Here is a 48,507-nt window from a genome sequence, read left to right on the forward strand (position 1 = left end):
CCTTGCCGAAGCCGTACTGCTTCTTCCAGACGTCCATCGAGCCGCTCATGTTCTTTCCGGCGGCGATACAGGCCAGCGCCCGGCCGAACCTAAGACCGACATCGTCCTCGCTGGACTTCCCGCCACCCCACCGTGGCGTCTCTTCGATCCGAGCCGCCGGGTCGACGCCGCCCCGATTTGCCGACAATCCCTCGATCGCGAGCTTCACGGCGGGGCCGACGGCAGCCTGAATCATCTCCTGGAGCTTGGTCTGAGTGATTCCTTGTGGCATGTGCGTCTTCCTCCCTTAGTTGGGCAGCCGTCCAGCGTGCTCATTGATGGCACTGACGACGGCTTTTGCCGTTGTTTCTGTTATGAGCTGCCCGACCTTGGCCTCCTCGGACTGCTCCTCCTTCTCCGGCTCCGGCTCGTCCTCCACGAAGAAGAGGACCGGCTCCGTGCCCTTCCCGTCCTTCGTCTCGTCCGCCTCCGGCTCCTCTTCCTTGGTCTCCGGCTCCTTCTCGGTGTCCGGCGTTCCGGCGACCTTGATCGCGCCGACCAGCTTCTTGACCAGCTCGGCCATGGCTCGCACCGCCTGGCGCATCTCTGCGAGCTGCACCTCGGTGGTGTCGGCCTCCGCCTCCTTCTCGTCCTTGATGGACGGGAAGTCGAAGTCCTCGTCGTCGGTCTCCTTCGCGGAGACGTCGAAGACCTCCTCGGCCTCCTTGCTCTCGACGTCCTCGGTTCCGGGCTTGGTCTCCTTGGTGTTCAGCTTGACCTCGATGGTTCCCAGCACCGGGGGACCCTTGGCCTTCTCCGGCTCCTTGACCTCGGCCGTCTCGACCTTTTCTGTGGTTTCCTCTGCCACGTCTTCCTCCTTTGTGGAATCCGCCCCCGCAAAGGAGGCGATGATCTCGCCGACCTCTCTGTCGATCTCGTCCAGGAGCTGGTCCTCCCTGCGGGCCTCGGTCTCCTGGCTCGTGCCTCGCTCGGCGATCTCCTTGGCGAACATCCGGAGCATCCTCGCGTACTCGGCCTCGTCCATGTCCTTGAGCGCGATCGGCTCCAGGCCGTACTGCTTCCGGTGGGCGTTGAGGTGGGTGTTCGCGGGCTGCTTGTCGTCGGAGGGTATGTTCACCCCTCCCCGGGCCCCGTTCAGCGCGGCCAGCGCCGCGTTCGCCCCGCGTAGCACCACGGCGGCGTCGTTCGCCCGGTGGTGCGGGAGCTTGAGCTGGCCGAACGCGTCCGGCGGCATCTTCTCGGCCCAGGCGTAGTGCCGGGCGATCTGGCTTCTCCGGGTGGCCGACAGGTCGTCGAAGGCCCCCGTCACCCCGAAGGCGCTCAGCGTGGGCGCGCTCCAGGCCGTGTCCTCGTCGGCCTTCTTGAAGCCGCTCGGGTTGCCCGGCGTGGTCCCCTTGTCGTCCTCGTTCAAGACCTCGCCCCGCTCCACGACCTCCGCCTCCTGTCCCTGTATCTTCGGGATCTGGATCGTGGCCCGTGCGTTGTTCGCCAGGCGGTAGCACGCCTCGAGGTGGTCCCTCGACATCTGCGGCTCGTTCTCCCCCGCGTCCAGCACGCCCTCGGCCCACTTCTTGATGGGAACCAGATCGATGCCCGCGCTCTTGGCGCCCCGGAGGGCGTCCGCGTTGGCCGGCACGGGCACGATCGAGTGCTCGAGCTTCTCCGTCTTCTTGAAGTCGGCGGCGGACCAGTACAGCCCCTGCTCGTCCTCGTCCAGCTCCCTCTGCTCCACCTTCTTGGGTAGGAACCCGATCGAGGCGGCGTTCAGAAACGCCGGCGAGCTGGCCAGCATCCGAAAGACCGTGTCCCCCAGCGGGTTCATGTCCGCCTCGGTGAACCGGTCGATCGAGAAGCTCTTGAGGTTGTCCTCGCTCCTGAACAGCTTCATGCTCCGGGCGATGGGTAGCTGACCCTCGGCGGGGCCGAACCGGCTCCCGTGGGCGAACAAGACGACCGGGTTCTTGCGGTACGCCTTGAGATCGATCCCCTTCTGTCGGATGATGTCCCCGTCCCGGTCCACGCTCTCGGCGGAGTAGGCGATCGTCACCTCCCGGCGATCCTGGTTGACTTCCCGCACGCAGAAGTCCACGTCCTTGACCAGGCCCACGTCGTCCGGCAGCTCGTTGCTGTCCATGTACTGCCGCTTCCAGGCATCAACGCTCATGAAAATGACTTCGTTTGGCATCGTCCTCCCCTTCTAGGCCATGCGCTCCAGCTGCTCCTCGATGTCCTCCAGGGCGTCCTGGTCGTAGACGAGCCGCGGTCCCGAAGGCAGGGCAGGCGCATCCCCGGCGGACGCCTGTGGCGCCCCCGGCGTCGCCGCCGGAGCCTGGGCGGGAGGAGCGCCCGCCAGGGACCTCGTCGGGACCAGGTTCTGGGGCACCATGTGCACCTGACCCTCCCCGTCCGGAAGCGGGTCCTCGCCCTGCCTGATCCTCCACTCGTCCACCTTCAGGGCCCAGGGCGCGATCTGGGCGTATTTCTGCTTCCTCTCCTCGTCCTCCGCGATCGGCGACTCGTAGTCTAGGATCAGCCGCTCGTCGAACTCCTTGACCAGGTGCTCCTGCATCACGGCCCGCTGAAGCTCCAGCCGCGGCACGAGCACCCACTTCGAGAAGAGATAGTCGGCCGCGTCTATCGTGGCCCGGTTGCTTTTCTCGATGATCCCCAGGACCTCGGGGGGCACCCCGAACACCTGGATCACCATGTTCCGCTCGAACTCGCGTAGCTGGATGAGCTGTAGGCTCTTGAACGACTGCCCCAGCTGCTTCACGTCGATCTTGCGGTTCATGAAGTACACCTGGAGCGACTTGAAGAGGCCCCGGTTCTTCTGCTTCCAGTCCGTCTCGAGCCGGCGGGTCTCCCCCTCGTCCATGCCCTCCGCCGTGACCAGGGTCTCGGGGATGCCCCTGTTGTAGAACTCCATCTTGCTGTGCTTGGCGGCGTACTCGTCGGTCTCGAGCTCGTCTCCGAGCGCGCACGCGGTCCCCGTGCCCCTCTGATACGGCGTGTGGGGGTCCAGGTCCATGAACCAGACGACCTCGCTCGCGGGGATGGTGTCCTGCCACGTGGAATGGTCGATCTCAAAGACGGGCCGATTCGGCGTCGGCGTGCTCCGCACCCAGAAAGGAGGGATGGGCCAGAGTCCCGTGACCACCCCGACCCCGTCGCGCTCCTTGACCCAGAACCCCTCGCCGACGAGGTCCAGGTGGTGCTGGGTCAGCTTCCGTCCGGCCAGCCCGGCCATCATGGGGTTGAAGTTCTCGAGGAGATCGAGCACCGGGTGGTCGACCACCTCCACCAGCTCGCCCGAGTATTGCTTCGCCCGGATCATCTTCTTCCGGCGGCGCTGGGACGACTTCTGCATGGCGGCGGTCTTCGCCGAGAGCGCAACCCCGGGGGCCGCGGTCTCGTAGTACAGGAGCCAGGGGACCGTGGCCGTCGCGTGGCCGATCTTCCCGACCACCGAGCGCAGCCAGGGCAACCGGCTGTAGGCCCTCAGCAGGTCCTCGACCTGCCTGGACGGCGGGGGGTTTCTCTGCGAGATGACCGAGCTGACCCCGGTCATAAGGGAGTCCCCCTCCCCGGGCAGCTTGCTTATGGCCCGAAGCCGGATCTCCCGCCACGCCAGCCGCAGCCGGTCCATCATGGAGACGTTCATCGGCCCCGGCCCATCGTAGAAACGCTCATCGTCCCTAGAACATGCACACGCCGCCGCGTTCCGTCAAGAACTTTATACGAAGAGGGTGGGATTTGAGTGTCGCGGAAAAAGGAGGAGGGGGACGGAAACGCGCTGACCGCCCCCCTCGAGAGAGTAGAAACGACGTCTGCGAAGAGACGCCCTCATCATAGGGATCGGAAAGCGGTCTGTCAAACTATATTTGCGAGCACCGGGAAGTCCTTGACCTCGCTGGAGTACTTGTACCCCGGCCCCTCCACGTAGGCCTGGATCTCCCAGGTCCCGTGCTGGTCGTAGAAGCCCGCCTCGACCACGTACTGGATCTCCCCGTTCGAGCCGTCGTGGACGAAGTCGGCGTCCTTCACGACCGTGGAGTTGTCCTTCTTGCGAAACCGAAGCTCCATCGTCGTGGCGTCGTTGATGTCGATCGGGGTCCCATTGCTCGTCAGCGTCACCTGTATGATGCCGCCCTCGTCGCCCACGTATGGCGTGCCCATGTCAAAGTACCTCCATGTCCAGATCCGCCAGGGCACCCACCGGGGCCTCCAGCTCGATCAGGGTGCCCGTCAGCTCCGCCGTGACCTCGACCCGCGCCGCGACCGGAGCAGGCACCTCCACAAGCGCTCCCACCTCCATGGTCAGCTCCACGATCTCAGGCACTTTTCCTCCTCAGTGAGTGATCAGCCGGAAGGCGCATTCCTTGGCCACCTCGAGCCGGAACCGGACGTACTCCACGACCTTCGCGATGCCCGTGTACAGTCGTCGCGGGGCGAACATCGGCGTCCCGTACAGCGAGAGCGACGTCTTCGGGTTGCCGGCCAGCATCGTCTCAGTCCAGCATCGCCGAGGCCAGCGCCGCCTCCCCAAGCATATAGAGCGGGTCCTCCAGCATCCTCTCCAGGGACATGAGCCGCAGGCCGCCCGGCGTCAGGCTGATGACCCGCCCGTACCACTCGTTGCTGGGCCCGGACTCGATCGTCGGCGCCCAGGCCGTGGCCACGCAGTGCCAATCGCCCATCCCGAGAACAATCGGCCACAGACAGGGGGCCTCGTCCCCCAGGCACTGGACCGACCCCGGCGGGGCCGCGATCTGCCCGACCATGTTCGTCAGCTCGTCCGGGACGACCCCCGGCGTCTGCCCGCAGTACATCCTGAACTCCGCAGTCTCTCCGGCCCCCGCCGCCTCGGCCAGCAGGGCCGTCATCTGCTCCGCCGTGTACTCCCACGTCAAGGAGCTGACCCGGACCACGATGTCCTGGCCGTACGCGGGTGAGAGCGTGATCAACAGAATCGCCAAAAGAGCCAGCTTTTTCATCTGGTTTCCTCCCTGTTCGGACCGGGGCCGAGGACGGTCACCGTCAGGCAACCGCTATCCCCGGACCACCGGCCACCATATAACCTTTTCACTAGACTATGATGAAGGCCGTTCCGTCAACCGGAATTGCCGGCATGGCCTCCGAAACCGTGAAGCGCCCCCGTCCTCCCACCAGGCTATAGGTCAGGACGACCGCCGGGTTGCGAAGCAGCTCCGTCGTCAGGAAGACGATCGAGCGCCCCTTGTACACGTTCGCCAGGGCGTCGGTCAGGCTCGTCTCGAACTGGGTCAGCGTGGGGGCGAAGGCGGCGTCGTCCACGGTCCCGATGATCATGGTGTCCTTGGCCGTGGCCAGGTTCGTCGCCGCCAGCACGCTCGCCGCCAAGGCCTCCGTGTCCGCGCGCATCCTGCCGGAGGACAGCGAGGCAGGTATCCTCGACTGCACGTCGACGATCTTGGCGGTCCCGGTCCTGTCGTTCACCGTCATGCCGCTTGAGTTGTCGACGACGGTGCAGTCCCCGTAGATCGTCGCGGTCCCGGCCGTGCAGGAGGACTCGAAGGTGATCTGTCCGCCCTTGCTGAAACTCAGCACGATGGCGGTCTCCGCCCTCGTGATGTTTTGTAGAGTCAGGGCGCCGATCACATCTCCGTCGATAAAGAAGTTTGTCGCGCCGTTCACGTCGATCACCAGGGCGTCCAGGCTGCAACCCTTGAAGTTAAAGCCGTAATTGTCCACACCGGCGTCCAGCGTCCAGCTCCAGGAAATTTGACAGCGGGTCAGGTCGCCCGCCTTGCCGACCATCTCGTAGAGCCAGCAGTCCTCGTAGTATCCGCCGCCTTGGTGAAAGCTGTTGTACCAGTACGTCGCGATGCCCTTGAAGCTAGAGAAGTCTATGCTCACGCCATCCGAAACCACGTAGATCGCACGGTGGCTTCCGCCCACGCCCTCGAAGTGGTAGTACTCCATGTCCTGGTCGAGGACGAACTCATAGTAGGACGCCATCACGTAGAACGTGCGGAAGCCCATGGCGTCCGCGATGGCCTTGGCGTCGGTCAGGTTGGTGACGGGATCGTCCTTCGTTCCCTTCGGATACGCGGTGCCCGTGGAGCCGTAATCGACGTTCACCCACACGCCGCCCTCGAACGCCTGGCGCATCTGCGCGGAGCCCGCCGTCCCCAGCGTCGTGTAGCTCGCCAGCTGCCTCGCCCATACTCCTTGCGCCAGCGCGACGATGTCGGCCCCGGTCAGCAGGTCTCCTCCCGTCTGGATGGCCGCCGGGGCCGTGCTCTGCCGGATCACGACGAAGGTGTTGGCCGAATCCGCGACGGGGTCCGTGCTCGCCTCGTGCTCGTCCACCGCGATCAGGTTCCCCCCCGTCACCTGGCACATGGTGAACGAGCCGCGGGCCTCGAACCTCACGCGCCAGTCGATCAGCTTCAGCGAGACGGCGGTCGCCTCCCCGCCCCCCAGGTCGAATTTGCCCGCCGCGTCGCACAGCTTCGGCAGGTCCATGTTCCGGGGCTCGTCCTCCCATCCCCGGATCTGGTTATATAGATCCTGGACCGTGACCGACACGTCCGGCGCCGCCACTTCTATGATTCTATTCACACGGTCGAACGTCAGGGTCGCCATGGCTCACTCCTCTTTTTCGTCCTCGTCCTCCGACTCCGGGTCGTCCTCGATCTTGTCCCAGGGGATGATGACCTCCTCCGCCTCGGAGGTCTCGTCGGCATCCTGGGAGTAGACCCCCGCTGGCGCGACCACCTGCTTCTGCCAGATCCGCTCCCACCAATTCTTGACGACCTCGAACGGGAAGCGCTCCTCCATGAGCGAGCCCCAGGCCGGCACCTGCCAGTCCTCCATCCGGTTGATGCACTTCCGATGGTGCACCACGTAGAACGGGGCGCCCACGGCCAGCACGTCGTCCAGGTCCTTCAGGTGGTTGTTCACCTCGTCCGGGTCCAGCTCGCACATCACCTTCGTGGCCACGGCCAGGTCGAACTGGCCCGTCAGCATCGGAACCCGCTCCTGCGCGAACGTCACCCGCCCCACGTCGATCCCCGTGTTCTCCAGGTAGTAGCGCTGGATCGCCAGCATCGGCGCCAGGTCCACGATGGTCAGCTCCACCCTCGGAAAGTGCGACAAGATCATCCTGGCCATGCCCCCGTACCCGCCGCCGATCTCCACGACCCTCTTCGCCCGCTTGAGATACGGCCACAGACGCCAGGCCGACCACGCGAACTCGATCGAGCTCAGGCTGACCTGGCCGATCCCAGGCACGGGGTGGCACCTCGGCTCCCCGAAGGGGTGCTCCTCGGCCATGCCCCAGAACTCCCGCGGCACCCGGTCCATGAAGGTCTTCAGGTCCACGGGGAACTGCTTGTCGAAGTGCAGCCGGTTTCTCGGCGGCTTCGAGTTCGCCTGATAGTTCCGGTCCATGTGGCCGGTCGTCCCGTCGCAGCGCATCATGCTCGTGAGGGGCGCTCCGTCCTTCTCCCTCGCCTTAGGCTCCCAGAACTTGCCCATGCATCACCCCCAGAGGGAGTCGAACTCCCGTTTCTCGAACGTCTGCTCCGACGACCGGAGCGACGTGTTCCATGCCTTGATTCCCCTCCGCTCCAGCTCCGGCAGGAACTGGGCGAAGAAGTCCTCCTGGACCCGGAAGGCCTGCTTCTTGGGCTTCTTCTCGACGTAGTGCTGGCCGCTTCTGGCGGCGCCCATCTCCTCCTCCGGGTAGAAGTGGAAGCCCCCCCGGACGTTCAGGTCGAGCCCGACGAAGACGACCTCCTCGTACCCGCAGGACACCGCCACCTGAAGCGCGCACGGCCCGCCGCCCGCGATGATCCAGCCGTCCCGAAAGACGTCGTAGTCGTCCGGGAGCCTCGGGAGCCGCTCTTCCCGCCTCCACTCGGTGCGGCAGTACTTGGCGAGCATCGCGGGGCGAAAGCACCCCTCCAGCCTCACCGCACTGAAGCGGGTCTCCGAGAGCGCCGTCTTCTCCACGATCTCCCTCCCCCGCAGCTTCATCAGCTTGCCGTAGGTGAAGACGTGGAACCGGCCCACGAGCGCCAGGTAGGACAAGTTGGTGCCGATCACGTCGCAGTCGATCCGGGTCAGGTCGTGGTCCCCCACGCTGGGCCCGCCGCACAGGATCACGCACCGCCTATTGGGCATAGAAACCCTCCAGCTCCCCGCGCTCGAAGCACGTCAGCGCCGAGTCCGGCGCCAGGTTCAGGACCTTCGGCCCGCCGGCCAGCCGCTCCGCCATCTGTTCCATGATGCTTCGCTGTCGCTGCCTCGTGCTGTCCCACGAGATGTGCTCCCCCTCCTCGGGGAAGGCGTGGCCGCTTCCGTTGCCCATGTCGTACCCGATCACCCCGATCGTGTAGAACCCCATGTAGGCGGCGGCCTCCAGCGCGAACTGCCCGCAGAACTGCGCGGAGCTGCCCACGTGGAGCGGGCTCAGGGGCTGCTTCCGCCCCCTCAGTGGCCGGACCCGCACGACCTTGACGTCCATCTTCCGGATGGGCCGCTTGTCGAGCTGCTGCTCGGTCCTGGTAATGACGATGCCCTCCGGCCTCCACGCCCCGTCCTCGATCTCGCCCCAGTAGCAGGACTTCCTCAGGATCACGTGAAACGGCGGGTTGACCAGCCTCCACGTCCGGTGCATGCCGATGACCACGACGTTCGGCTTCAGCCGGTCGAAGTCCACCAGCTCGAGCGAGGGGCCGTTCCCCAGGAGGAGGCATGTCTCCCCCCTCCTCAGGTCCTTCAGCATCAGTGGGTCTAAGATTTGCACGGAAACACCTCGTCGAATGTCGTTTTGCGTGACACGGGATCGCCCGTCTCCGGGTTTGTGTTGATGAGCCGGAGCCCCAGCTTCTCCATCGTCGGCCAGGCCTCCCGGAGCCAGCGCTGCTGCCAGTCCATGTAGGGCTGGCTCGTCTTCCCTCCCTCGTACCAGTGGAGGCCCCTGTCCAGCCGCAGGTCAAAGCCCGCAAAGACGAGCTCCCGAAAGCCGAGGTAGTGGGCCGCCTGGATCGCGCAGGCGACCACGCAGCACAGCACCCACCCCTTCCGGGCAAGGTCCGGCTCGAAGTGGTAGCCCTCCGCCCGTACGCGCTTCCAGATATGCGTCGTCGGGGTCATGGCTCCCTTGCAGGGGAAGGCCGTCAGCATCAGCCCGGCGGAGACCACCTCGTCCAGCCTCGGCCCGATCTCCCTCGTCAGGCCCGGGTCAACCATGACGTAGAAGTCCAGGGGAGCGCTCGTGATCCTCCGGTAGGTGCGGTTGGTCCCGATGATCGCGCAGTCGGCCCGGAGCAGCACCTCCTCGGGCGGGCAGCTCGGCCCGTCGGCCACGATGAGACAGCGCTCCCCCAGTCGGCAGTCCTTGTAGATCAGCTCGAAGGCGTCCGGGTCGATGTTCGGGGTCTTCTGCATCACGCCGCCAGCTCCTCCACGTGGGGCCTCAGCTTCTCGGCCAGGGCCTCCTCCGAGATCCTTCCCTGCGAGAAGTCCACGACGACGACCGGGCACGGGAAGCTCCACCTCTTCGAGGGCGTCTGGTAGCTTCCGTCGATCACGGTCCGCATGTTGGTCTCCAGCTCCCAGTAGAACCGTCGCCAGTACTCCGGGTCGTGCGGCCTCCGGAACCGCGTCATGCTCCGCACGGTCGGCTCCTCCATCCGGAACGTCCTCACGACCAGGCGCGGCGCCAGCATCTCCCAGTGCTCCCGCTTGGCTCGGGCCAGCCGCCACTGCTTCACCCCCACCAGGCCCGTGCATCCCTCGTGGACCCGACCGAACCTTTCCAGCCACGGCACGGTCCCAGGTCTGGAGGCCGCGAAGCGCTCCGTGACCCGCAGCAGCCCCCGCTCCTCGTATCCGCCCACCCTGTAGGGATAGCCGCCCGCGACCATCTTCGTCGGCGGGTCGAAGTCGTGGGCCATACATACCCCCAGGAGCTCCTGGAGCACGTAGGCCGTGAAGCTCGTCCCGCTCCGTCCCGTCCCCACGACCACCACGTCCGGGTGCCTCAGCCCCGCGGCCTCCTGCGTTTCGCGTGCGGTTTCCGTGACTTTCATGCATCGCCCATGCGTTCGCCCTGCGTTTTTCCTGCGTTCGCCCTGCGTTTCGCGTGCGTTTCGTGCGATGTCCGCACCGCAAGCACCTCCCACCAATCCGCGTCGCGGTCCGGTTCCATCCGAAGCTCCCACCAGTCGTCGTAGGGGAAGCTCGAGGCCGGCACGTTGACCCTCTGGCCGTTCGGGTAGCTGTTCCGGTTCAGGTGGTAGAAGGCTCCCCCCTCCTCCATCACGTCCTCGATGATGTTGAAGTACTCCTCGACGATCTCCGGGGTCATCTCCGAGAGCGACGCCATGTTGAGCACCAGGTCGAACTCCTGGCCGTAGAGCATCAGGGTCTCGTCGTACCGGACGAACTCGAACGCTCCCTCCCCCGGGTAGAGCTCGCTCAGGTAGAGTCGTTGCATGTCCAAGCACGGCTGCCCGTCGACCAGGACGTACCTCTCGACCGGGCCGAGTTGTTCGTTCAGGGTCCGCGCCATCCCGCCGAAGCCCCCGCCTATCTCCAGCACCCTCGGTCGCTCGGGGGGCAGCCATAGCTGCGTGATTCGGTGCAGGTAGTAGGCCATCTTCAGCGACGTCGCGGTCACGAAGACGCCGAACCTCGTCCGCCCCTCCGGGTCTCCCACGAGGGAGTCCCGTCTCCACTCCATCGGCACGCCCTCGGCCTCGCATCGGTTCCAGAAGTAGTTGAGCTTGGGTACCCTGGTCTGTATCCCCCCCATCAGCTCCGCGTCCCGCCTGAAGCAGCGCCAGTCCGTTTTTCGGAAGGCCGCCTCCTTCTTCGCCCAGCAGCGATCCCAGTCGTGCCTCATAGCGGGCTCGCGAAGGGGAAGCAGCGGACCGCCGAGTCCGCGTTCGCGTTGTATATCTCGATCCCCTGGTTGCGGCCCTCCCTCAGCCAGGCCGCCGTCTTTTCCCACCAGCGCCGATGATGGGCGCGGCTCCCCTTCACCTCGTCATGGTGGTGCCCCTCGTTGTCGTGCTCGTCGATCCCGAGCAGGAAGAACGTCTCGATCCCCATGACCAGGCCGCACTGGAGCGCCACCCACGGCACGAACTTGGCCCACGTCCCCTCCCCCAGTTCGTGGTCGAAGCTCTCGTCCCGGGGAACGACCTTGCGCTTCAGGAAGCAGATCGGCACCTGGAGGGCCTTGCCCTGCGGTTGGGTTCTCCCCTTATGAAGGAAGCTCTCCAGCGTGAACATTCTCTCCACCCCCGGCACCTGACCCCTGGCAAAGTGCGTCCAGTGAGTATTGGCGATCGCGAAGTGGTAGGGCGAGACCACCTCCGTCCAGGACTTGTTGGTCCCGAACAGGAGGTGGCGGCGCCCGATCGACTCGAGGCGGCCCGTCCACTTCTTCAGGCTCGGCCCGTTGCCGAGAATGCAGGCCGACTCCCCGTGGTGGAGATCCTGGACCTCCTCGATCTCAAATCGCCTCATCCTCTCCGGGGCGGCGCTGGGATGACGATCACGGAGCGCTCGGCGTCCCTCGCCCGCTTGAGAAGCTCCTTCTTGATCTCCATCAGCTCGTTCTTTCGCTGAATGTGGGCGCTCACCGCCTGCTGGAGGCGCACGATGTTGGCGTCCTCGTTCTGCATCGCCACCTCGATGTCCTCCAGCGAGTAGGTCTTCTGCATCCTGCTCTCTGCCACTTGTCCTCCCTTAGAAAGCGTCCTTGATCGTATCATCGATCCGGGAGGCCGCGACGGTCAATCCGTTCGAGCCGATGCTGATGTTCGTGGACTGGTAGGGCTCGATCGGGCTCGCGCCGCTGGAGTACCGCACCCGCGCCAGCACCTGGATCGTGGTGCTGTAGGTCAGCGTGTTGCTCAGCTCGGTGGCCGTCGCCACTCCGTCCACGTAGGGCACGTAGGCCGTGTCCTCCGCCCCGTTGTAGGCCCGGACCAGGGTGTGGATCGAGTAGGTGTCCCCGCTCTCCCACTGGCCATCGCCGTTCTGCTCCACCAGGTCGACCGTCACGTTCTCGCCGTCGATGATGCCCGTGATGACCCAGATGTCGGTCGAGGTGTCGTTGTAGATCAGGTCCCCGATCTCCACGTCGTCCACGTGGACGAACTCCGCGGCGGAGTCCGTGAGCTGCGTGGTGCTCGTGCCCCCGGTGTGGCTCCCGTGTATCTCCGTCAGGAGGGTGAACGTCGAGCCGGTCCACGAGGCATATCGGTACCGGTCCTCGATCCCCGCGCTCACGTCGACGCATCGGATCACCCCGGCAGCCGGATAGTCTGAATCGATGGCGGCGTCCACCACGATGTCCGGGTCGCCGAGGTTGTTCGCGGCGGCCAGCCCGTGCTGGTCCTTGACCAGGCTCGTCAGCCCCGCTCCCGTGACCTCCGCGATGAAACCACGATCCCCAGCCACCAGGCCGGAGATGACAATGCTGACCACGTTCGGGGGCTGCTGCAGGACGCCCAGCGTGTCGGTGAGCTGGTAGTTCTTGGCGTCCCCGGCGGGCACGTTCAGGAGGCTGACCCCCCTGGCGCAGAAGAACACGCCGCCGGCAAACGTCCCGAACGGCGCGGCGGGCACGGCCACCACCGCCGAGGTGGTCTGGATCTCGGCGTTGCCCGTGCCGGTGTCGTCTATCTCCTCCCCGGCCACGAAGGTCCCCTTCACGTCCCGGAGGACCAGGTATCCCTCTTCTCCCGTGTCGTAGTCCGACGTGATTATCCCCGTGGCGCCGGACACGTGTCCGACCAGCGTCTCCCCCTCCGTGAAGGCCGCGCCTTGGTGGATGTACCGCACCAGCAGCTCGCCGATCGCCGTGTAGAACTCGCCCGCGATGGTCTGGCCCCCATCGTCGATGTCGGCGGTCCCTCCCCGGCGCGTGAGATGCTTCGTCCGCTCGTACACCTCAGAGAGATCCTGGGTGTTGCAGTCGATCTGAACCGAGTAGGGCCGGTTGCCGTTGCCGTTGTTGATGTCCTGGAGGACGTGGCCGAACGTGGCCACGATCGAGGTGTCCAGCGCCGGACCGGCGTTCGCCGGGGCGCCCGCATCGCAGTAAGAACCGGAGGTCTGCCCCACGACCCCCTCCGCCGCATCGAAGTCGGTCAGGTCCTTTCCGATCAGGTAGTAGGTCAGGACGGGAGATCCGACGGTCCCTCCGACCGCGGTCACGACCCCCTCCGCTCCGGAGTGCTCGCCGACTATCCTCTCCTCTGCGGTGAAGGTCACGGTGCCGTTGCTGCCCGTGAAGGTCCGGTTCCCCGTGGTGTTGTTCAGGTCGTCGCCCGAGGAAAGCGGGACGGCACTCCGGCCCCCGGCGCTGACCGTCAGGCTAAAATGCGAGTAGGTCTTGCTGTACTGGCGGCAGAACACCGTCAGCCTGGCGCCGTCGATCAGGCTGTCGACCTCCTTCACCTTCACCAGCACGTCGATGTGCCCGGCGGAGACGTCCAGCACCTTCGTGAAGGTCGAGCTGCGGTTCCACCAGGAGGTCAGCTTCGTCTTGGAGCTGTCCCCGCCCATGAAGTCGGCCTCCTGCATGATGTAGATCTCGGACAGATCCTCGATCGTGCCCAGCGTGTACCCGCAGGACCAGAGGGATTCGCCCGTGGCCCAGCCGTCGGTCGTCTCGGTCGTGAAGGCCGTACTCGTGCTGGTGCAGCTCTCCGCGTCCTCGAACTGCGCGACGGAGGTGCTTCGGACCCACACGACCCGGCGGGTTGCGTCGGCGTACAAGATCACGCCGGTCGCCCCGGAGTGCTCCCCCGTCACCGTCTCGCCCCTGTCGGCGTTGGTCGGCGGGTCGGACGAGCCGGAGGTCCAGCGGAGCTGCGTCACCCCGGCGGCCCCGCTCTTGGTCCACCCCACCGAGGACATGGCGCCTCCGTAGAACGCCTTGTGCGACTCGTCGTCCATGAACCAGCCGTTGATCCAGGTGTAGTCGGTCGGGGTCGCGGCGCTGATCGGAACCGGGTCGTCCATCTGGGCCGGCTCGTCGAAGAGGTCCTGCAGGTAGGAGTACAGCTCGTTCGAGTGGTAGCGGCTGTCCGGGATCCCGTCCGTGAAGCCCCCCGTGTACTCCACGGTCTGCCGGGTGTAGTTGACGGTTATGTCATCAGCAATTGCCATTCTTCTTTCCTCCTATTAAGACGCCTTCAGACCTAGAACGCGTCGGCCAGGGTGTTCTCGATCAGGCGCACGTTCAGCGTGAACCCGCTCGCTGTGATGGTCCCCGTTCCGTTGAAGGGGAAGTACTTTGTCGCCCCCGTCGAGGACTTGCGAACTCGAATATAGATGTCCGTGTCGGCGGTATAGTTGAGGCTGGTCGACGCCTCCCCGTGGGGGTCCGTATCCTGGTTCATGACCTCGGAGTCGTCGCTGACCTCGTACACCGCCACCTGCGCCGTCTCGACCGGATCTCCTTCCTCGTCCGTCACGACGACGTTCACGTCCACCGAATTTTGGATTACAACGGTTGCGCCTGCGCTCTTGTAGCTCACGTTCCCGGTCACGTTGGACAGGTTGATCGTCACCGTTCCGCTTAAACGCTTCACGTGGAGCGTGGAGTCGTTCTCCCCGTTATCGGCGTGGAAGCCCGAGAAGTCGATGTCCCTCAGGGTCATCTCGGTCGGCGTGGCCGTCCCGAACTCGATGGCGTGGTGGGCGTTCGCTCCCTTCGAGAACGTCATCCCGTCCAGGTTGCCGTCCGGGTCCAGGTTGCCGTTCCACACGAGCCCGGACGTGTCGGCCGCCACGGCCGGCGTGAGTACCTGAGTGCCGGTGAAGTCGGCGTCACCGCTGATCGTCATCGCAAGGCACGTGTCGAGGATGTTGTCGGTGAACTCGCCGTCGGAGGCCGTCCCCGCCCCGCAGCCCGTGAACTTACTCTGCCTCACCCATCGGTTTGCCGAGTCCGAAGGCATGGGGATCGCGTCGGCCCCGTTGAACGCGCAGCCGGTGATCTTGAATGTGTTCGGCGTCCCGGTGAAGATGAAGGCGTCTTGCGGGAAGTTCCAGCCGAAGGTCATCGCGGTCCAGGTGATGTTGGTCGTGCCGCCGGAACTGAAGACCAGCCCGGTGATGTGGTCCTCGTTCGCCCCCTTGAACGACAGCGATTTGTTGTTCTCGTTGACGGTCGTCGTCCCCGTCCCGCCGTAGCGAAGTTGCCCCGCTGCCTGGAAAGCCGTGGCACCCACCTGGGACATCAGTCCAAAATCCAGCACCTTATCACGAGCAACAAAGTCCTCCAGCGTGACCGTGTCCGCCGCCGCCTCCATCCAGTTGCCCGACCCGATGATGTCCCAACCGCACACCTTGATGTTATTGCCGCTGCCGTTGTCTGACCGAAGCGAAATGGTGTCGATGTCAGCCGGGGTAGGCGTTCCGCTGTTCGTGATGTGGGCTTCAGGAGACGGCGTAGGCCATACGCGGCACGCGAACCAACCGCCGACATTTAACACAATCAACTCAGGAAGAAAATCGTAGTCGACCCAATCCCCTCCATCCTCGACACGAATGCTCCAATAGTCGATGTAGCCCATCTCTGTAGGACCGGAGAGCCACGTCCAAAACGTCAGCGCCTTGTCCGTCAAGTTGATGTTGATAGCATCTTCCCAATATCCGGCCTTTCCGCTTGGAATCTCAGACTCCATGCAGCCGGTTCCCTCGCGCCACATCTGAGGGATACTGCCCGATTGGTTGTCCTTCGGGTCAGAGAAGTCGCCTTGACCGGACCAATCGCCTTTGGCCTCGCACGTATTGTGAGCGGTATAGTCGTCGTCCCAGGTGATCGCCATCAGAGCACAACCTGTTCGTCGATGAAGGTTGCCATGCGCGTGTCTCTTTCCGTGTCGGGATCGGGATTCACGAGGTCGTCGTCCTTGCTCTGCGCGTGCCACGCGCAGGCGGACGCGATAGCGTCCTTGACCTCTTGATCGGTGAGTTCGTCAAAGCGATTGGCGTCAAGGTGGACCATGAGGGTGTCGTATGACGTCTCAGACTCGACGACGACGTTTACCCAATCGCTCGTGTGGTCGGCTACGCCTAGATGTTGGAACATCTTTTTGATCGTGTAGACCTGTCTCGCCTTGAACGCCACGATGACCGCGCAGCAATCGCGAGCCGTCGTGAGCGACAGCGTGGCGCGGCAATTCCCCGTCGCCGTCAGAGTCTCGTAGGTCTCTTGAAGCGTGACGTTCGAGATGGCCGGAGCGCCCGCCGTCCCGATCCGCTGGCCGATGATATGGCCGAGGTTTGCGGTCGCTGGAGTGTCGGTGGTTGGTCCGTTGGCCGCGAATGCCGCGATGTGAATCGTGTCCGCTACCGTCGTCGTTTGTGCCGCCCCGGTCGCGGGAGTGGTCGTGCCGTCTTGCTCGGCTGAGCTCTCCACGTCCTTGGCGCCGGCTTCCGTGATCTGCGTGGCGAACATGGCCCTCTCGGTGATCTCTGAGGACCACGTTGCCACGATGTCGCGGGAGTTTGAGTGCCTGAGGTAACCCGCCTTCCACAGCGCGACGGTGATCCCGGTTCCGGGGTTGGCCTGCCTTTCTATCTCGGTCAATTCGCGCTTGCCGTACTTGACGGTCGTAGGCGCGCCAGCGGCGTTGTCGTAAGCGATGCCAACCACCAGGGTGGACCCCCAATCGCAGGTCACGCCCGTGATGGTAAGACTCGTCCCGCTAACCTTCGTGGCGTTCGTGCCTTTCGCCGTTCGTGTTTGCGCCACTATTCCCCCCCATTTTGAGCGTGGAGACTGACCCGGCTTCCGCGCAAGGCGGCGGACCCCACCCGCACCCGATTCGCGGTCTGCGCGATCGCCATGGCATAGGCTTGCCACAGAAACGGGCGTTCCGTCAATGACTTTGATAAGAAAGGGGGGTTGGAGGCCGCGGGGGACGTGCCGCTCCCCGCGGCCCGCGACGGGCTAGACGCCCGCTACCGGCTTCGATCTAATATCATCCGAGGCAGGCCAGAGGGCAGATCTAGGACCCCCGGCTGCGTCGCACGTGCCGGTCGGCGACGAGGGGCATCCCCGCCGCCCGCGAAAGACTCATAGCGGTGCCGTTCGTAGCGCAAGATAGGCGACGAGCGCGATCAGCGCCACCGCCGCCAGGACCACGATGGCCTGCGTCTTCTTGCTCATATCCTGTCCCCGCTCCCCCCGCACTCCGGGCAGTCGATCGGCTGCACTTGCCCGAGCTTCACGGCCAGGTCCGATCCAGGGGGAAGGGCGAGCCAGGCGATCCAGGGCTCGCCATCCTCGCTGTTGGCGATCTTGCCGCAGCCCTCGCAGCGGTCGCAGCTCGTGCGAATGCCCTTGAAAATGAACCTGACCGCGTAGGCCCCGCCCTCATCTTGGAAGCCGACCCTCAGGCCCTCCGGCGGGTCGGTCTCGACCCGAACCAGCTCGCACTCGTCCGGGATGTCCTCCACCAGCTTCTTGAGCTCGCCGATCGTCGGCATCTCATATCTCCTCGTAGTGGAGCATGCCGTTTCTCACCGAGGCCCGGGTCTGGCGCCGCGGCCCCTCCGTCCTGACGTAGCCCGGAGTCTCCGGGATGATCCGGGCGTTATGCTCCTCGGCCCTCTGCTCCAGCTCCCGGATCCGGCGCCTCTCTGCTTCCCGCTTCTCGTTCTCGTTCATGTCCCTCCAGCTCCTCTCTGACTATATCGACCCAATCAAGAAACCACCCCGAGTTGGAGCGGTACGGATCAACCACGAGGCCCGCGTCCTTCCTCTCCCGCAGGTTGCCCAGAAGCCGCCTGGTTATGCGACCGGAACGGGCGAGCACGTCATCGGTCCTCATGGCTGGACCTCCTCCTCGTATATCAGATGGAACGGGTCGCCCTCCGGCTTCCCCTCGTCGTCGACATGGAGCGGCTTCCAGTATCGCTGGCCCTGCAGCTCGCAGCGCGTCGCCTCGTAGGGGCCGACGAAGCCCTGGCCCTGGACCTCCGGGTGGTTCATGGCCCCCGACACCGTCCTGTAGACCCCAAGCGCGACCGGATGTTCGCCCATATCGAGCCCGTACAGGACGTAGACGTGCCTCAGCTCCTCCTGGAGGACGACGAACTGCTGCGAGGCCTCCGGCGGTACGGGAAACGGGGGAGGGTCCTCGGTGCTGTGCTCGATCATGCCCTTTCCTTTGCAGGCCGGGCAGGGGCTCGTGCTGTCCGCGAACGCCGTCCCGAGGTTGCTCCAGGGAACGCGCCCGGTCCCGTTGCACGTTGGGCATATCTCCGTCCAGTACCAGCTCATGGGGTCAGCTCCCCCGTCTCCACGAAGCGCCGCAGCAGCACGATCAGCGCCTCCGCCCTCTCTCGGTCGAGGTGCATCCGGCAGCAGGCGGGCCCATCTCCAAGATGCCCCTCGTACTCGTTCCGCCCGAGCCAGATCATGTCTTCGGTCGCGACGCTGCTCTTCTGGATCGAGCAGCTCGCCCCGTGGCAGTCCACGAAGTCGCCACGGTCGAAGCCCCTTTCGGTCTCGGTCATCAAAATGAAGCTCATCACCACCTCCACCAGCTCACGTCGGCGGTCGGATTCAGGTAGCTCGCCGCCCTCGTGCAGATCTCGCAGTCCGCCGCCTTGTGCCGGCTCAGGCCCCAGCCAGGTAGTATCGACCCGAGAGCCCCGTCCTCCTTGTCCACCCTCATCAGGTGCTGGACCAGCTCCCGGAGCGCCTTGTTCTCCTCCTGGAGCAACTCCATCTCGCGCGCTTTTACATGAAGATCGGCGATGTACTCCTCGTAATCTGCCGCAGTCGGTTGGCCCATATTGACCGGCCTTGTAGCCCTCGGCCATGTCTGGTTCATCTCCACCCCCTCGGCAGCCTGGTCTTCTTGTGGCCGTCGCTGTACCAGGAGCAGCCGTCCCAGGAGCAGTGCATCCGGTGGTCGGGCTTGGGGCACCCCTTTTGCTCCTCGTCCACCAGCGCCGCGACCGCCTTCGAGCACATCCTGAACAGCTGCACGGATAAGGAGCTGGTGCCGACCCCGTTCCACGTGCTCTTGATCGTCGTTCCCCCGATCTCTCCGGCCAGCCTCCCCACGATCTTCTCGAAGTCCTCCGCCTCGGCCACGGTGATGCACCCCGTGTGAGTATCCGTCTCCAGGTCGTACTTGCTGTTCAGCTGGAGGCCCACGACCGGCAGGGCGTCCGCTCCGCTCGCCGCGATCCAGAGCCCGCACTCGCCGGCCCTGGCCGTTATCCCGTGGTGCGAGATGAGCGCCCCCCTCCTGTGCCGTCGGTTGCTCCAGAGCCACTGGAGCCCCGGCCTGAGCCGCCTGGCCACCCACCCTCGAGAACCCGCCACCCGGTTAGTGGACTCCATGCTTGCCTCCTCCGTCGTCCCTCTTTCTCGGCCTTATTCCCAGTCCTCTCTCGACCTGAGCCCGACCCTCCCGGATCTTTTCAAGGGCGCGTGCCCGCTCCTTGCGGAAGCCCCTCTCGTGCTCCTTCAGCCAGTCCTCGGCGCCCTCCGAGATTGGACGCCCCCGGTCCTTCCTGGCCCGTAGCCACTCCGCGCTCATGCGCTCCTCCCTCTGCCTCCGGTCGGCGTACCGGGCCAGCAGCCAGGCCGAGAGAACAATCGCCGCCGGGAGAGTCAGTACCCCCATCACGTAGATCAGCATCCCCGTCCAGAACGTCATGGCGCCCCCTTCCTCTCCGCGATTATCGCCGCGACCTCTTCCCCGTGTTCTATCACGCAGTCCACGCAGAAGTGGGTCTCCCAGTGAGTGTCCGGCCTGACCCGCCAGATCTCCCGTATCCCGCAGCGTGAGCAGGTGCAGTAGCACCGCGGCCAGCCCATGGGCTCCTCCGAGAACGACTCCAGGCTCTGGCCTACCGTCATCAGCGTCATGGCTCCTCCTTCCGGCGTGCGCCCATCATCTCCAGCTCGATCCGCGCACTTATCGCCAAAAGGGCCTCCTCCCGCATCTTCGCGAGCGCCCGGTTCACCTTGCACCCCGCGCAGTTCTCCCGGTCGTGGTCGTAGACGATGAGCCCCATGTGCTCCAGCTCCGGTCCCATCTCCTTCGAGACCGGGATCTCCGATTGGAAGGTCTTGGCCTCGATGACCACCTCGTAGGGTATCCCGTCCTTGCTCTTAACCCGGATCATGTCGGGTCCTCCATCGGTAGGCGGTAGACAAGCCGCGGGCTGTGCGGATACAGCTTCTTGTCCCAGCCCTTGTAATGCCGCCACTTCCTGTTTCTTACCTCCTCGACCGCCTCCGAGATCGCCTCCTCGCTGTTCCTGGCCCTCAGCTGAACCCGGTCCTCGAACTGCGCCATGGCGAGATGGTTCTCCGACTCGTCGAAGTCGTCCCACTCCACGAACCAGCCTCGTCTATCGTCCGCCATCGGCGCCCCTCCCCCTTTTTTTAGTTGGGGCTGCACGAACTGAACCGGCCGGCCGCCCCGCGTATCCCCGAAATATGAGTCTTGCCGCGTAGGTTATGAGCAGGCCGAGCGTCCGTCTCCACCTTGGAACGGACTTCATCTTGGCCCAGAGGTCGAGGTCCTCCATCTCCTCGAGCATCACCACGGCCTCCACCAGGTCATTGGGAGGCCAGATCGCGCGCATGGCGCACCACGTGAGCCCCTTGGAGTCCTGCTTGTCCGGCGGGTGCCAGTAGAAGCCGCGGGCGTCCCCCCAAATCGGCACGCGGGCGTCCATCATCCCCGGCTCGTCGAAGTTCTCCATCACCGAGTCGTAGACGGCTGGGGTCAGCCACGAGGTGCGCTTCCCCAGGCAGAGGTCCTGAAGCTTCACTCGGTCATAGCGCCTGAGTATCAGCCACTGCTCGAGCCCCATGTCAGAACCCCACCGAGAACTGGAGCCGGAGCCCCCCGCCGGGCGCCCGCTCCCGCATGCGACTGTAGGCCCGGTAGTTGCTGTAGGCGATCAGGGACCAGCCGGCCGTCGCGGCCACGTAGGTGATGATCCGCGCCCGTCGGCTCTTCATCCTTCGCCCCAGCTCGTAGACCGCCAGGGGCGCGACCGTCCCGTAGGCCCATCGGAAGCCCTGGTTCTGCATGAAGGGGTTGGCCTCGAACCCTCCCCGGGAGAGGGCCATCTCGGTCGTGCCCAGGTCCGCCATCTTCGCCACGTACATCGCGATTAGTAGCCATTTCATCGTCCCGTCCTCCTGGCCCGAAATACTATACAAGACGCATACCACCCCGGGCCCGTCAAGAACTTAGAAGAGGGCGTACAGGAGGTACCTCGCCAGGAGCCCCGCCACCGCCCCCGCCAGGAAGAAGCGGAGTCGGCAGTTCTCCTTTCCGCGCCGGAGAGCGCGGATCGTGTCGAGAAAGGATTCGGCGTTGAGGAGGTGGCTCTCCGTCGCCCGCTCCAGCTCGGCCTCCGCCTTCCGTCGTCTCTCCACCTCCGCGGTGTTCGCCTCGAGGAGCTGCCGGATCCGGGCCCGGAGCTCGGGCACCCCCGCAAGCTCCTCCCCGAGCGTCCACTCGCCCTGCTCCATCTCCTCGACGAACGTCTCGACCCTGTCCGCTCCCTCCTTCGGCGCTGCCCCCTCGTGCAGCCCCGTCTTGGCCCTCACTTCTTCACCTTGTAGAACGCGACCACCTTGCGCGCCTGCTCCATCGCCAGGGCGAACGCCACCCCCCGGCCCCAGCATTTGTCCGGGTCCTGGGGCGCCAGGGCGTCTCCCAGGGCGTTGGCCATGTCCTCCACCTTGTAGACCAGCGCCAGGGCCTCGTCCCTCTTCAGCATCGAGAGGACGCCCATGATCATCAGGATGGGCTTGGTCTTCTTCGTCCCCTTGGTCTTGAGGAGCAGGACCTCTGCCATCTTCCGGTTGTCGTAGATCATGTCCGCCATGACGTCCTTGCTCGGCTTGTGGTTCTCCTCGGCGGCCAGCCTGGCCCGGGCGATCATGCCCTCCTGGGGCGTGTGCTTCCGCCCGCTTCTCCTCGCGGCCAGGTCCCTCGCCGACTGCGGCGTTCCCCTGTCCAGGAAGGGCGCCACCGCCGCCGGGCACCCGCGGCTGACCCGCATCGGGATGGTCATCTCCGAGTACACGATGGCCCAGAGCCGGTTCTGCCCCGTCAGGATGTTGCCGTGCTCGTCCAGGTCTATCCCCTGGGAGTGAAAGACCCACTCGTGCCGCCCCATCATCCCGGCGTAGTCCTCCACCCGGTTCCAGTTGACCGGTCGGTTGTTCTTGTTCTTTTGGAGCATCTCCTGCGCCATCTCCGGCGTGATCATGACCGTCTCGGTCGTCAGCGCCGGGGTGTCGTGGGTCAGCCGGTGCGCGTCCTTCGAATCGAGCGCCCTACGCAGCGCCCTTCCCTTGACCCTTTCCTTTGCCTTTTCCGCCGTTGCTCTCATCTTTCGCCTCCTCCTCGTCCGGCTCCGCGACAGCCAGTCGCAGGGCCGCATCACACATCGCATCCAGGACCCCCTGCTGCTTCAGGTCCTGAAACTCCCAGCACAGCTCCACGAACCGCTGGAGCCGCTCCATCTCGGTAGTGTAGTCCTTCTCCAGGAAGAACTTGCGCACGTCCTTCAGCACCTGGAGGGCCTGGCCCAGCTCCGAGGTGACCGTCATGCGGGCCGCCCGTATCTCCTTGGCCTGCTCCATCAGCAGGGGCCGCACCTCCTCCGAGAGCGTCCGCACCTGATTGTAGGCCCTCTCCATGAACTCCCGGGCCTCCGTGGCCTCCTTCGTCACCGCCTCCAGCATCTTCTCGTTTTGCTCCATCTCCCACCCCACAACGATGTAGATCTCCTCCAGGTTCATCTTCGCCAGGGGCATGGCCCGATTCATCGTCTTTGGGTCCACGCCCCGTCGTGTCTCTAGCTCCATCCTCAGCAAGGAGGCCGAGACGTTGAAGGGGCCAAGCGGCTTCGACTTGAACCCCGGCAGCCTCCCGCGGATGTATCGCTCGCACTCGCTCTTGCCGGGCTGAATGACCTGGCGCGTCATCGGCCCCGCAGCGCCCGTGCCGTGGGCGCCATCCTCCGTAGCTCCCTCGCCAGTACGGACACGCGCTCCATCTGGCCCAGCTCCCGGGAGTAGGTCTTGCCCAGGAAGAAGCGCCTCAGGTCCCGGAGCGTCGGCAGCTCCGTGCCCAACGCCGCCCCGTCCGCCACCGTTTCGACGATGTGGTCGGTGCAGCGCCCGAGGGGCTTCTTCCACGCCGCCCAGGTCGCGGCCAGCTTGGCCGTCTCCCCGATGGTGACCTTCTTCAGGTCCATCAGCTCGGCGACCCAGCACTTCACGAGCAACGTGTACCTCTCCAACAGCACGCCCATGCCGACGACCTTCTGCTCGAGCTCGATCTGCTCCCTTGACTTCAGGGCCGACGGCTCGTACCAGTTCCACAGCTCGTCCCACGGCCCGACCGAGTCCTTCCTCCTCGTCCGCAGGCGCTCGCGGATGTACCTCTCCTCCTCCGTCCATCGCCGCTTGCTGTGCTGGTCGAACTCTCTGAGGGTCATGGCATCTCGCTCCGTTTGTTTCAGTTGGACTCCTCCTCCGTCGACACCAGCTCGTCCCCGATTCCCCGCCGGAGGACCAGCTCCCGGTCCGTCTCCCTGTAGGTCACGGCGAAGGTCCGCTCCCCCCGCTGCATGTTGGCCAGGCAGACCTGCACGTCCTCGCAGATGAAACGGTCTTCTCCCTTCTCGTCGGTTATCACGTACATCAGCATCGTCACCTCCGCCTCGCTCATGATGAGCCGTCCTCCGCCTCGCCCTCGTACGCCTCGATCACCTTCATGCCCTCCTCGACCGCCCTCGCGATCTCCGTGATGTCCACGGTCGTTAGTACCGTCCCCACCATGCGCACCCCGCGAACCGCGTCGGCCTTCCACTGCGTCGGCTCGACGTGCCCCGTTGCGATCGGCCCGTGAACGAACCGCTCGACGGCGTCCTCGATGTTTCGGATCGCCCCCGTCAGCTCCCTTGAGTGGCTGCACACGCACGGCACCTGGCCCTCCCTCTCGGGCTCCACCAGCACCTGTAGTTGCTTCCACTCCTCGTCCGTGAACTCCCCGGTCCTGTCCTCCGGCAGCAAGAACTCCCGTCCCGCGCTGTGCCCCACGTGGTCGATGTACTTTCTCAGCAGACGCAGGGTCTCGAACACCTTGTCGCTCATCCTCCACCCCTCATCCTCAGCATCACGTCCGAGAGCGGCGTGGTCTGGTTGTTGGTCGCCGACTCCACGAGCACCCTGGTCGTGATGCACCTCAGCAGCAGCTCGTAGCAGTCGCGGCAGATCCTCTCGTCGCCGTACCGGGCCATAGGATTCGGCTTCCCGCACCCCTTACAGTCCAGATAGATCATCAGCCCCCCTCAGTCCTCGAAGTGCTCGATGATCGGCTCCGTCGGGGCGATCGACCCCCCGATGGCCTCGTAGCCAGACAGGCCCACCGCGACCCTCACCTCTCCGGTCTCCAGCCCCACCAGCACCCACTCCCCGTGCCGCACTCGGTACTTGAACCAGCCGGGATGCGTGGCGTACCAGAACTCGGTGCCCCGGCTCCGTATGTACGGATAGACCAGCTGCTCGTCCTCGTCCAGGACCCTCTTGCTCCCGGCCTCAAGCGCCAGGAACAGATCTCGGTCGAACTGGACCGCCGCCCACGTCGTCTCCAGCCTCTCGATCACCCTCATCGCGCACCCTCCCAGTACAGCCGCCGGAACATGGCCCGCGTCTTGCGGTCGTGCTCCGGCTCCTTGGCGGGCTCCCTGTGGCCGCAGCGCTTGCACTCCAGGCCCCGTCGGTACGGGTTGCGCTCGACGTAGGTCACCCAGAAGTGAGTCCCGTTCTCCGTCTTCGGACACCTCGGCGTATCGCCCATCAGAACAGCGCCCCCTGCTTCTTGTCCTCGGCCTCTTCCTTCGGCGCGTTCTTGACGACCCGGTCCCTCTTCTTGCCGGCCCCGCGCTTGATCATCGCCCGGTCGTCGCCGCCCATGATCTCGTGGAGCGCCTTGTACTCCCCGAAGTCGCCCCGCTCGAGGATCCGGCAGACCTCGTCCAGGACCGTTCCCCCGTCCACGGTCGGCATGTTGATAATCCCGGGCACGTTCTCCATGCACATGGTCCGGGGCTGCATCTCCGTGACGAGTCTGGCGAACTCGAAGGTCAGGTTGTTGCGGGGGTCGGCCACCTCCCGCTTGCCCGCCGAGGAGTAGCCCTGGCACGGCGGCCCCCCGACCACCAGGTCGAGCTCGCCCCGGGCCATCCCGATCGAGTCGAGTATCCGCTTCCCCGTCAGCTTGGAGGCGTCTCCGAACCAGTACACGGGCACCCCGTGCCAGCCCGGCGGCGACCACTCCTCCCGGCGGTTCGAGCCCGAGACCGACGTCACCTCGTACAGCTCGACCCCCTCCCCGAAGAGGCCCGCCTGTCCGCCGTCCTTCGGCTTCTTGATGATGTTCCTTTCCATCCAGGTCTCCAGCCGCTCCTCGTCCTCCGGCTCCACGTATCGGATGTCCACCCTGTCCGCCCCCAGGTTGGTCAGGTACGTGACCAGGCAGTTCTCGTCATTGTCGACCGCCGCCACCACGTGGAAGCCCGCCTCCAGGAGCCCCAGGCTGAAGCCCCCGGCCCCGGAGAACAGGTCCACGGCGGTCAGCCTCTTGGTCAGGTGGGCCGGCACCGCCAGCCCCGAGGGCAACACGTCCCAGCTATCGTCGAATCTCTCCGCCGTCTCGATCAGGCCCATGGTCTCCTCCCGTTCATGCGCCCCGTTCATGCGTCTTGCGTGCGTTTCCTGCAATCTGTGCGTTCGCCCGTGCAGTTTAGCTGCGTTTTTGGTGCGGTTTCCCGTGCGTTTCGTGCGTTTGTGCGTTTTGCGTGCGTCGTCCGGGCGGTTCCAGATACTCCCTCACCCTCAGCTCCCCCGGCCACTCCCCCGGGTGGCCCCCCTCGGAGTTGTGCGCGTAGCGACCCAGGTCCCCGCCGTTGCTCCGGGCCCAGGCCGTCCCCATCTGCTTCATGAAGAACGGGACGCCCGCCTGTCGGCACTGGTCCCGAAGGTCCCGGAACCAGCCCGGGTCCGAGGGCCTCGCGTACGGCCCGCTCTCCCCCCCGGCGATCACCCAGTCGAGGCTCGGTCCCTCCACGCACTCACCCTCATGCGGATGCTTTTCCCAGCATGTCTGCCAGACCGATGCGCTGAGATCCAATGGGTCGAGCAGCGGCTCCGCGGAGATGAACCGGCGCGCCGCCGGCGTCTCCAGGAGAATCGGGATCCGACGGTCCGCCTCCCGCTGTCCCTCGGTCGACACCCCGAGCCATACGTTCGGGAGCGGCCACTCCACGTCGTACCGGATCCCGCGGTTCCGCGCCCGGAAGGTCCCGTCCTTCAGGACCGATGCCCACTCCCTGGCTCGCAGCTCGATCTCCGTCCTCGCGCTGACCTTGATCCCCCCGCCCGCCAGGAACCTCCGCATCGCCTCCGGCCTCTTCGTGAGCACCTGGAAGGTGTGCCAGTGGGCCACCGCCATGACCCCGAAGACGTCCGCGACGAAGCCGACCGGCAGCTGCTCGTGGAACAGGTCCCCCATCGAGCAGACGAAGACCCGCCTCGGCTCGTACCACCGGAAGGGCGCCGTCAGCGTGTATGGGTGGACGCGGAGGTTCGTCTGGACGTTCTCCGGCGTCCAGGGCTTCCACTCCCTCCGGACGTTTCTCTTCGACTGGCGCTCCGCGTAGCAGTTCAGGCACCCGGGGCTCACCTTCGAGCACCCCGTGGCCGGGTTCCAGGTCTCGTCCGTCCATTCAATCTTGGAACTCACGGATCACCTTCCAATCGGGGAGAAACCCCTTCATCTCGAGCCACGTATACAGATCGTGCGTCGCCTCCAGGGCCTCATCGCGATCCTGTTCTTGGATGGCTCGAAGGAGCTTTCTCAGTGCCTCATTTGGATCCATCGTCTTTCCTCCTTGTTCTCGGGTCCTCCGGCCCCCCGAGCTTCGCGGCCCCGCCGACCAGCATGGCGAGCCCGAGGACGAAGACGGCGACAAGCAAGAGAAACAGCGCCGCCCAAAAGACGTCCATCATCACCGGCTCCCCCAGTTCTTAGCCAGCCACCCCTGGACCCACTCCTCGACCTGCTTCTCGCTCAGCTCGAAGTCCGCGCCCCTGTCCAGCGGCTCGATCATCTCTCGCTTGAACGCCTGATAGAACTCCGGCAGGGGCCTCTCGTCCCCCATGTGGTCCTCGAGTATCGATAGGGCCAGCTCGGCGGGTCCGCTCCCTCCGTAGCCCCAGGCGAAGCCATCCGGGGAGTGCTTCCCCCTCCAGGTCAGCGGTCGCTTCTCCTCTTTCCCGGCCTCGTCCGTCTCCACGGCGTGGACGACGTAGACCTCGCCGCCGGACCCGAACAGCTTCTTGGTTCCCCGGTATACCTTCATCAGAGCACCCCCGCCTTCTCCAGGATCGCCTGGAGGCCCGCGATCTCCTCCTTCGCCACCTCGACAACCTTCCGGATCGCATTCTCCGGGGTGTCTCCAGGCTCGCACCAGCGCTCGCCGGGACTATCCGGCTCACCTAAAATTGCGATGTAGCCTGAGCCTGCCGGATGAACCTCCAGTCCGCCTCGCCTCGCGCAGTAGCGCCAGCCGACGTTCTCCCAGATTCGGGGCTTCCAGTCCTCTCCGAGACTCCTCGCCAGCCTCTCTCCTCGGCTGACCGCTAGCTCGTATTGGACCCGAGTACATCCGAATCCGCAGGCCGGAGAGCAATAGATCGTCCTGCGCCACCTCGGCTTCCGGCTAAGCTCCTTCACGGCCTCCCCCTTCCCCGGACCGATCCCGCGATCTCGCGCTTCATCTTCCGCCGCATGTCGCGCTCGAGGTCGTCGACGTCCCCGGTGTAGTGGCCCATCTCTCCCCTGGTCACGCTCGGGGCCACCCCGTCGACCTCCGAGAAGAGGTCCTCGCGCTCGGGGAACAGCTCCCGGAACAGCCGGAAGTAGAGTGCGCATCCGACGCGGGTCGGCACGGCCACGAGGGAGGTCTCGGCCACGAGCCCGATCATCTCCGCCCGGGTCGGCTCCCGAAGGTCCTCGCCCTCCACGACCCGGCGCAGGATCTCCTTGCAGTGCGCCGGGTAGAGCCGGTCCTCCCGCCCCCGGAGATAGGTCGTCGGGGTAAGCGCCAGGAAAGACTCCTTCAGGACCGGCGCGAGAAGCGGGTTCTCCTCCTGCGCCAGGGCGATCTCAGCCTCCGCCACCTCCATCAGCCGAAAGGTCTCGATCGTCCTCGACGCCACCTCCGGGCCCATCAGGTTCGCGAGCGCCTCCTTCATCGGCGTGGGTGGCGCGGGGCCGGTCCCATCGCTTCTTGCTGTCCGCAGCCTCTCCACTTGTTCGCCCATCGTCTCTCCTCCTCCTCTTCCAGAACTCCCACCAGCGGGGCAGCTTCTCCACCACGTTCAGGTGGTCGTCGGCCACCAGCAGCAGGGCCGCGATGCCGACCAGGTCCGTCGAGCGCAGGTCGTCCAGCTTTTCCCAGCGGGCCGTCTTGTACTCGCCCTTCCTCTCGTCCCAGCTCTGCACCTTGAGCGCCACATTGCAGGGCTCGAGCCAGATCTCCTCCGAGCCCTCGATGTGTTCCAGCCTCATCCGGGCGCCGGACGGCAGGGCCGCCTCCAGCACCTCGACCACGCCCTCCCTGTGACCGGCGATGTACCAGCCGTCTCCGCACTCTTCGATCTTCGGCATGTCGTCCTCCCTCACAGCAGCCCCAGCCGCCCCGCCAGGCAGGCGCCGAGACCGATCCCGCACGTCGCGGCGGCGGCCAATAAGGCGATCCCGATCAGGAGGTCTCTCTTCGTCTCCAGCTCCTGGACCCGAACCTCCAGCTCCTCGTCCATCTCCCTCTCGAACGTCGCCAGGTCCACCGCCTTGCCGTCGATGCGATACTCCACCAGGCCGGGGAGCGTGATCGGCGGCTCCTTCGTGAAGACAAAGTCGTCCAGGGTGGTCTCGAAGACGCGCCCGCTTGCCCCGACGAACCTCATGGCCTTGGCCTCCTCACGATACTTGATGGACGACCATCCCCGTGACCAAGTGCCAAGGGATCAGGTACAGCCGCCAGCAGTTTTCGTCGATGTGGCCGTCCCCGTCGTAGAACCAGATCCCGGCGTCCGTGATGTCCTTGATCCCGCAGAAGCGATCTATGCCCGGAACCCCGCGATGTAGATGTAGCTCCACCAGGGCCACGTACTCGAAGTGCCAGTCCTTCTGGCGTAGGCGTTGGGAGATGGTCGTGGTTGCCACGTGCCCTGGATCTCGCCAGCCTCCGCCGAGGGCCTCCTTGTGACACAGGGTCTGCATCACCTCTTTCGCTGTTTCTTCATTCACGGCTCTTTGCGCCTCCCTTCAGGAACGGGATCTCCCGTCGCCGCCCGCAACGCAAGCACACCTCGACCACGACCAGTGCCAGGTAGAGGTTCGGGTCCTTCCCGTCGTTGAACTCCAGCCGGTCGACGAGGACCGTCCTTGGCCCCCTCTCCCGGTAGACCCGGTCGTGCCGGCAGCGGCTTCGCTTCGTCACCCCCGCGCCCTCCGTATCTCGATCATGGTCTTCTCCAGGGCGGTGCTGTTGAAGTCGACCGCTCTCCGCAGGTCCTCCAGCTGCTCGGCGATGGCCCGCAGGGCCTCGACCTTGCAGTAGTCCATCATGTGCTGGGCCTGGCCAGCCGGGTCGTCCGAGCTAGGCGTCTCCGTCCACTCGATCGCCATCAGCTCTCCTCCTGCCTCGGCCTGGTCGCCTCCACCACGGAGCCCTCCGGCGCGGGCCGGGTCGGCTTCCCGCACTCGTGCTGCGGACGGTAGGCCGTGTCGGTCCCGTGCTCGTCCTCCCACTCGCACCCGGAGCAGTAGTTGCGCTCCAGCTGCACCAGCAGATGCTCGTCCTTCATCGGTCCGTCCTCCTCAGTCGTTGAAGACCGTCAGCGCAAAGCGCCCGTCGCGGGTGCGGTAGTTGAAGCCTCCGAGGTCGCCGTGGTTGTCGATCCTCGCGCCGCGGAAAAAGAGGTAGCCCTCGTTCCGGTCGTCCAGAACGGCGATGGTCTGCGGCCAGTCGCCGGGGGCCAGCCCGACGTCGCTCGCCTCGGTCACCAGCCCCCGATTCCCCTTCATCAGATCCACCTGAGACTTGTTGACTACGTACATCGTCCTCTCCTCTCCCCAAAGAAAGTCGCCTGCTTCCTGGGAAAGCCCAGGGGCGCCGAGGTGGCTCCTCCGTCGCCGGTTACGGTGCGCTCTGGCCCGCTCGGCTTGTCGGTAGCCCCCCGACACTCCTCGACTCTCCCGTGGTTCATCTCGTTTCCCCTACGAATTGCCGTTGATCGCGTCCAGCTTCGCCAGCGCGTTGGCCAGGTCCACCCGAACCGCCTCGAGCTGCGCCACGCTGTCCCACGCCACCGCGTGGTCCCGGGTCTCGTCCAGCCCGTCCTTGATCTCGTCCGCCATCACGCTCAGCTCCCTCGCCTTGGTGTGGAAGTTGGTCGCTCGTATCCGTCGCTGTTCCCTCCGCGACTTCCGGGCCTCCATCAGGTCGTGATGAAGTGAGTTGCTGCTTGTTCCGCTGTTCCCGATTGTCTTTGCCATCGCCCTGTCTCCTTTTGCTTTGTTTTCCCTTGTCATAATGGAATATTACATATACAAGACGCATACCAGAATCGGGCGAGCTGGCGGAAATATTTTCTCGTTCGTCGGCAAGCACTTAGCGAGATCGGGGGTGCGGGAAGGGAGAGGAGACCTACCAGATTTTGTCGGTCGGTAACAGATTTTGTCGGCCGAGGCGTGCCGCCAAGTCCCTCGCCGTCCAGCCACTTAGCGAGACATTTCAGTATTAAACGAATCCGCCATCTCAAAATTAAACGATCGGCGATTTTCGTTAAGATATTAAATGCGTTTCTGGCTCTTGCGCGCACGACTACTTATATAATCATGCGCCCCTGGCGCACCTCAAGGATAAAATCTAGAGGACGGCGGCTAGTCCGGGCACTGGACGGCGGCGGACCGTCCGTCGCATCTCCCCGCGTAGCTCGGGGGACACCCCTCCGGGCCAGGAAAGCGCCCGTACATCTGGGTCTCCTCCGTCGCCCACTCCACGCAGACCTGGTGACATTGCGGCGTGTATAGGAAGACCCAGCCCCACTTGATGCACTTCCGCTCCGGGTCGCACCACTTCTCCGGCTCGGGGATCGTCGTGGTGGTGGTGACGCAGCTCCGGTTCCCCGTGTCGGCCTCCAGGAGCTCGAGTCCGGGGTAGTCCTGTCCCCACCGGTAGGTCTCGGGGCACGTGACCGGCTTGGTCTCGCGCGGGTCGTTCTCCCGGAGAACGTCCCACTGAAAGAAGCAGGCCAGCTCCCGGGACAGCAGCGCCCCGGTGTTGGGCTGGATGACCTTCCTCTTGGTCCGGCGGTAGAGCGTCTGCAGGGCGGTCCGGCAGTCCTCCGTCTCCCCGCAGTCGTAGCTACAGAGAAGCACGGCCACCGGCTCGGGCGTGGTGTTGGTCACGCGGGCGTGGATCGCGCCGTCGTGGCGGCTGGTCGACACCTCGAGCAGGCCGGTCGGCCCGGACCCGGCGGGCTGGGTCGCGGCAGGCTCCGTCTCCTCCGGCGTGGGCGCCTCGACCCCGGTGGGCGTCGTCTGCCGCGAGTCCAGGCACGCGGACCCGAAGATGGCCAGCAGCGGCGGAATAGCGATCATCAGGTAGGCTAGAAGCAGATTGAGTCGTCTCATGGTCCCCTCCCTCCCTGGCGGTAGTGAATACTACAGGTCAGGGGGTTTCGTCAAGGAAGGATCAGCGGGGACGGCTTCTTGTCCAGCTCGTGGCCATCCGTATCGGACTTTTTGATCAGGCCGGCCTTGACCATCTCCTTGACCGTCATCTCCTCGTATCGGTCGAGGCCACTCCGCTTGCACACGGTCTTCCGGCCCGGGGGCGGCTTGACTCCCTGGGGCGGCTTCTTCTCCGGGGGGATCAGGATCCGCAGATAGGAAGGCGGGACCCCGTTGATGTTGTACCAGATGTTTCGCCCGCTCAGGAGGCGGATGCGAACGCAGCCCGTCCTTGCCGAGGCCGCGGTCGTCCGCTGGTGCGGCAGTCTGCGTTTTCGGCTCATGCTCTCCCCCCCACGCGATAGATCGGTGGCCTCGGCTTGAGGTAGACCCTCATCTCGGGATAGCCGCTGGGCGACTCGGTCCCCTCCTCCGCCGAGAGCCGAGTGATGTATCCGTACATCTCGACGGAGTCGTAGTCCCTCTCGATCCAGAACTCCACCTTGCGGCGCCTCTTCATGATGTTGAGCAGCTGCCGCGCCCGGCGGTCGCCCCACCAGAGCACCATCTCCACCTCGTCGTGAACCGGAACGGTCTGGAAGGACAGCTCGTCCACGTCGCAGCGTTGCACGGTCGGCCCCACGACCTCCCGGAGCCGGTGCGACTTCCCGTCGATCTTGCACTTCGCCCAGTGCCGCGGCACCGGCCCATCGTGGCCGGGCTTCGGGCTCCGCTTAGGCGCAGAGGACGCAGGAGCAGGCTCCGACGTAGATTGCGGGGGCGGCTCGGGCGCCTTCCATCTGAGTGCTGCCCAGGCGGCAGCCGTACCGCCGCTCAGCCTCTTCATGAACGATCGTCTGTTCAGCATAGTGTCCCCTCAGGTAACATCGGCAGCGCAGCTCCCAGTTCGGCCCTTGGTACACGACCACCCGGCACTCCTCGTGTCGGCCCCCCTGGCACGGCCCGCAGGTCGCCAGCAGAAGTTCTTGGTCTATCATGGATTTGCCCTCTGACCGCCATGTTACCCCCGATCCTAGTATAAGTCTAGGCGCTCAAAGCGGCTCTGGCGCCGCCGGGTCGTTCAGAAAGTGATTCCGCACGCTCCTCTCCCACTGCCCCAGAAAGCAGTTGAACTCCTCCCGCGTCAGCTCCGGGATCCTCGGCTCCGGCACCTCGTTCCACCTCTCGCGCCAGCCGTCCGGGATGAGGACCACGACCCAGCCCGGCGTCCTCATCACGTACGCGTCGTCTTCCGCGAACATGGAGAACCAGATCCCGTACTTTGGCATGCGCGGTTCCAGCTCGGCGAAGGTCGCCGCGATGTCCCGTAGCTTCTCCATGGTCAGCGGCTCCTTGCTCGGGATCTCGTTTTTCTGTCGCCGGAGCCTCACCTCGCGAAGGTGGTCCGCCCACTCCTGCTCGGACATGCAGCGACGCTCGCCCAGGACGAAGACCTCGGCCAGCTTGTCCCAGTCGTGCCGCTCCTCGACCGGCCCCTCCTTCTCGTCCCATCGGTTGACGACCACGGTGTTGGTCTCGTCTCCGAGCTCCATCACGTGGTCGTGGCCGCCCTTCTCGCTCGGCGGCAGCGTCAGCATTCGCACATCGCGCCTCCCTTCATCCTTCCGCCTCCTTGTACTCCACCGCCGTGACCGCCTGCGCGATCACCCGCCGCCAGACGGCGCCCCTGCGCATGATCGCAAACCACAGCTCCCCGTCCCGCTCGAAGTAGGGGGTGATTGCCTCGCAAGAATGAACCCCCTGTGCCGAGACGAAGACCTTCCCCACCATGTAGTCGAACGTGTCGCCCGCGCCGAGCAGCTGGTGGATCGGCCTCTCGTCCTCCGTGATCAGCGCGAACGTCTTATCTGTGACCACCGCTTCCTCCATCCCCGTATCGCCAGGTCGCGTCGTAAAGCGCCTGGCCGTACAGCCTCCCGTCCTCGTACAAGATCCGGAGCGTGTCGTGGCTCAGCACCCCGACCGAGACCGCCTGGGCCATGGACTTGCTGCCCTCCGGCGCCAGAAGGCGTCCCTCCCGGCCCGGCACCCAGTCGTACCGGGTCCGAATATCCTTGGTCACGCGGGCTCCGCGTGCTTTCCGTCGTCCGTTCCATGGCACCGATCCTCGCCGAAGCACCGAATGCAATCGCCGCAGGCCTCGCAATAGCGGCAGCCGTCCGTCACCAGAGCCTCGCCGCCAGCGGGGCGTTCAGGAGGCCGTAGGCCGCGAGCGCCGCCGCGATCACGCAATCGTCGTGCATCCCCTCCGGCGCGTTGTAGCGGATGTTCCCCGCCTTCGTCATCTCGAACCCGAACGAGATCAGCTCGTTGTACATCACCGCCCCGTCCTCGTCCGACGGGATCAGGATGTCCAGGTTGTTCAGCGCGATCGCCAGGCCGTCGATGAGCGGAATCTTCCTCGCCCCCGTCTCCACGCCCTCGATCCTCAGCCCCTCCCTCTCCAGGTCCTGGACGATCGGCAGGCCGACCCCGCTCTGGTCCACGAAAAAGCGGGGCCTGCCCGTCTCCTGCGAGATCATGTGCAGGCGCTCCTTCGTGTTGGGCCACGGGAGCTGGAACCGGCTTATCCCCGTGGGGTGCCCGTGCCTGCACACCCCGTACGCGACCGTGAAGTCCACCCGAAACCCCAGGTCCACCCCCACGCAGAACGTCGGGTGGTTGCAGTACCCGCTTGTGTTGGGGAACATCATCTGGGCGGCGAGCTGGGCCTCCTTGACCTTCTGGAAGACCTCCCCCTCGTCCGTCCTCAAGAACTCCGCGAATATCTCCTGCTTGACCAGCCGCGGCACCAGGTCCTGCATCACCGACCGGAGCTCGCTCTCTTCCAGCCACGGGTTCTCGAACGAGGGTCCCCCGAACGAGGCGTAGCTCGGATACTCGGGGTCCTTCCCGTAGGCCCATACCTTGTGGAACCAGTTGTGCCCCTTTGGCGTTCCCGAGAAGAGGGCCGGGCCCTTGAAGTCCATGAGTGCCGGTCGCAGCGACTCGCTCCAGACCCTCTCGTCGACGATGCCGGCCTCGTCGATCCAGACCCACCTCAGACCCTCGGCCACCAGGTTCTCCGGCTTCTCGGCCGTCTTGAACTCGATGCGGACGTGGCCCATGTCCATGGCGTCCGGGGCGCGCTCCGTCCCGATCATCTTCGTGATCCAGCCCTTCGGGGCCAGGCGCTCGAACTTCCGCCAGACGGGTCGGGCCACCTTGTAGGTCGGCGCCACGTACCAGCCGATGGAGGGGCTGACCCTCTCCACCTGGTCGCGTCTCGCCTTTTCCAGTGCCCACCATACGCCGAACTCGCTCTTTCCCCACCGCCTCCCGGCGGCTATGGTCTTGAATCTTGCCTCGCTCTCCCACGCGTCGATCTGTCCCTCGTGGAGACGGATGTCGAGCGCGCCCCCCAGCCTCGCCATGGCCTAGTCTTTGGGGCGCAGGTCCTCTGGGATCTCCCGCTTCTTGACGACCGTGATCCGAAGCTCGGTCGGTCCTCCCTCCGGGGTCGTCAGCTCGGTCCTGATCTTGCGGCCCCACTTCTCCGGGTCCACGGCCTCGAGGTAGCGTGCCGATGCCTGCCAGCACGGCGCCTGTGCCGGCCTCAGGAGGTGGGGCTGTCCGTCCTTGTCCAGGAGGAGCTTTCCCTTCTCGTCCCTCAGGTACTCGGCCTCCGCCCCGAGGCCCGCCCGCTGTATGTTGGTCGCGTGGGCGGCCTGGTTGTCGGCGCGGGCCTGCCTGACCTCCCGGACCAGCTGCACGAAGACCTCCTCGCCCCGCTTGGAGCGTACCAGCCCCCGGGCCTCCATCCTCTCCAGCTCGTCCTCGCCCCGCCCCAGCCAGTTGTAGAGCGAGCGCTCGGAGTACCCCAGCGACTCGATGGCCTGCTTGTTGTAGTGCACCTGGCGGACCTTCTGGCATATGCGCTCCACCAGCTCGGGCGTCAGCGAGTGCCGACGCCCGATCGACCTCTTCCTCTTGGCCGGTGCCCCCTTCTGCTTCTCCTTCTTCGCCATCCTCGCCTTTCCGGCGGCGGCCCCGTGTTAGAAAGGAACGTCGTCCGTCTCTTCCGGACCCGCCGCCTGTGCCCCGTCCGGATGGACGGGCTGCTCGACCCGGGCGTTCGGCCCGCCCTTGCTGCCGAGCATCAGCATCGTGTCGACGTTGACCTCCGTGGTCTGTCGCTTGTTCCCGGACTTGTCCTCCCACTCGCGGGTCTGGAGCCGTCCCTCGAAGTAGATCTGGTCGCCCTTGTGCAGGTACTTCTCGGCGATCTCGCCGACCTTGTTCCACAGCACGCAGCGCACCCACTCGACGCGCTCCTGCTTCTCCCCGTCCTTGGTCCACTGCTCGTTGACCGCGACGGAGCAGTTGGCCACGCAGGTCCCGCTCCGGGTGTATCGGATGTCCGGGTCGCGTCCCAGGTTTCCGATGATCTGTACCTTGTTTAGTCCTCGCATTGTCGTCTACCTCCTCGCATGATTATATAACCAGGCGGCGCGCTTTCCGCCCCTCTTTTTCCAGAAACCCCTCCCGGGCTCCCGGGTCTCCGGCTCTCCGTACGACGCGACCTTTCAAGAACGGGGCCTCCCCGCTCTCTGTACGACGCGCTGCTTCGGAAAAGGGCTTCTCCGGCCCCCCGAATGACGGGCCCTTTCAACGCCGGTCCTCCCCCGCTTTCTGTATGACGCCGCTTTTCACGAACGGCTCCCCCGGTTCCCTGTATGAAGCGAGTTTCCAACGACCGGCCCTTCCTCCCCCATGTACGACGCAGCTCCAATGCTCATCGGTCCAAGAAAGCCAGGAACTCCCCGCGGGTCTCCGGCTCCGTCCGAAAAGAGCCCAGCATGCACGAGGTCACCATGTCCCCCTCGGAGCGGATGCCCCTCATGTGCATGCAGGTGTGCATGGCCCGGATCACGACCCCGACGCCTCCCGGGGCCAGGCCCTCCTCGATCGCCAGGGCGATCTCCCTCGTCAGCCGCTCCTGGATCTGGAGTCGCTGCGAGAGGCAGCGAACGAGGCGCGGTATCTTCGAGAGCCCGACCACCTTCCCCTGCGGCAGGTAGCCCACGTGCGCCACCCCGTGGAACGGCAGCAGGTGGTGCTCGCATAGGCTCCCGACCGGCACGTCCTTGACCACGACCATCTCGTCGTAGTCGGCCTCGAATTGCTTCTTCAGGATGTCCCCCGGCTCGCTCAGGTAGCCCTCCGTCATCTCGTGGAGCATCCGGACCACCCTGTCCGGCGTGTCCTTCAGGCCGTCCGAGTCCACGTCCAGCCCGAGCTCGAGCATCACCTCCCGGATGTGGTTCTTGGCGGCCACGCTCGGCCCCACCCTGAACCCGTCCTTGAGCCTCATCGTATCCCCCATCCCTTGTGCTGCTGCACCGACAGCCGCCATCCCCACGGCCCGGGCCGGTCCTCCGGGTTGCGCTTCACCTGCTCCAGGCACCACGCCAGGTTGTCGGGTGGCAGCACGTCCCCCTCGAACGCCGGGCTCGCGTAGAGCATAGGCACCTTCGTCCCGTTGTGGGGTATCTTCTCCGGCAGCCGCAGCCCGGGGACGAGGACGTAGCGGATCTCGTCCGCGTCCCAGACCGCGATCTGGTCGTCGTCCGTCTTGGGCGACATCGCGATCCAGTCGATCCCGTCCGGAAGGTGCCTCGTCCCGTTGGTCTCCACCGCCACCGCCCAGCCGTCGCCGTGGAAGCGGTCGACCAGCTCCTGGTCGAGCTGGAGGGCGGGCTCCCCTCCCGTGAAGAGGACCCACCGACAGCCGTACCCCAGGCCGCGGGCCGCCCGCACGATGTAGTCGCCGGTCATCGGCTTGCCCCCCGAGAAGTCCGTGTCGCAGTCGAAGCCCTCGTCGAAGATCGCGCAGTCGAGGTTACACCCCGCGAACCGGACGAAGACGTTTGCCGTCCCCGCCCTCGCCCCCTCCCCCTGGAGGGAGTAGAAGATCTCCTTCACCGTGTAGCTCTGCATCATGCCTCCATCCCAGTGGCAGGAGTCCCTGCCGTTCGTGCTCGGCCGGCTGTCCCGTGGCGTGGTTCGCCCCGCCGCAAGAGCATCGGCACCTCCGGCTCGTGGCGCCCCTGCATCTCGAGCTACAGGCCATCGCTCTCCGGCTCCTCCTCCTCTTCCAGCTCGAACAAGGAGGCCAGCTTGTCCCAGTACCTCGCCGCATCGTCGCCGTAAGGCTCCTCCCGGTTCTTGTACAGCCAGTCCAGGATCCAGGTCATCTGCCAGCCTGGCGTCTGAATCTGAATGTCGTCCAGGGGAATCGCCTCCTTCTCCTCGTCGAAGGAAGCGAAGGACTCGTGCTCGAAGACCGCCATCAGGCCACCGGCGGCCGGCAGCGCTTGCACGAACTTGGCCCCCTTCGGCAGTCCCCTCACGATCCGGTAGGGATGCCGCCACTCCCTCCCCTTGTCCTCGGTCAGCCACCGAGAAAGGAGCGGCCCCGTGAAGATGTAGCCCTTCCTCCTGACCCGAGCCATCGGCCTACGATCCGATCTGGTCGGCCGCTCCCGACTCCTCGTCCTCGGGCGGCTCGCTGTCCTTGCCCGGCTCCGCGTCCTCCGCTTCCTCCTCCGGCTCCTCGAGGTCGTCCTCGTCTTCCTGATGCTCGCGCTCCATCCGCTTGGTCTCCTCCTCCACGCGGTCAAGGACCTCCTCGATCTGCATCTGGCGGTCCTCGTCGGTCAGGGGCCGCATCTCCACGATCTCCCCCGTGTCCGTCCGCACGATCTCGACCTTCGAGTTGTCCTCCGCCACCACGGCGCGCACCTCCACGGTCCCGACCTCGACCCCCTTGCGCACGGCCCGGGCGAGGGCCTTGATCCGCAGCCGGTGGTGCGTGACGTCGTCCTTCAGGGCGTCGACCTGCACCTTGGTCCTCCTCTTGACGTCGTCGATCTCCCCCTCCAGCTTGGCGGCCTGAAGCGCCACCAGCGCCAGGGTCCGTCCCCTCTCCGCGATCTCCGCCTCGTTCAGCGTGATCGGTAGCTCGAGCGTGTAGTTTCTCATCCCACTTCCTCCCTTGATTTGGCTTTTATGGTCGTCTGCCCGACGTGTACGAGCAGCGGTTCCCCTCCGTCTCCTGCACCTCCACCTCCCGAAGCCAGCACCCCTGGTATTGGTTCGTGGTCAGGGCGTCCTGGAGCCATTCGAAGATGTACTTCGCCAGCATCTCCGAGGTCGGGTAGAAGTTCAGCTCCTCGTTGAGGTTGGTGTGGTCCAGCGGCTCGACCACCTCCCTCATGAGCGCACCCAGTTCGCCGTAGTCGATCAGCATCCCCTCCTTGGGTCCGCCCCGGCAGAGCCTCTCCCCCTCCACGGTTACCCGGACCAGCCAGGAGTGGCCGTGCGGGTTGGAGCATTGGCCGTCGTGCTTGGTCAGGCAGTGGGCCGCCTCGAACCTCATCTCCTTGGTCACCGAGTACATGGCTTCTTCTCCTTGGCGGCGAGCTTCGTCCTGCCCACGGGATCGGGAAGCAGCTTAGTCGCCCTAAGCCTGATCCCCCCCCGCGACTTGAAGGTCCCCGTCACCTCCACCCACACCGGCTCGAGCCTCTTGAACAGCCCGAGGGCGATCTCCGCCACCAGGCGCTCGTCGAAGCTCTCCCTCGTCCGGAAGCCCATCAGGTACAGCTTGAGGCTCTTGGTCTCCAGCAGCCTCTCGAACGGCCGGTAGGTGATCTTCAGGTGCCCGAAGTCCGGCTGGCTCGTCACCGGGCAGATGTGCGTGAACTCGTCCGTCTCGAACGAAACGACTGGCGGGCGCGTCCCCATCATCTGCTCGTCCCAGTTGAACGCGTCCAGCTCACTTGCCGCCAGCGGCTTGTTCGTCTGCCTTCCCAGATACTTGGTCGTTTGCTCCATCGAGCTCCCTCCTCCATCTCCACGCGACCTCATCCTGAAGTCGCTGATACGCGTCCACCTCGGGCCTAAGATCCCGGTGCCCCTGTATTGGCAGCCGGCCCCTGAAAGACATCGTCCACGTGCCCCAGGCGCTCGGCGCCCTCGTCCAGGTCGCCGTGTCCGCCGTCTCGAACGGGAACGTGAGCAGCATCCTCCTCGAGACCCAGCCGAAGGAATGGTATCGCATCGGCCAGTGCCGCGAGAAGCAGCCCTCCAGGTACCTCATCGAATCCGGCACCGGCTCCCCGAACCGGCAAGACAGCCCCACCTTCCGGAAGTGCCGGGCGTACTCGTCCAGCAGCTCCAGCGACTCCCCGATGTGGTGCACCGGGAAGGCCGGCGAGCCGTTCTCCTTCATCCGGAGCGCGTTCTCCAGCGAGCGCTGCGGGTCACCGATCGCGTCCAGCGCCACGGCCTCGTCCCAGAACGGGCTCTTGCTCTCCTCCGTCAGCGCCTCCATGTCGATCTCCTTGCCGCTGCACCACGCGCTGTAGGCCCCCGAGTCCAGCATCCAGCATCGGGGCCGGATCTCGTGCTTGGCGATCAGGTTTCTCATCCCCTGCAGGTAGGGGAACGCCACCAGCATCCCCATCCGCAGCTCGTCCCACCGGCCCCTCATCTCCCGAAATGTCTTCGCGGCCCCCGGATTGCTGGCCAGGTAGAGCAGCGTCATCTGGCGTACCTCGTCGGGTCCCCGGAGTCGGCCAGGCCGAAGGCCTCCCGCCTCTCCGTGCAGGTCCCGCACCTTCCGCAATGAAGATCCCCTCCCTCGTAGCAGCTGTACGTCAGCTCCCACGGCACCCTCAGCCTGTCGCCCTCCCGGACGATGTCGGCCTTGGTCATCGCGGAGAACGGCGTCAGGAGCATGAGCGGCTCGTAGTGGGCCACCGCCAGCACGCCCCGCATGGCCTCGATGAACCCCGGGCGGCAGTCCGGGTAGATGGCGTGGTCGCCCGCGTGCGCGGCGTAGGCCAGCATCCTCTTCCCCCAGGCAAAGCAGTAGCCCGCCGCCACCGACAGCAAGATCATGTTCCGGTTCGGCACGACCGTCTCCTTCATGCTCGCGTCCTGGTAGTGCCCGTGCGGCACCGCCACCCCGTCGTCCGTGAGCGCGCTGCCCCGGAGGCAGTCCCGGATCTCCGACAGGTCTACCACCTCGTGGGGCACCCGGGCGGCCTCGCACACGAGCGCCGCGTGCTCCAGCTCCCGCCGGTGCCGCTGCCCGTAGTCGAAGCTCAGCGCCTCCAGGCGGCGACCGTCCGGCATCTTTTCCAGCATCCAGTAGAGCAGCGTCGTCGAGTCCATCCCGCCGCTCAGTATCACCACGGCCCCGCCCTCTTCCATCTCGTCTACCTCCCTCCCCGCATCGTCCCGGAGACGCCCGGGGTCGCGGGGGTCGATGTAAGCGATGTAAGACGATGCGATCTCTCCCCTGCGTTTTGCCCTGCGTTTTTCATGCGTTTCGTGCCCTTTGTGCGTCTTGCCCTGCGTTTTCCGTGCGTTTGCCCTGCGTCGTGCCTTGCGTCCGGGTCGGCGGGGGAGCCGGGGGTCGCCGGGGTCGTAGGGACCGATGTAAGCGATGCGATCAAGCCAGGAAGTTCAGGCATATCAGCTCCACCGCGCGGCCCTCCCGGATCTCCGGGTCGCGCTCCGAGCAGCGCACCTCGAGGACCGCCGCCTCGATCACGTTCCGCTCCGCCACGGTCAGCCGGATGGGCGCCGACATCGGCACGGAAGGTCCCCCCTCCCCGCCTCCCCCGGAGGCCGTCGTCGTCCCCGGCACGTATGAGCTGGTCGTCGGGGGCGTCCACGTTCCCGAGGACAGGAAGGCCTTGATCTCGTAGCCCTCCCAGAGCTGCGCCGGCTCCAGCATCCCGGCATCGTTCAGGCTCCTCATGCTCCGCTCCAGCTCGTCCAGGTTCCACCCCGACAGCTCCGCCGTCCGGTTGTCCCGCAGCATGTACAGCCGCTGCTGGCCCTCCTCGTCGATGTCGCTTATCACGGCGGCCACGTGGTCCCACTCCAGGAGCAGGGCCGCGTCCAGCGTCCCCTCCCCCGCCAGCAGCACCAGGTCGTCCTTCTCCCGGGCCACCACGATCGGCGTCTGCTGTCCGTGCTCGTTGAGCGACAGCGACAGCGCCCTCACGTCCGGCTTGCCGTGCTTCCTGACGTTGTGCTTATTCGGGCGGACCAGCCTGGTCTCCACCAGCAGCTCCTTCAGAGCCCGGTTCCCCTTCCATCTCATCCTGGTTCCTCGCTTCCACGACGAAGACGCGGCAGATCGCGCCGATCACCGCGCCCTCCGAGTGCTCTTGCTTCTCGTCCCCGAGCTCCTCCCGCATCTTTGCCACGGCCCGGTCGACGACCTCCCTCTCCCCGGTGGTCAGCATGAGCGGTGCCCCCCGCTCCGCCGCCTCCCGGTCCTTCCTCTCCTTCATCTCCCAGTCCGCCTCGATCAGCGCCGACAGCTCGCTCGGCTCCCAGAGCCCCGTCTCCTCGAGCGCCAGGCCGTGGTCCCTCTTCAGGGCCTGCAGCTCGCGCGACAGCCTCTCGAGGTGCCACGACGACAGCTCGGCCAGGCGGTTGTCCCGGATCATGTACAGCGTCCGCTCGTTCTCCTCGTCGATGTCCGTGACCACCGCCGAGAGGTGGGTCCAGCCCAGCGAGCGGGCCGCCAGAAGGCGCCCCTCGCCGACGAGGAGCATGCCCCCCGGCTTCACGACGATCGGCTTCTGCTGCCCGTGTTCGTCCAGAGAGCGGGCGGTCGCGTCCACGTCCCGCTGGGTGTGCAGCCTGGCGTTCCGCGGGTTCGTGACGATCCCCTCGATCGGGGTCAGCCACCGCCGCAGGTCCCGGCTCCCCTTCCAGACCTTCTTGGTCATCCCCGCTCCCTCTTCGACCTGTGCCTCAGCCGACGCTCGGCGTCCCCCCACGGCGTCCCCGTCTGGAGCATGACCATGCTGCCGTTCCCGTTGGGGTAGTCCCCCACCCGGAACAGCCGTCCGTGGTAGAGCAGCGACCGCTCGAGGACGGCCTTCACCATGGCGCGCTCGTTCCCCTCGTTGTACTTCAGGTTCCGCCCGCTCGGATGCGGGACGGCCACCCGCCAAGGGCGGTCGAGCGGGCCCGGCTCCTCCCAATTGTAGTTGGGGCGGACGAACCCCACGGCGTCGCAGACCCGGCGGCCCAGGAAGATCACGGGGTCGCCTCGAAACTCGAAGCCCTCCGCCATCACCTTCAGCGTCGACATCCGGGGCGACTTCTCCCCCGCCCAGTGCTTGAGCAGGTTCACCCGGTCGAACAGGCACAGGAAGGTCTCGTAGGTCACCCCCAGGATGGCGCACAGCACCCACGCCGGCCTCGCCGACAGCGGCCCGTGCGGTCCCTCCCCCGTCTTGGGCGGCCACTCCCCCACCAGGAGCGGCTTCGTCTCCATCAGGCGGGGCCGGGCCCCGTCCATGATCTCCACCCTCGAGCCGGGGTCCGTCGGACCGTACCACCCCGACAGGCTCGGCAGCATCGGTTGTTGTTCGTCGCTCATCTTGATCGCTCCATCCAGCCTCTCGGCCATCACCTCGATCGCGGCCATCCGCCTCATTGCAGCACCGGCCACCTCAGTCCCGCGAACAGGCTGCGGATCACCTGGGTCAGCATCACGGTGACAGACGGGCCGACCTCCCTCTTCATCCGGACGGCCTTTTCCCTGTCCTCGACGTACACCTCCGCCGCCGTCTCCTTGCGGTTCACGGCGAAGACGGCGGCCCCCCTGACCGGCCCCTTCTGCTCTCCCTCCGCGCCCTTGTCCTTCGGCTCCAGCATGACCGATATGCCCACCACGACCACCGCGTTGCCCGCCGCTATCCGGGCCTGGATCCTGCTCCGGGTCGTCTGCATGAAGGTGTCCAGCGTGGTCCTGCTCGAGAGCGCCATGGTCTCGACGTCGACCAGCTCGCCGATTCCCCCCTGCATGGTCGCCACCATGGCGAGCGCCTCGCCCCCCTTTTTCTGCGCCGCCAGCATCTTCTCCCCGAGTCGGCCCATGCCCCGCCGCATGAGCGGCAGCTCCAGGTCGCCCGGGCTAATCCCGCCCTTGATCAGTCTCATGCCTCACCCGCTCCTTGACCTTCCAGCCCTTCAGCCGGACGACCTGCATGTCGTTTTTGACCGCCCCGCCGTGCTGGAGCGCCTCCATCACCAGCTTGCTCAGGTTGTCCACGTCGGCGTGGCCTGTGTCCCAGTGGCCCGGCCGCACCTGCTCGACGAGGATCTCCGTCCGTCCGTGTCCCTGTCCGCGTCCGCCCTCCGCCTTCGGCCTGGCGAACGTGAACGACACGTCGACCCGAACCGGCAAGGTCGGGTCCCAGTCCGGCAGCCTCCGCACGGCGCCCTGGACCAGCAGCGTCAGCTCGCGGAGCGCCCGCTTGGACTGGGGCGTCCCTGCCCCCTTCGGGTTGGACTTGCTTTGGAAGCTCGGCCTCGCGTAGGCTATCGGCCTCCCCTCCATCGAGATCCGCAGCCCCCTCACCAATCCACCTCGCCGCTGTCCTTCGGGGACCGCCCCTGCCTGCCACCTCGCCGTCCCCTCGGCAGGCCCATGGTCTTGTAGAACCTCCTCTTGCCGTCCCCCTTCTCGCAGGAGCACATCCGGACCGTGTCCATCTCCTTGTAGGAGACCCCGTCCTTGCTAACGAGGGTCACGCCCTCGTGGAAGGTGAAGCCCGTTCCCCGGCACCCGCACCCCGGCGGCGGCGGCTTTGGGAAGAGCCTCTCCCTCAGCTCCCGGAGCCTCTTCCTCCGCTGAACGTGGTCCTCGCTCTCCCGCTCCTCGATCACGGCCTTCGCCCAGGTATCCATGTTTTGGCGCATCTTGTCCATCTCGGCCTCGCTCACCCCCACCTCGGCCGCATCGAGGAGAACCCTCGGATCCAGCGCCGTGCGGTAGAGCTCCACGCATCCCGCCATGACCCCGGCCAATCGCAAGAGAGGCTTCTTCCTGGCCTCGGCCTCCTTCGCCCGCTCCTCGCGCCGCCGAAACTCCAGCTCATCCTGGCCCTGCACGTTCTCGACCAGCTCGGGCTCCAGTACCACGGACGACGAGGGCACCAGGGCCCTGGACTCCTCCTCCTTGACATCCTCCTTGGCCTCCGCTCGTCGCTGCTCCAGCAGCAGCTCCTCCCGCTCCTTCGGGTTCACGACCTGATCGCCTTCCTCACCCAGTTGGTGAGCCAGACTTCCAGCCCGGCGCTCTTGCGCCTGTCCTCGCTCCTGTACTTGCTGCGCGGATGCATCTTCAGCCAGTTCTCGGCCTTGGAGATCTCTCCCTTCAGCCACTCGAGCGAAACGGTGAACTCCTTCGACAGATGCGTCCGAAACGACCTCGGCACCAGGAGCATGTCGCCGTCGAAGGTCACCTCCCGCAAGGGGGTCGGCTCCGCCTTCTTCTCCTCCGGAAACCAGCTAGAGGAGGCTTTCTTGGCCGCCCTCCGGAGCAGCCTCTGGTCCGTCGGGCTCAGCAGCTCCAGTATCATCCCCGCCAGCTCCTCCGGCTTCCCCTCGATCTCCGCCGTCATCACCTCCCCGACCTTGTTTACCGCTATCCGCATCGTCCTCTCCTCTCTCCTTCTTTCCCACCGGGCACCACATCGAGTGGTCCGGCAGGGTCTCTCGGCAGGATCTGCACCACTTGCTGGACGGCTCGACGGGAGGGGTCGGTCGGCTCGTGATCTCCTCCTCCTCCTCCATCGCCTCCCTGTCCTCGAGCGCCTTCTCCATCCAGTTGTGGAGGTACAGGTCCAGTCGGCTCCGGGTCCCCCGACGCTTCGGGTTCTTGACCAGCCACCGGGTGGCCTTGACCATCTCCCCCTTGATCTCGTCCTTCGAGAAATGGCGCTTCCAGCAGGTAAGAAACTCCTCCTTGAACGACTTGCTGGCGTCCAGCTTCTGGTCTTCCTTGTTCCACTTCACCCTTCCCGTGACGGCCGTGGGCTTGGGTGCGGCGTCGGGAGGCCCGTAGGGCGCTCCCGTACCTCCCCCCTCAATAGAAGCAAGATCTTTCTTAATATCTCTCTTGATCTTACTACCTCCATCTAGATCTGAGTATGAATATGGATCGTTGGACGCTCGTTCAACGCTCGTTGAGCGTTCGTTGGACGCTCGTTCAACGCTCGTTCCCTTCTTCCGTGCCTCGGCAGAGCGCTTCCCGGCCCTCCTGCGCTGCGCGTAGAGCCTGCTCACGCGCTCCCTTTCCCTTTCTAGTCTTGGGTTTGAGAGCCCGGCCCCGTTCTTCTCCCAGCAGTCGGTCAGGGGGTACTTCCAGACCGCGGCGAACTTCCTCCGCGAGTACCGGATCAGCGACCCGATCTTCTCGGGTTCGGTTGGTAGCGCACCCAGATCCCACGAGGCCTCCAGCATCCGTCGGTAGGCCAGGTCCTGGTCGTCCGTCATGGCCTGGACCCGGGGGTCCGCGTTGTAGTCGTACAGCCACCACGGCATGTAGGGGTACTTGCCCTTGGTGCTCATCGTCGTCTCGTTTCTGCTGGCAAGCGGCCTCTCCTCTCGATGGGAAAGCCGGGTAGCTCCTCCCTGCTACGGAACGGCTTGCCCGGCTCCCGGCGTCGGGCGGTCTCCCGCCCGTCGTTCCCGTACTTATATAATCACAGCACGACCCGTATCAACTCTTTTTTTTATAGAACGAGATCGCCCGCCGTGCGCACCCGGCGCAGAAGAGATGAGTCACCAGGACGAGGTCGGGCACGCCGTCCTCGTTCGTGACCACCTTCCACTTCATCCCCTCCCAGGCGTTGCGCTCGGTCAGCTTCTTGCCGCACTTGAAGCACGGGGTCTGGTACTCGTAGGCCCGGGTCCTCTTCGCCCGCGTCTCGGCGCAGACGGGGACCTTGACGAAGAACGGTCCCGGCATCGGCGGGATGTCTTCGGGGGGCATGCTATGGATGCGCCTCGAGATGGCAGGGGCGGCACATCCACTCCACCAGCAAGGGACTCGTGTGGTCCGGGTGGTGCTTCTCCGCTCGTTCGGTCCCGCAGCGGCAGCACGGCTTCCGCTGTATAAGCCCGCGCCTCTGGTAGACATTTGCGTATGCTCGCGCCCGGACCTTCGTCCGCTGGGGCTCCGGCAGATGAAGGTATCCCGCGGGCAGTCCCCTCCGCCGTTCCCGCATATAGCTCGCGTGGCACGACCTGCAGTACGCCTGTCCCGGCCTGTCCCCCTCCTCCCCACAGCGCGAGCAGCGTTTCACGCCGACCGGCCCTTGGCGTAGTTGCGCTCGGCCCGGTCGTCCTTCGTCAGGACGCCGTTCTTGTGTCTCCTCGAGTGCTCCTCCCTGGCCGCGCAAGCCCCACAGAGGCCCCCGATCGTGGCCGCCACCAGCCTCCGGCACCTGGAGCACCTCTCGGAGTAGACGGAGCCGCTCTCGTCCGGCCCGCAGATCCGGTTCCCGCAGGCATCGCATCTCCCCCTCTTGAAGAGCCGGATCTCCCCGCACCGCACGCATCTTCTCAGCTCCTCCGACGTCCCCAGCGTGCCGACCACCGGCCCCGTCTCGGCGGCCATCAGCTCGCCGCCTTTCTCTGCCTCTCCGCCAGCTCGTGGCCCCATCTCCTCTGGCCCCCGCACGCCCGGCACTTGTACCAGAGGTCGACGCTCGTCTCGAGCTCCCACCCGCACGACCGCCTCACTCGTTCGTGAAGAACCTGCTCGTGGGAGTAGTCGTGGACGGTCGCCGTCCTGCAGAACCGGCAGTTCAGCCGCGCCCGCGCTGTCCTCACCTTGTCCATGTTCTCACCCCTCCTCGAAGTACTCGAAGATCTCCTTGCTTATCAGATTCAGGCGCTTGCGCTCGGACAGCCCCTCAAGAGACGTGGTCAGGTTGCTCCGCGTCAGCAGCATGCGGGCCTCCAAGAGGTCGGTCGCCAGCCTGGCCACCAGGTCGTCCTTGTCCTTGCCCTTGCAGGAATCGACCAGCATCTCCAGCTCGACACCCCAGATCCTCATCGCTCCTCCTCTCAGGCGTACGAGACGCAGGCCCCGGCGCAGTCCGCCCGCCACAGGAGCCGCTCCTCGACGCTCAGGTTCCCCTTGGTGCCGTCCCTGACATAGACGGCCACCCACGGAACGTGCCCGCCCTGTCCGGCCTCCCGGTAAACGACGATCCTGGTTATCATGCAGGGGTCCTCTCTTCCGTCCGGGGCGGCGATCCGTATCTCATGCCCCACCCTGAAGATCCTCTCCTCGTCGTCGCTAATGCGCCAGCTGACGCTCTGGATCCATCCCTCGTCGTCCAGCATCGAGCACGGCTTTTCCATCTCGGCCCCCTATCTCTCGCCCGTCGTCTCGCCCGTGCAATACGGGCACGGCGGATTGATGTGGCACGAGCACCCCCCGGGCTTCTCGCCGAAGTACTCCCCCATCGCCGCGTCCAGCTCCTTGCTGCCCTCCGGGTCGAAGGTCCGGTCGTAGCGCCGTCGTCCCTCGTCCATCTTCGCCCAGACCTTCTCGCGTAGCTTCCGGGTGCATTCGCCGCAGTAGCCGTACCCGGAGGCGTCTGGAGTGCATCCGCACGGCAGCCTCATCTCATGCCCTCCCGGCTCCGGGTCGCTTTTTCTGCTTCAGGCCCTTCGCGGCCATCTGGAGCAGCCTCAGCGCCGGCTCCCTTTCCGCGCCGCACAAGAGCCTGGCGGCCTCGAGGGCGAAGATGGTCTCCGGCCTGGTCTCGAAGTC

Annotated in this window: 84 protein-coding genes (1 of these 84 only partly in view); all 84 read right to left on the reverse strand. The window is 65.6% G+C overall.

Annotated elements, in window-relative coordinates; translation table 11 throughout:
* Positions 1–271, reverse strand: a 271-nt coding sequence (locus GY769_07645) for a hypothetical protein (protein ID MCP4201789.1), incomplete at its 3' end; no start/stop codon positions are given.
* Between the two features lie 15 nt (positions 272–286).
* The gene (locus GY769_07650) at positions 287–2,185 is read right to left on the reverse strand and encodes a hypothetical protein (GenBank protein ID MCP4201790.1); all 1,899 of its coding nucleotides are present in this window, start codon (positions 2,183–2,185) and stop codon (positions 287–289) included.
* A 12-nt stretch (positions 2,186–2,197) separates the two neighbouring features.
* Positions 2,198–3,661 carry a phage portal protein gene (locus GY769_07655; protein ID MCP4201791.1) on the reverse strand — a complete coding sequence of 488 codons (1,464 nt, stop codon included), beginning with the start codon at positions 3,659–3,661 and terminating at the stop codon, positions 2,198–2,200.
* Between the two features lie 209 nt (positions 3,662–3,870).
* Positions 3,871–4,176 carry a BppU family phage baseplate upper protein gene (locus GY769_07660; GenBank protein MCP4201792.1) on the reverse strand — a complete coding sequence of 102 codons (306 nt, stop codon included), beginning with the start codon at positions 4,174–4,176 and terminating at the stop codon, positions 3,871–3,873.
* Position 4,177: 1 nt separating this feature from the next.
* The gene (locus GY769_07665; protein ID MCP4201793.1) at positions 4,178–4,339 is read right to left on the reverse strand and encodes a hypothetical protein; all 162 of its coding nucleotides are present in this window, start codon (positions 4,337–4,339) and stop codon (positions 4,178–4,180) included.
* A gap of 9 nt (positions 4,340–4,348) precedes the next feature.
* A complete protein-coding gene (locus GY769_07670; protein ID MCP4201794.1) occupies positions 4,349–4,504 on the reverse strand; it encodes a hypothetical protein in 156 nt (51 codons plus the stop codon).
* Between the two features lie 4 nt (positions 4,505–4,508).
* A complete protein-coding gene (locus GY769_07675) occupies positions 4,509–4,994 on the reverse strand; it encodes a hypothetical protein (protein MCP4201795.1) in 486 nt (161 codons plus the stop codon).
* Between the two features lie 91 nt (positions 4,995–5,085).
* Entirely contained in the window at positions 5,086–6,627 is a 1,542-nt protein-coding gene (locus GY769_07680; protein MCP4201796.1) for a hypothetical protein, read from the reverse strand.
* Positions 6,628–6,630: 3 nt separating this feature from the next.
* Positions 6,631–7,464: a putative sugar O-methyltransferase gene (locus GY769_07685; GenBank protein MCP4201797.1), complete on the reverse strand. Its 834-nt coding sequence runs from the start codon at positions 7,462–7,464 to the stop codon at positions 6,631–6,633.
* A gap of 60 nt (positions 7,465–7,524) precedes the next feature.
* A complete protein-coding gene (locus tag GY769_07690; GenBank protein MCP4201798.1) occupies positions 7,525–8,169 on the reverse strand; it encodes a hypothetical protein in 645 nt (214 codons plus the stop codon).
* Positions 8,159–8,794: a hypothetical protein gene (locus GY769_07695; protein MCP4201799.1), complete on the reverse strand. Its 636-nt coding sequence runs from the start codon at positions 8,792–8,794 to the stop codon at positions 8,159–8,161. The genes GY769_07690 and GY769_07695 overlap by 11 nt, the downstream gene beginning before the upstream one ends.
* Positions 8,782–9,441 carry a hypothetical protein gene (locus GY769_07700; protein MCP4201800.1) on the reverse strand — a complete coding sequence of 220 codons (660 nt, stop codon included), beginning with the start codon at positions 9,439–9,441 and terminating at the stop codon, positions 8,782–8,784. Before GY769_07700 ends, GY769_07695 begins: the two co-directional genes overlap by 13 nt.
* The gene (locus GY769_07705; GenBank protein ID MCP4201801.1) at positions 9,438–10,082 is read right to left on the reverse strand and encodes a hypothetical protein; all 645 of its coding nucleotides are present in this window, start codon (positions 10,080–10,082) and stop codon (positions 9,438–9,440) included. Before GY769_07705 ends, GY769_07700 begins: the two co-directional genes overlap by 4 nt.
* Positions 10,079–10,897 carry a putative sugar O-methyltransferase gene (locus tag GY769_07710; protein ID MCP4201802.1) on the reverse strand — a complete coding sequence of 273 codons (819 nt, stop codon included), beginning with the start codon at positions 10,895–10,897 and terminating at the stop codon, positions 10,079–10,081. Before GY769_07710 ends, GY769_07705 begins: the two co-directional genes overlap by 4 nt.
* The gene (locus GY769_07715; protein ID MCP4201803.1) at positions 10,894–11,526 is read right to left on the reverse strand and encodes a hypothetical protein; all 633 of its coding nucleotides are present in this window, start codon (positions 11,524–11,526) and stop codon (positions 10,894–10,896) included. The genes GY769_07710 and GY769_07715 overlap by 4 nt, the downstream gene beginning before the upstream one ends.
* Positions 11,523–11,738 (reverse strand): hypothetical protein, encoded by a 216-nt coding sequence (locus GY769_07720; protein MCP4201804.1) that lies wholly within the window; start codon positions 11,736–11,738, stop codon positions 11,523–11,525. The genes GY769_07715 and GY769_07720 overlap by 4 nt, the downstream gene beginning before the upstream one ends.
* Before the next feature lie 10 nt (positions 11,739–11,748).
* Positions 11,749–14,181 (reverse strand): hypothetical protein, encoded by a 2,433-nt coding sequence (locus GY769_07725; GenBank protein ID MCP4201805.1) that lies wholly within the window; start codon positions 14,179–14,181, stop codon positions 11,749–11,751.
* Between the two features lie 32 nt (positions 14,182–14,213).
* Positions 14,214–15,848, reverse strand: coding sequence for a hypothetical protein (locus GY769_07730; GenBank protein ID MCP4201806.1), 1,635 nt, complete (start codon positions 15,846–15,848; stop codon positions 14,214–14,216).
* The gene (locus GY769_07735; GenBank protein ID MCP4201807.1) at positions 15,848–16,705 is read right to left on the reverse strand and encodes a hypothetical protein; all 858 of its coding nucleotides are present in this window, start codon (positions 16,703–16,705) and stop codon (positions 15,848–15,850) included. The genes GY769_07730 and GY769_07735 overlap by 1 nt, the downstream gene beginning before the upstream one ends.
* Positions 16,706–17,190: 485 nt before the next feature.
* Positions 17,191–17,514 carry a hypothetical protein gene (locus GY769_07740; GenBank protein ID MCP4201808.1) on the reverse strand — a complete coding sequence of 108 codons (324 nt, stop codon included), beginning with the start codon at positions 17,512–17,514 and terminating at the stop codon, positions 17,191–17,193.
* Between the two features lies 1 nt (position 17,515).
* Positions 17,516–17,695, reverse strand: a complete 180-nt coding sequence (locus tag GY769_07745; GenBank protein ID MCP4201809.1) for a hypothetical protein — start codon at positions 17,693–17,695, stop codon at positions 17,516–17,518.
* 159 nt (positions 17,696–17,854) lie between these two features.
* Entirely contained in the window at positions 17,855–18,310 is a 456-nt protein-coding gene (locus tag GY769_07750; protein MCP4201810.1) for a hypothetical protein, read from the reverse strand.
* Between the two features lie 250 nt (positions 18,311–18,560).
* On the reverse strand, positions 18,561–18,827 hold the full coding sequence (locus GY769_07755) for a hypothetical protein (GenBank protein MCP4201811.1): 267 nt from the start codon (positions 18,825–18,827) through the stop codon (positions 18,561–18,563).
* A gap of 35 nt (positions 18,828–18,862) precedes the next feature.
* On the reverse strand, positions 18,863–19,384 hold the full coding sequence (locus GY769_07760; GenBank protein ID MCP4201812.1) for a hypothetical protein: 522 nt from the start codon (positions 19,382–19,384) through the stop codon (positions 18,863–18,865).
* A complete protein-coding gene (locus GY769_07765; GenBank protein ID MCP4201813.1) occupies positions 19,371–19,703 on the reverse strand; it encodes a hypothetical protein in 333 nt (110 codons plus the stop codon). The genes GY769_07760 and GY769_07765 overlap by 14 nt, the downstream gene beginning before the upstream one ends.
* A gap of 208 nt (positions 19,704–19,911) precedes the next feature.
* Positions 19,912–20,175, reverse strand: coding sequence for a hypothetical protein (locus GY769_07770; GenBank protein MCP4201814.1), 264 nt, complete (start codon positions 20,173–20,175; stop codon positions 19,912–19,914).
* Positions 20,172–20,417, reverse strand: coding sequence for a hypothetical protein (locus tag GY769_07775; GenBank protein ID MCP4201815.1), 246 nt, complete (start codon positions 20,415–20,417; stop codon positions 20,172–20,174). The genes GY769_07770 and GY769_07775 overlap by 4 nt, the downstream gene beginning before the upstream one ends.
* Complete coding sequence (locus GY769_07780) at positions 20,404–20,829, reverse strand: hypothetical protein (protein MCP4201816.1); 426 nt, start codon at positions 20,827–20,829, stop codon at positions 20,404–20,406. Before GY769_07780 ends, GY769_07775 begins: the two co-directional genes overlap by 14 nt.
* Positions 20,830–20,872: 43 nt before the next feature.
* Positions 20,873–21,193: a hypothetical protein gene (locus tag GY769_07785; GenBank protein ID MCP4201817.1), complete on the reverse strand. Its 321-nt coding sequence runs from the start codon at positions 21,191–21,193 to the stop codon at positions 20,873–20,875.
* Positions 21,194–21,256: 63 nt separating this feature from the next.
* Positions 21,257–21,619 (reverse strand): hypothetical protein, encoded by a 363-nt coding sequence (locus tag GY769_07790; GenBank protein MCP4201818.1) that lies wholly within the window; start codon positions 21,617–21,619, stop codon positions 21,257–21,259.
* Complete coding sequence (locus tag GY769_07795; protein MCP4201819.1) at positions 21,616–22,410, reverse strand: hypothetical protein; 795 nt, start codon at positions 22,408–22,410, stop codon at positions 21,616–21,618. The genes GY769_07790 and GY769_07795 overlap by 4 nt, the downstream gene beginning before the upstream one ends.
* Positions 22,355–23,008 (reverse strand): hypothetical protein, encoded by a 654-nt coding sequence (locus GY769_07800; GenBank protein ID MCP4201820.1) that lies wholly within the window; start codon positions 23,006–23,008, stop codon positions 22,355–22,357. The genes GY769_07795 and GY769_07800 overlap by 56 nt, the downstream gene beginning before the upstream one ends.
* A complete protein-coding gene (locus GY769_07805) occupies positions 23,005–23,523 on the reverse strand; it encodes a hypothetical protein (GenBank protein MCP4201821.1) in 519 nt (172 codons plus the stop codon). Before GY769_07805 ends, GY769_07800 begins: the two co-directional genes overlap by 4 nt.
* 20 nt (positions 23,524–23,543) lie before the next feature.
* Positions 23,544–23,756: a hypothetical protein gene (locus GY769_07810; GenBank protein ID MCP4201822.1), complete on the reverse strand. Its 213-nt coding sequence runs from the start codon at positions 23,754–23,756 to the stop codon at positions 23,544–23,546.
* Entirely contained in the window at positions 23,753–24,181 is a 429-nt protein-coding gene (locus tag GY769_07815; GenBank protein MCP4201823.1) for a hypothetical protein, read from the reverse strand. Before GY769_07815 ends, GY769_07810 begins: the two co-directional genes overlap by 4 nt.
* The gene (locus GY769_07820; protein MCP4201824.1) at positions 24,178–24,369 is read right to left on the reverse strand and encodes a hypothetical protein; all 192 of its coding nucleotides are present in this window, start codon (positions 24,367–24,369) and stop codon (positions 24,178–24,180) included. The genes GY769_07815 and GY769_07820 overlap by 4 nt, the downstream gene beginning before the upstream one ends.
* 9 nt (positions 24,370–24,378) lie before the next feature.
* Positions 24,379–24,699 carry a hypothetical protein gene (locus tag GY769_07825; protein MCP4201825.1) on the reverse strand — a complete coding sequence of 107 codons (321 nt, stop codon included), beginning with the start codon at positions 24,697–24,699 and terminating at the stop codon, positions 24,379–24,381.
* Positions 24,696–24,887, reverse strand: a complete 192-nt coding sequence (locus GY769_07830; protein MCP4201826.1) for a hypothetical protein — start codon at positions 24,885–24,887, stop codon at positions 24,696–24,698. Before GY769_07830 ends, GY769_07825 begins: the two co-directional genes overlap by 4 nt.
* Positions 24,887–25,786: a DNA cytosine methyltransferase gene (locus GY769_07835; protein MCP4201827.1), complete on the reverse strand. Its 900-nt coding sequence runs from the start codon at positions 25,784–25,786 to the stop codon at positions 24,887–24,889. The genes GY769_07830 and GY769_07835 overlap by 1 nt, the downstream gene beginning before the upstream one ends.
* Positions 25,787–25,832: 46 nt before the next feature.
* On the reverse strand, positions 25,833–26,831 hold the full coding sequence (locus GY769_07840) for a phage Gp37/Gp68 family protein (GenBank protein MCP4201828.1): 999 nt from the start codon (positions 26,829–26,831) through the stop codon (positions 25,833–25,835).
* Entirely contained in the window at positions 26,815–26,967 is a 153-nt protein-coding gene (locus tag GY769_07845; GenBank protein ID MCP4201829.1) for a hypothetical protein, read from the reverse strand. Before GY769_07845 ends, GY769_07840 begins: the two co-directional genes overlap by 17 nt.
* Positions 26,954–27,097 carry a hypothetical protein gene (locus tag GY769_07850; protein MCP4201830.1) on the reverse strand — a complete coding sequence of 48 codons (144 nt, stop codon included), beginning with the start codon at positions 27,095–27,097 and terminating at the stop codon, positions 26,954–26,956. Before GY769_07850 ends, GY769_07845 begins: the two co-directional genes overlap by 14 nt.
* A gap of 352 nt (positions 27,098–27,449) precedes the next feature.
* On the reverse strand, positions 27,450–27,824 hold the full coding sequence (locus tag GY769_07855; GenBank protein ID MCP4201831.1) for a hypothetical protein: 375 nt from the start codon (positions 27,822–27,824) through the stop codon (positions 27,450–27,452).
* Positions 27,821–28,270, reverse strand: a complete 450-nt coding sequence (locus GY769_07860) for a hypothetical protein (GenBank protein MCP4201832.1) — start codon at positions 28,268–28,270, stop codon at positions 27,821–27,823. The genes GY769_07855 and GY769_07860 overlap by 4 nt, the downstream gene beginning before the upstream one ends.
* Entirely contained in the window at positions 28,257–28,760 is a 504-nt protein-coding gene (locus GY769_07865) for a hypothetical protein (GenBank protein ID MCP4201833.1), read from the reverse strand. Before GY769_07865 ends, GY769_07860 begins: the two co-directional genes overlap by 14 nt.
* A gap of 11 nt (positions 28,761–28,771) precedes the next feature.
* The gene (locus GY769_07870) at positions 28,772–29,059 is read right to left on the reverse strand and encodes a hypothetical protein (protein MCP4201834.1); all 288 of its coding nucleotides are present in this window, start codon (positions 29,057–29,059) and stop codon (positions 28,772–28,774) included.
* Positions 29,060–29,072: 13 nt separating this feature from the next.
* Positions 29,073–29,402, reverse strand: coding sequence for a hypothetical protein (locus GY769_07875; GenBank protein ID MCP4201835.1), 330 nt, complete (start codon positions 29,400–29,402; stop codon positions 29,073–29,075).
* A complete protein-coding gene (locus GY769_07880; protein MCP4201836.1) occupies positions 29,395–29,595 on the reverse strand; it encodes a hypothetical protein in 201 nt (66 codons plus the stop codon). The genes GY769_07875 and GY769_07880 overlap by 8 nt, the downstream gene beginning before the upstream one ends.
* Positions 29,592–29,783 carry a hypothetical protein gene (locus GY769_07885; protein MCP4201837.1) on the reverse strand — a complete coding sequence of 64 codons (192 nt, stop codon included), beginning with the start codon at positions 29,781–29,783 and terminating at the stop codon, positions 29,592–29,594. Before GY769_07885 ends, GY769_07880 begins: the two co-directional genes overlap by 4 nt.
* Complete coding sequence (locus GY769_07890; GenBank protein ID MCP4201838.1) at positions 29,783–29,962, reverse strand: hypothetical protein; 180 nt, start codon at positions 29,960–29,962, stop codon at positions 29,783–29,785. The genes GY769_07885 and GY769_07890 overlap by 1 nt, the downstream gene beginning before the upstream one ends.
* 13 nt (positions 29,963–29,975) lie before the next feature.
* On the reverse strand, positions 29,976–30,215 hold the full coding sequence (locus GY769_07895) for a hypothetical protein (GenBank protein MCP4201839.1): 240 nt from the start codon (positions 30,213–30,215) through the stop codon (positions 29,976–29,978).
* A 159-nt stretch (positions 30,216–30,374) separates the two neighbouring features.
* Positions 30,375–30,653: a hypothetical protein gene (locus GY769_07900; GenBank protein ID MCP4201840.1), complete on the reverse strand. Its 279-nt coding sequence runs from the start codon at positions 30,651–30,653 to the stop codon at positions 30,375–30,377.
* 387 nt (positions 30,654–31,040) lie between these two features.
* On the reverse strand, positions 31,041–31,793 hold the full coding sequence (locus GY769_07905; GenBank protein MCP4201841.1) for a hypothetical protein: 753 nt from the start codon (positions 31,791–31,793) through the stop codon (positions 31,041–31,043).
* Positions 31,794–31,843: 50 nt separating this feature from the next.
* Complete coding sequence (locus GY769_07910; GenBank protein ID MCP4201842.1) at positions 31,844–32,176, reverse strand: hypothetical protein; 333 nt, start codon at positions 32,174–32,176, stop codon at positions 31,844–31,846.
* Entirely contained in the window at positions 32,173–32,535 is a 363-nt protein-coding gene (locus GY769_07915; GenBank protein MCP4201843.1) for a hypothetical protein, read from the reverse strand. The genes GY769_07910 and GY769_07915 overlap by 4 nt, the downstream gene beginning before the upstream one ends.
* Before the next feature lie 349 nt (positions 32,536–32,884).
* Complete coding sequence (locus tag GY769_07920; protein ID MCP4201844.1) at positions 32,885–33,436, reverse strand: hypothetical protein; 552 nt, start codon at positions 33,434–33,436, stop codon at positions 32,885–32,887.
* Positions 33,437–33,449: 13 nt separating this feature from the next.
* Positions 33,450–33,710, reverse strand: a complete 261-nt coding sequence (locus GY769_07925) for a hypothetical protein (GenBank protein MCP4201845.1) — start codon at positions 33,708–33,710, stop codon at positions 33,450–33,452.
* Positions 33,697–33,915 carry a hypothetical protein gene (locus GY769_07930; protein MCP4201846.1) on the reverse strand — a complete coding sequence of 73 codons (219 nt, stop codon included), beginning with the start codon at positions 33,913–33,915 and terminating at the stop codon, positions 33,697–33,699. The genes GY769_07925 and GY769_07930 overlap by 14 nt, the downstream gene beginning before the upstream one ends.
* 100 nt (positions 33,916–34,015) lie before the next feature.
* Complete coding sequence (locus GY769_07935) at positions 34,016–35,266, reverse strand: hypothetical protein (protein MCP4201847.1); 1,251 nt, start codon at positions 35,264–35,266, stop codon at positions 34,016–34,018.
* Positions 35,267–35,269: 3 nt separating this feature from the next.
* Entirely contained in the window at positions 35,270–35,860 is a 591-nt protein-coding gene (locus GY769_07940; GenBank protein ID MCP4201848.1) for a hypothetical protein, read from the reverse strand.
* Between the two features lie 27 nt (positions 35,861–35,887).
* Complete coding sequence (locus tag GY769_07945; protein ID MCP4201849.1) at positions 35,888–36,304, reverse strand: single-stranded DNA-binding protein; 417 nt, start codon at positions 36,302–36,304, stop codon at positions 35,888–35,890.
* 323 nt (positions 36,305–36,627) lie between these two features.
* Positions 36,628–37,206, reverse strand: a complete 579-nt coding sequence (folE, locus tag GY769_07950) for a GTP cyclohydrolase I FolE (protein ID MCP4201850.1) — start codon at positions 37,204–37,206, stop codon at positions 36,628–36,630.
* Complete coding sequence (locus GY769_07955; GenBank protein MCP4201851.1) at positions 37,203–37,835, reverse strand: 4Fe-4S cluster-binding domain-containing protein; 633 nt, start codon at positions 37,833–37,835, stop codon at positions 37,203–37,205. Before GY769_07955 ends, folE begins: the two co-directional genes overlap by 4 nt.
* 119 nt (positions 37,836–37,954) lie before the next feature.
* A complete protein-coding gene (locus GY769_07960; GenBank protein ID MCP4201852.1) occupies positions 37,955–38,347 on the reverse strand; it encodes a hypothetical protein in 393 nt (130 codons plus the stop codon).
* 4 nt (positions 38,348–38,351) lie between these two features.
* Positions 38,352–38,876, reverse strand: a complete 525-nt coding sequence (locus tag GY769_07965) for a hypothetical protein (GenBank protein ID MCP4201853.1) — start codon at positions 38,874–38,876, stop codon at positions 38,352–38,354.
* A gap of 25 nt (positions 38,877–38,901) precedes the next feature.
* Positions 38,902–39,294 (reverse strand): 6-carboxytetrahydropterin synthase QueD, encoded by a 393-nt coding sequence (queD, locus tag GY769_07970; protein ID MCP4201854.1) that lies wholly within the window; start codon positions 39,292–39,294, stop codon positions 38,902–38,904.
* Entirely contained in the window at positions 39,282–39,731 is a 450-nt protein-coding gene (gene queF / locus GY769_07975) for a preQ(1) synthase (GenBank protein ID MCP4201855.1), read from the reverse strand. The genes queD and queF overlap by 13 nt, the downstream gene beginning before the upstream one ends.
* Entirely contained in the window at positions 39,673–40,443 is a 771-nt protein-coding gene (locus GY769_07980; protein MCP4201856.1) for a hypothetical protein, read from the reverse strand. The genes queF and GY769_07980 overlap by 59 nt, the downstream gene beginning before the upstream one ends.
* Complete coding sequence (gene queC / locus GY769_07985) at positions 40,440–41,114, reverse strand: 7-cyano-7-deazaguanine synthase QueC (GenBank protein MCP4201857.1); 675 nt, start codon at positions 41,112–41,114, stop codon at positions 40,440–40,442. The genes GY769_07980 and queC overlap by 4 nt, the downstream gene beginning before the upstream one ends.
* A 241-nt stretch (positions 41,115–41,355) precedes the next feature.
* Positions 41,356–42,015 (reverse strand): ParB N-terminal domain-containing protein, encoded by a 660-nt coding sequence (locus GY769_07990; protein MCP4201858.1) that lies wholly within the window; start codon positions 42,013–42,015, stop codon positions 41,356–41,358.
* Positions 41,948–42,652 carry a ParB N-terminal domain-containing protein gene (locus GY769_07995; protein ID MCP4201859.1) on the reverse strand — a complete coding sequence of 235 codons (705 nt, stop codon included), beginning with the start codon at positions 42,650–42,652 and terminating at the stop codon, positions 41,948–41,950. The genes GY769_07990 and GY769_07995 overlap by 68 nt, the downstream gene beginning before the upstream one ends.
* Positions 42,649–43,359, reverse strand: a complete 711-nt coding sequence (locus GY769_08000) for a hypothetical protein (GenBank protein MCP4201860.1) — start codon at positions 43,357–43,359, stop codon at positions 42,649–42,651. Before GY769_08000 ends, GY769_07995 begins: the two co-directional genes overlap by 4 nt.
* Positions 43,360–43,364: 5 nt before the next feature.
* Positions 43,365–43,874: a hypothetical protein gene (locus tag GY769_08005; protein MCP4201861.1), complete on the reverse strand. Its 510-nt coding sequence runs from the start codon at positions 43,872–43,874 to the stop codon at positions 43,365–43,367.
* A complete protein-coding gene (locus GY769_08010; protein MCP4201862.1) occupies positions 43,849–44,274 on the reverse strand; it encodes a RusA family crossover junction endodeoxyribonuclease in 426 nt (141 codons plus the stop codon). The genes GY769_08005 and GY769_08010 overlap by 26 nt, the downstream gene beginning before the upstream one ends.
* 17 nt (positions 44,275–44,291) lie before the next feature.
* Positions 44,292–44,963 (reverse strand): hypothetical protein, encoded by a 672-nt coding sequence (locus tag GY769_08015; protein ID MCP4201863.1) that lies wholly within the window; start codon positions 44,961–44,963, stop codon positions 44,292–44,294.
* Positions 44,960–45,190, reverse strand: a complete 231-nt coding sequence (locus GY769_08020) for a hypothetical protein (protein MCP4201864.1) — start codon at positions 45,188–45,190, stop codon at positions 44,960–44,962. The genes GY769_08015 and GY769_08020 overlap by 4 nt, the downstream gene beginning before the upstream one ends.
* 37 nt (positions 45,191–45,227) lie before the next feature.
* The gene (locus GY769_08025) at positions 45,228–46,289 is read right to left on the reverse strand and encodes a hypothetical protein (protein MCP4201865.1); all 1,062 of its coding nucleotides are present in this window, start codon (positions 46,287–46,289) and stop codon (positions 45,228–45,230) included.
* Positions 46,290–46,440: 151 nt separating this feature from the next.
* Complete coding sequence (locus GY769_08030; protein MCP4201866.1) at positions 46,441–46,713, reverse strand: hypothetical protein; 273 nt, start codon at positions 46,711–46,713, stop codon at positions 46,441–46,443.
* Positions 46,714–47,022: 309 nt separating this feature from the next.
* Positions 47,023–47,340: a hypothetical protein gene (locus tag GY769_08035; protein MCP4201867.1), complete on the reverse strand. Its 318-nt coding sequence runs from the start codon at positions 47,338–47,340 to the stop codon at positions 47,023–47,025.
* Complete coding sequence (locus GY769_08040) at positions 47,340–47,564, reverse strand: hypothetical protein (protein MCP4201868.1); 225 nt, start codon at positions 47,562–47,564, stop codon at positions 47,340–47,342. The genes GY769_08035 and GY769_08040 overlap by 1 nt, the downstream gene beginning before the upstream one ends.
* Before the next feature lie 4 nt (positions 47,565–47,568).
* Positions 47,569–47,781 (reverse strand): hypothetical protein, encoded by a 213-nt coding sequence (locus GY769_08045; GenBank protein ID MCP4201869.1) that lies wholly within the window; start codon positions 47,779–47,781, stop codon positions 47,569–47,571.
* Between the two features lie 11 nt (positions 47,782–47,792).
* Positions 47,793–48,074: a hypothetical protein gene (locus tag GY769_08050; protein ID MCP4201870.1), complete on the reverse strand. Its 282-nt coding sequence runs from the start codon at positions 48,072–48,074 to the stop codon at positions 47,793–47,795.
* 27 nt (positions 48,075–48,101) lie between these two features.
* On the reverse strand, positions 48,102–48,359 hold the full coding sequence (locus tag GY769_08055) for a hypothetical protein (GenBank protein MCP4201871.1): 258 nt from the start codon (positions 48,357–48,359) through the stop codon (positions 48,102–48,104).
* A 1-nt stretch (position 48,360) separates the two neighbouring features.
* Positions 48,361–48,507 carry the final stretch of a hypothetical protein gene (locus GY769_08060; protein ID MCP4201872.1) on the reverse strand. 204 nt of this gene lie beyond the right edge of the window, so 147 of the gene's 351 nt are visible here — the last part of the coding sequence; its start codon lies off the right edge, out of view — the gene reads right to left on this strand; the stop codon is at positions 48,361–48,363.

This window comes from bacterium (genome assembly GCA_024224155.1).
Taxonomy (GTDB): Bacteria; Acidobacteriota; Thermoanaerobaculia; order Multivoradales; family JAHEKO01; genus CALZIK01.

Bases quoted from the DNA above. Each gene is read 5' to 3' on its own strand.
- GY769_07650 (MCP4201790.1), bottom strand. From the start codon at position 2,185: ATGCCAAACGAAGTCATTTTCATGAGCGTTGATGCCTGGAAGCGGCAG.
- GY769_07655 (MCP4201791.1), bottom strand. From the start codon at position 3,661: ATGAACGTCTCCATGATGGACCGGCTGCGGCTGGCGTGGCGGGAGATC.
- GY769_07660 (MCP4201792.1), bottom strand. From the start codon at position 4,176: ATGGGCACGCCATACGTGGGCGACGAGGGCGGCATCATACAGGTGACG.
- GY769_07670 (MCP4201794.1), bottom strand. From the start codon at position 4,504: ATGCTGGCCGGCAACCCGAAGACGTCGCTCTCGCTGTACGGGACGCCG.
- GY769_07675 (MCP4201795.1), bottom strand. From the start codon at position 4,994: ATGAAAAAGCTGGCTCTTTTGGCGATTCTGTTGATCACGCTCTCACCC.
- GY769_07680 (MCP4201796.1), bottom strand. From the start codon at position 6,627: ATGGCGACCCTGACGTTCGACCGTGTGAATAGAATCATAGAAGTGGCG.
- GY769_07685 (MCP4201797.1), bottom strand. From the start codon at position 7,464: ATGATGCGCTGCGACGGGACGACCGGCCACATGGACCGGAACTATCAG.
- GY769_07690 (MCP4201798.1), bottom strand. From the start codon at position 8,169: ATGCCCAATAGGCGGTGCGTGATCCTGTGCGGCGGGCCCAGCGTGGGG.
- GY769_07705 (MCP4201801.1), bottom strand. From the start codon at position 10,082: ATGAAAGTCACGGAAACCGCACGCGAAACGCAGGAGGCCGCGGGGCTG.
- GY769_07710 (MCP4201802.1), bottom strand. From the start codon at position 10,897: ATGAGGCACGACTGGGATCGCTGCTGGGCGAAGAAGGAGGCGGCCTTC.
- GY769_07715 (MCP4201803.1), bottom strand. From the start codon at position 11,526: ATGAGGCGATTTGAGATCGAGGAGGTCCAGGATCTCCACCACGGGGAG.
- GY769_07725 (MCP4201805.1), bottom strand. From the start codon at position 14,181: ATGGCAATTGCTGATGACATAACCGTCAACTACACCCGGCAGACCGTG.
- GY769_07730 (MCP4201806.1), bottom strand. From the start codon at position 15,848: ATGGCGATCACCTGGGACGACGACTATACCGCTCACAATACGTGCGAG.
- GY769_07740 (MCP4201808.1), bottom strand. From the start codon at position 17,514: ATGCCGACGATCGGCGAGCTCAAGAAGCTGGTGGAGGACATCCCGGAC.
- GY769_07745 (MCP4201809.1), bottom strand. From the start codon at position 17,695: ATGAACGAGAACGAGAAGCGGGAAGCAGAGAGGCGCCGGATCCGGGAG.
- GY769_07750 (MCP4201810.1), bottom strand. From the start codon at position 18,310: ATGAGCTGGTACTGGACGGAGATATGCCCAACGTGCAACGGGACCGGG.
- GY769_07755 (MCP4201811.1), bottom strand. From the start codon at position 18,827: ATGGGCCAACCGACTGCGGCAGATTACGAGGAGTACATCGCCGATCTT.
- GY769_07760 (MCP4201812.1), bottom strand. From the start codon at position 19,384: ATGGAGTCCACTAACCGGGTGGCGGGTTCTCGAGGGTGGGTGGCCAGG.
- GY769_07765 (MCP4201813.1), bottom strand. From the start codon at position 19,703: ATGACGTTCTGGACGGGGATGCTGATCTACGTGATGGGGGTACTGACT.
- GY769_07770 (MCP4201814.1), bottom strand. From the start codon at position 20,175: ATGATCCGGGTTAAGAGCAAGGACGGGATACCCTACGAGGTGGTCATC.
- GY769_07775 (MCP4201815.1), bottom strand. From the start codon at position 20,417: ATGGCGGACGATAGACGAGGCTGGTTCGTGGAGTGGGACGACTTCGAC.
- GY769_07785 (MCP4201817.1), bottom strand. From the start codon at position 21,193: ATGAAATGGCTACTAATCGCGATGTACGTGGCGAAGATGGCGGACCTG.
- GY769_07795 (MCP4201819.1), bottom strand. From the start codon at position 22,410: ATGAGAGCAACGGCGGAAAAGGCAAAGGAAAGGGTCAAGGGAAGGGCG.
- GY769_07800 (MCP4201820.1), bottom strand. From the start codon at position 23,008: ATGACGCGCCAGGTCATTCAGCCCGGCAAGAGCGAGTGCGAGCGATAC.
- GY769_07805 (MCP4201821.1), bottom strand. From the start codon at position 23,523: ATGACCCTCAGAGAGTTCGACCAGCACAGCAAGCGGCGATGGACGGAG.
- GY769_07810 (MCP4201822.1), bottom strand. From the start codon at position 23,756: ATGAGCGAGGCGGAGGTGACGATGCTGATGTACGTGATAACCGACGAG.
- GY769_07815 (MCP4201823.1), bottom strand. From the start codon at position 24,181: ATGAGCGACAAGGTGTTCGAGACCCTGCGTCTGCTGAGAAAGTACATC.
- GY769_07820 (MCP4201824.1), bottom strand. From the start codon at position 24,369: ATGATCTATCTGGACTGTAAGGGGTGCGGGAAGCCGAATCCTATGGCC.
- GY769_07825 (MCP4201825.1), bottom strand. From the start codon at position 24,699: ATGAGGGTGATCGAGAGGCTGGAGACGACGTGGGCGGCGGTCCAGTTC.
- GY769_07830 (MCP4201826.1), bottom strand. From the start codon at position 24,887: ATGGGCGATACGCCGAGGTGTCCGAAGACGGAGAACGGGACTCACTTC.
- GY769_07835 (MCP4201827.1), bottom strand. From the start codon at position 25,786: ATGAACGGGGCGCATGAACGGGAGGAGACCATGGGCCTGATCGAGACG.
- GY769_07845 (MCP4201829.1), bottom strand. From the start codon at position 26,967: ATGGATCCAAATGAGGCACTGAGAAAGCTCCTTCGAGCCATCCAAGAA.
- GY769_07850 (MCP4201830.1), bottom strand. From the start codon at position 27,097: ATGATGGACGTCTTTTGGGCGGCGCTGTTTCTCTTGCTTGTCGCCGTC.
- GY769_07865 (MCP4201833.1), bottom strand. From the start codon at position 28,760: ATGCCGAAGATCGAAGAGTGCGGAGACGGCTGGTACATCGCCGGTCAC.
- GY769_07870 (MCP4201834.1), bottom strand. From the start codon at position 29,059: ATGAGGTTCGTCGGGGCAAGCGGGCGCGTCTTCGAGACCACCCTGGAC.
- GY769_07885 (MCP4201837.1), bottom strand. From the start codon at position 29,783: ATGGCGATCGAGTGGACGGAGACGCCTAGCTCGGACGACCCGGCTGGC.
- GY769_07890 (MCP4201838.1), bottom strand. From the start codon at position 29,962: ATGAAGGACGAGCATCTGCTGGTGCAGCTGGAGCGCAACTACTGCTCC.
- GY769_07895 (MCP4201839.1), bottom strand. From the start codon at position 30,215: ATGTACGTAGTCAACAAGTCTCAGGTGGATCTGATGAAGGGGAATCGG.
- GY769_07900 (MCP4201840.1), bottom strand. From the start codon at position 30,653: ATGGCAAAGACAATCGGGAACAGCGGAACAAGCAGCAACTCACTTCAT.
- GY769_07905 (MCP4201841.1), bottom strand. From the start codon at position 31,793: ATGAGACGACTCAATCTGCTTCTAGCCTACCTGATGATCGCTATTCCG.
- GY769_07910 (MCP4201842.1), bottom strand. From the start codon at position 32,176: ATGAGCCGAAAACGCAGACTGCCGCACCAGCGGACGACCGCGGCCTCG.
- GY769_07935 (MCP4201847.1), bottom strand. From the start codon at position 35,266: ATGGCGAGGCTGGGGGGCGCGCTCGACATCCGTCTCCACGAGGGACAG.
- GY769_07940 (MCP4201848.1), bottom strand. From the start codon at position 35,860: ATGGCGAAGAAGGAGAAGCAGAAGGGGGCACCGGCCAAGAGGAAGAGG.
- GY769_07945 (MCP4201849.1), bottom strand. From the start codon at position 36,304: ATGCGAGGACTAAACAAGGTACAGATCATCGGAAACCTGGGACGCGAC.
- folE (MCP4201850.1), bottom strand. From the start codon at position 37,206: ATGAGGCTCAAGGACGGGTTCAGGGTGGGGCCGAGCGTGGCCGCCAAG.
- GY769_07955 (MCP4201851.1), bottom strand. From the start codon at position 37,835: ATGATGCAGAGCTACACGGTGAAGGAGATCTTCTACTCCCTCCAGGGG.
- GY769_07960 (MCP4201852.1), bottom strand. From the start codon at position 38,347: ATGGCTCGGGTCAGGAGGAAGGGCTACATCTTCACGGGGCCGCTCCTT.
- GY769_07965 (MCP4201853.1), bottom strand. From the start codon at position 38,876: ATGAGAAACTACACGCTCGAGCTACCGATCACGCTGAACGAGGCGGAG.
- queD (MCP4201854.1), bottom strand. From the start codon at position 39,294: ATGTACTCGGTGACCAAGGAGATGAGGTTCGAGGCGGCCCACTGCCTG.
- queF (MCP4201855.1), bottom strand. From the start codon at position 39,731: ATGGAGCAAACGACCAAGTATCTGGGAAGGCAGACGAACAAGCCGCTG.
- GY769_07980 (MCP4201856.1), bottom strand. From the start codon at position 40,443: ATGACGCTGCTCTACCTGGCCAGCAATCCGGGGGCCGCGAAGACATTT.
- queC (MCP4201857.1), bottom strand. From the start codon at position 41,114: ATGGAAGAGGGCGGGGCCGTGGTGATACTGAGCGGCGGGATGGACTCG.
- GY769_07990 (MCP4201858.1), bottom strand. From the start codon at position 42,015: ATGAGATGGAAGGGGAACCGGGCTCTGAAGGAGCTGCTGGTGGAGACC.
- GY769_07995 (MCP4201859.1), bottom strand. From the start codon at position 42,652: ATGACCAAGAAGGTCTGGAAGGGGAGCCGGGACCTGCGGCGGTGGCTG.
- GY769_08000 (MCP4201860.1), bottom strand. From the start codon at position 43,359: ATGGCCGCGATCGAGGTGATGGCCGAGAGGCTGGATGGAGCGATCAAG.
- GY769_08005 (MCP4201861.1), bottom strand. From the start codon at position 43,874: ATGAGACTGATCAAGGGCGGGATTAGCCCGGGCGACCTGGAGCTGCCG.
- GY769_08010 (MCP4201862.1), bottom strand. From the start codon at position 44,274: ATGGAGGGGAGGCCGATAGCCTACGCGAGGCCGAGCTTCCAAAGCAAG.
- GY769_08025 (MCP4201865.1), bottom strand. From the start codon at position 46,289: ATGAGCACCAAGGGCAAGTACCCCTACATGCCGTGGTGGCTGTACGAC.
- GY769_08030 (MCP4201866.1), bottom strand. From the start codon at position 46,713: ATGCCCCCCGAAGACATCCCGCCGATGCCGGGACCGTTCTTCGTCAAG.
- GY769_08035 (MCP4201867.1), bottom strand. From the start codon at position 47,340: ATGGCCGCCGAGACGGGGCCGGTGGTCGGCACGCTGGGGACGTCGGAG.
- GY769_08040 (MCP4201868.1), bottom strand. From the start codon at position 47,564: ATGGACAAGGTGAGGACAGCGCGGGCGCGGCTGAACTGCCGGTTCTGC.
- GY769_08045 (MCP4201869.1), bottom strand. From the start codon at position 47,781: ATGAGGATCTGGGGTGTCGAGCTGGAGATGCTGGTCGATTCCTGCAAG.
- GY769_08050 (MCP4201870.1), bottom strand. From the start codon at position 48,074: ATGCTGGACGACGAGGGATGGATCCAGAGCGTCAGCTGGCGCATTAGC.
- GY769_08055 (MCP4201871.1), bottom strand. From the start codon at position 48,359: ATGAGGCTGCCGTGCGGATGCACTCCAGACGCCTCCGGGTACGGCTAC.